This window comes from Burkholderia sp. GW821-FHT14F03 (assembly GCF_058803765.1).
On the sequence record NZ_JBXAPG010000010.1, the window covers coordinates 57,672 to 112,682 of the forward strand.

Consider the following 55,011-nt stretch of genomic DNA (forward strand, 5'->3'; position numbering starts at 1 on the left):
ACGACGCCCGTGCCGTGATCGATGAAGAAACCCGCGCCGATCCGCGCCCCCGGATGAATGTCGATCCCGGTTGCCGCATGCGCGTGCTCCGCCACGATCCGCGCGAGCAGCGGCAGTTCCAATCGATACAGTTCGTGTGCGAGCCGGTGATGGATCATCGCCAGCACGCCGGGATAACAGAGCAGCACCTCGTCGACGCTGCCGGCCGCCGGATCGCCGTGATAGGCAGCCAGCACGTCGCTGTCGAGCAGCGCGCGGATGCCGGGCAGGCGCGCCGCGAATACGCGCGCCGCATCGGCCGCGCGGGCGTCGAGCGCCGCCTCGTCGCCGCCGTCCGCCTGCTGGCGGTGCTTGTAGCGCAACTCGAGGCGCGCCTGCGCAAGCAGCGCGTGCAGCGCCTCGTCGAGCGCATGCCCCACATAAAGATTCTCGCTTTCCTGACGCAGATCGGGCGGCCCGAGGCGCATCGGGAACAACACGCCCTTCAGCGCGTCGACGATGCCGGCCAGCGCCTCGCGGGCCGGCAGATCCCGCCCGCCGGGCTCCAGCGAGCGCCGCTGTACTTCACGCCAGCGCTGGCGCACGGTTTGAAGCGATTGCACGATGTCATCGATGTCGAATACCGCCACGGCCACTGCCTCCCAGGTTCCAAATCGCGCGATCCGAATTTCAGTCTTGCCGCCACGGCAGCCCATGCCGCCGCCACCCGTTGATCGCGCCGCGGTGTCCGGCCTCGTCCAGTTCACCCTCGAAACCTTCGAGCACGTTGTAGACCTGCGTGAAGCCGGCTTTCGCGGCGGCCTCGGCGGCAAGCGCCGAGCGATTGCCGCTGCGGCACAACAGCAACACGACGGCTTCCCTGCCGGTCTTCGCCTCCAGCTCGCGCACGAAGCGCGGATTGCGCGTGAGGCTCGTGCCGGTCGCCCAGGCCACGTGCAGGCTGTCCGGCACCTGCCCGACGAAGGCCCGCTCCTCGGCGGTGCGCACGTCGACGAGCAGCGCCGCGCCCCGCGTGACCAGGCCCCACGCGTCGCTCGGCGCCACGCCGCCCGCGTACGAGAGGCCCGCCGCGGCGGCCACGTCGCGCGCCGCCTGCAGGATCGCGTCGAGCGGTCGTTCTTCGAGTGTGGTTGTCATCGTCATCTCCTTCGGGATTGCGCGCCGCGCGGGCGCGCCACATGGGATCGGGCCGGCGGCGTCCGCCGCCTATAGCCATCAGGCGCCCACTATGGAAGAGCCACGCCCCAAGCCGAACCAATTATTTTTCATTTCCTAAGAAGCCCGCCGCGCAGGCGATGGGTGGGGCCGGATCATGAACCTGCTTCGCCCAGCCAGGATCAATGCGGACAGCGCCCCGCGCGTCGCCCTTGCTGTGAATGTGTGACTTTTCTCTTCACGCGCAGCACGCTCATTGGAAATCCTCAAGCGAATTCACGACGCTTCGCACGGCGAATCTCAATATTATTCAACACTCGCGAGAGCAAGCCCATTCAATCGAAATCAAATACATTCCTGGCACAATGCATTTTATTTTTGTCACCTCAGAAGTAATCAAGCGGCTGCCCGGCCGATCAGGCACACCCTCAAATTTAAGCATTTGGATATAAGAATATGCCTAAAAACCAACCCTCCCCATCGACAAAAGCAGTTCCAGAACTGGGCAAAAAGCACAAAAATCACATTCAAAATCAAATCATTACATGCAATCCCAACCTTTTAAGCCGCACCACCCCCACCAACTCGATCCGATGGCAAAATCCACCACCAGAGCGCCATTCCGGCCGCCCTGAAAATGAAAAATCGGATTTACCCTATGGACACCGGACAGATTGATTACAGAATAACGAAACCGCAATATCACCCTCCAGCCAGCACACGCACACTTACCTGAAGCCGGTATATCGATTGCCACGCGCATGCCATCTGAATTCGTTCGCCTGACTGCCGCCTCGCCCCGCGCGGGCGCTGCCCGAATTTCCCCCGGACGGGATAAATCGACCTGGGCGTCGCCGGCGATGCAGGCCCTCCCGGGTTGGCCGCACGCGACCCCACCGCCGTTCCATCTACAACACAAGAGGCAGCCGATGATCTCGAACCGCAAGTCGATCACGCTCGCGATCCTGGACGACCATGCCGCCGTCCAGCACGGCATCGAGCACTACCTGGCCGACAAGACCGACATCGATGTCCGCGGGAATTTCTCGCGCTCGCGCGATCTGCTGCGCTGGCTCGAATCCCATCAGGTCGACGTCGTGCTGCTCGACTACGTGCTCGGTCCCGACGAGATCGACGGCCTCAACCTGATCCGCCTCGTGCACACCCGCTTCCAGCGCTGCGAGATCCTCATGACATCGAGCATCGAGGTGCCCGCGACCGTCAACCTGATGATGCGGGCCGGCGCGAAAGGTTTCATCGGCAAGAGCCAGGATCTGCGCGAGCTTGCGCACGCGGTCCACGTGGTCGCGCGCGGCAAGACCTACCTGAGCATGGAACTGGCGAGCATCGTGCCGCCCGCCCGGGACGGCCGGGCGGGCCGCGAGGCGCCGACCGTGACGCTGACGTCGGCCAGTTCGCCCGCCCAGCTCGCCGAGACGCAGCTGAGCCCGCGCGAGCACGAGGTGCTGCGCTGCTGCCTGAACGGGATGACGGTGTCGGAAATCGCGATCAAGTTCTCGCGCAGCCGCAAGACGATCAGCGCGCAGAAGCAGTCGGCGTTCCGCAAGCTCGGCGTGCGCAACGATCTCGAGCTGTTCGCGTCGCGCAAGCCGTCGTGACGCGGCAGGCAGACGCGGGCGGCCGGGCGCCGCCCGCGGGTGAGACCCTCAGGGCTTCATCGAGCCCGTGCGCACGTAGCGCTCGTGCCACGACAGCGCCTCGCCGAGCAGGTGCGGCGTCTGCTTGCCGAAGCTCTCGCGGCTCGCGCGCTCGAAGTAGTCCGCCAGCATCGGCCGGAAGTCCGGGTGGGCGCAGTTCGCGATGATCGCGCGCGCGCGCTGCTTCGGTGACAGCCCCCGCAGGTCCGCGAGCCCCTGTTCGGTCACCACCACCGCCACGTCATGCTCGGTATGGTCGACGTGGCTCGCCATCGGCACGATCCGCGAGATCGCGCCGCCCTTCGCCGTGCTCGCCGACATGAAGCACGACAGGTAGCCGTTGCGCGCGAAGTCGCCGGAACCGCCGATGCCGTTCTGGATCTTCGTGCCCATCACGTGGGTCGAGTTCACGTTGCCGTAGATGTCGGCCTCGATCATCCCGTTCATCGCGATGCAGCCCAGCCGGCGCACCAACTCTGGATGGTTGCTGATCTCCTGCGGACGCAGCACGATCTTGTCGCGGAAACGGTCGATCTCGTCCGCGAAACGCTTGACCGCGTCGGGGCTCAGCGACAGCGCGGTCGCCGACGCGAAGCTCAGCGTGCCGTTCTCGAGCAGGTCGAGCATGCCGTCCTGGATCACCTCGGTGAAAGCCGTCAGGCCCTTGAAGCCGCCCGCGCCCAGCTCGGCCAGCACCGCGTTGGTGATGTTGCCCACTCCCGACTGCAGCGGCAGCAGGTCGGCCGGCAGCCGGCCGCGCGCGATCTCGTGGCGCAGGAAGTCGAGCAGGTGCCCGGCGATCTGCTTCGAGGTCGCGTCGGGCGCCGAAAACGCATTGCTGCGGTCCGGCGCGTCGGTCTCGACGATCGCGATGATCTTCTCCGGCGCGCAGCGCAGATACGGCTCGCCGATCCGGTCGCCGCTCTTCACGAGCGGAATCGGCACCCGGTTCGGCGGCAGCGCCGTGCCGTAATAGATGTCGTGCATGCCGTCGAGCCCGAGCGGCTGGCGCGTGTTCACCTCGAGGATCACGCGCTGCGCCCGATCGAGCCAGGTCTTGTTGTTGCCGACCGACGCCGACGGAATCAGCAGGCCGTCCTCGCGGATCCCCGCCACCTCCACCACCGCCACGTCCAGCTCGCCGAACAGGCCGAACCACGCGTATTGCGCGACATGGCTCAGGTGGATGTCCTGGTAGTCGAGTTCGCCGGCATTGATCTTGTCCCGCAGGGTCGGATCAGATTGATACGGCAGCCGCATCGAGATACCGTCCGCCCGGGCCAGCGCGCCGTCGAGTTCCGGCGCCGTCGACGCCCCGGTCAGCACGTTGATCCGGAAAGCCTCGCCGCGCGCGTGGGCGGCGCCGATGCGGGCCGCCAGCGCGGCCGGCACCGCCTTCGGGTAACCGGAGCCGGTGAAGCCGCTCATCGCGACGGTCATGTCGGGGGCGATCAACGCCGCGGCTTCGTCCGCGGTGCGGACCAGGGAACGCAGATGGGGAGCGAGGATGCGAGAGGTTGGCATGGCTGGTTGTCGAACGGTTGTCTTGGTATCAATCACGACGAAGTTGCCGCAGCGGGGTGTCTCGGGCGCGGCGCACTGCCCTCGCGGCCGGTCCGGTTCGGGGCCGGCCGCGAGGCACGGCCGGAGTATCGCAGAGCAGCTGCCCGGCATAGGATTGCCCCGCTGCAAAACTCCCTTGCCGGATTTGCCGGGTATCGGCGGGCCCGTCCGTCGGACGCGACTCACCGATCCAACCCCGATTGTCGCGCATGGGATTGGAGAGGCGGAGCAGGCAAGCCGCCAATCTGCGTGAGAAGCCGGTAGAATCAAGGTTTTTGGTCATCAAAAAGCAATAAATTACAAATCCGTATATATTCCGCCGATGGACCAGAGAACCACCAACAAAATCACCACGGCAAGCCCGCCGCCCCGCACCTGGGATGCCCGGCTGGCCCGCTGGCTTGTCACGCCCCTGATCGACACGCCGGTCACGCCGAACCACCTCACCACGCTGCGCCTGCTGATCGGCCTCGCGGGCGCGTACTGCCTCGCGCAGGGCGGCTTCCGCTGGATCAACGCGGGCGCGTTCCTGATCGTGCTGTCGAACTTCGTCGACCATACCGACGGCGAACTCGCGCGGATCAGCGGCAAATCCAGCAAGATCGGCCACTTTTACGACCTCGCGAGCGACGCGCTGATCACGGTCGCGCTGTTCGTCAGCATGGGCGCCGGGATTGTCGCCACGGGCGGCCGCATGGCCGCCAATCCGGTCCTGCTCGGCACGCTCGCGGGCGCGGCCGTCGCGCTGATCTTCTTCCTGCGGATGCGGATCGAATCGTTCGCCGGCAAGGCCGGCACCAAGCAGGCGTTCGTCGGCGGCTTCGAGACCGAGGACGTGCTCTACCTGCTGCCCCTCGTCACGCTGTTCGACGGCGTGGAGCGCTTCCTGCTGGCCGCGTCGATCGGCGCGCCGCTCTTTGCCGCGTGGGTCGTGGCCGACTACTGGCGCATCGTGCGCCGCGGCCGCGCCGCGCCCAATCCAACCGAAATCCAAGTCACCAAATGACCCTCCATACAGGCGCAGAGACCGTGCCGACCTCGCCTTCCACGGCGCAGGGCACGGGGCTTCCCCCTGACCGCGCCGTCGCGTCCCGCGTCGGCGAACTCGACCTGCCCGGCCTGCGACAGCACTACACGCGCCAAGGCGCGTTCCTGTACCTCGACGACTTCCTGCCGAAGGACGCGGCCGGCAAGCTCGCCGACGCCGCGCGCGCGCTGCAGGCGGACATCAACCGCAACTACCTGCCCGGCCACAAGCAGGGTGGCAGCGTGAGCCGGCACACGATCGACGCGAAGGCGCCGTACATCGCCGAGCTGTACCGCTCGAAGGCGCTGATCGGCTTCCTCGAGAAGATCACGGGCGACACCCTGCTGCTGTCGCCGGAAGACGATCCGCACGCGTACGCGCTGTACTACTACACCCGCCCCGGCGATCACATCGGCTGGCACTACGACACCTCGTACTACGACGGCCGCCGCTACACGCTGCTGTTCGGCGTGATCGACGAATCGACGTCGCGGCTCGACTACGAGCTGCACACGCGCAACCCGGCGGTCGCCGACGAGCCGGGCTCGGTGCAGATCGCGCACGGCGGCATCGTGCTGTTCGACGGCGACAAGCTGCGCCACCGCGTCACGCCGCTCGGCGAGAACGAGCTGCGCGTGTCGCTGACCTTCGAATACGTGACCGATCCCGGCATGCGTCCCTGGAAGCGCTTCATCTCGAACATGAAGGATGCGATCGCGTACTTCGGCTTCCGCCAGGTGTTCCGTCAGCTGGCCGCGCGCCGCACCCAGGGCTCATGACGCGCGCCGGCATGATCCTGCTGTCGATCGGGACAGCGCTGTTCGTTGCATTGCTGGCCTGGCAAGGCTTCGGCGCCGTCGCGTCGACGCTGCTCACGGCCGGCTGGGGGCTCGCGCTCGTCGCGGCCTTCCATCTGGTGCCGCTCGTGATCGATGCGCGGGCGATCGCCGTGATGTTCCCGGCCGGCACGCGCGGCGCGTCGATGCGCGAGGCGCTGTATGCGCGCTGGGTGGGCGAATCGGTCAACAGCCTGCTGCCCGCCGGGCAGATCGGCGGCCCGGTGCTGATGGTGCGCTACCTCTCGCAGCAAGGCGTGCGGATGCAGGAAGCCGCCGCCGCGATCACCGTCAGCACCACGATGCAGGCGCTCGCGCAGCTGCTGTTCGCGCTCGTCGGCATCGCCGCGTTCAGCCTGTACGCGAGCCATGATTCGGTGTCGCACCTGCGCACGCCCGCGCTGATCGCGACCGCGCTGCTCGCGCTGTTCGCGCTCGCGTTCTATGTCGCGCAGCGGCGCGGCCTGTTCGGGCGCGGGCTGCGCCTCGTGTCGAAGCTGTTCGGTCCGCGCGACTGGTCGGGCCTCGCCACGCGCGCCGACGCAATCGACGCCGCGGTCGCCGACCTGTACCGCCGCCGCGACCGGGTCGCGTCGACCTTCTGGCTCAGCTTCGTCGGCTGGGTGGTCGGCACGGGCGAAGTGTGGCTCGCGCTGCACTTCCTCGGCCACCCGGTCAGCTGGCTCGATGCGCTGCTGCTGGAGAGCGTCGGCCAGGCGATCCGCGGCGCGGCGTTCGCGATCCCCGGCTCGCTCGGCGCGCAGGAAGGCGGCTATCTGCTGCTCGCGCCGCTCGTCGGGCTCCCGCCCGAGGCGGCGCTCGCGCTGTCGCTCGCGAAGCGCGCGCGCGAACTCGCGCTCGGCCTGCCCGGCATCCTGTACCTGCATTACCGTGAACGAAACTGGCAACGGCGCCGCGCGGCGCCGCAGCCGCTTGCCGACTGAGCCGCGACGCGGCCGGCCGGCATTACCCTGCGTGGAGAAACACATGCGAGCCATCATCCTTGCGGCGGGCCTCGGCCTGCGTCTGCAACAACCGCCCGAGGCGCAGTACCCGAAGTGCCTGCTGCGCTTCGACGACGTGTCGCTCCTCGAACGCCATTTCCGGCTGCTCGACGCGGTCGGCGTGACCGAGGTCGTGCTCGCGCTCGGCTTCCAGTCCGAGAAGGTCGAGGCCGAACTCGAACGCCTCGGCCGCCGCGCCGAGATCGTGCTGAACCCGCGCTACGACCTCGGCAGCGTGCTGACCCTGCACACCGCCGCCGGCCCGATGACGCGCGGCGGCGACGTGCTGATCATGGACGCCGACGTGCTGTACGACGACAGCATCCTGCATGCGCTCGTGGCCGACCCCGAGCGCCCCACCGACCGCCTGCTGATCGACCGCGGCTTCGAGGAAGGCGACGAGCCCGTCAAGCTGTGCGCGAAGAACGGCGTGCCGGTCGAGCTGCGCAAGCAGCTCGCGGTCGGCCTCGAGTACGACACGATCGGCGAATCGGTCGGCTTCTTCCGGTTCCGCGAGGACACCGCGCGCCGGCTGGCCGAGATCGTCGCCGGCTACGTCGACGGCGGCCGCGCCAACCTGCCGCATGAAGAAGCGGTACGCGACCTGCTGCTGGAAGGCGGTCGCGATTTCGAGATTGCCGATGTCACGGGCGCCCCGTGGATCGAAATCGATTTTCCCAATGACGTCTCGCGTGCGAGCCAGGAAGTGCTGCCGCAGATTCAACGCACCGTAGGAGTGGCACGATGAACGCCCGTGAACCGAATTTCTCCGAATCGCGCAGCGCGCGCCTGCGCCGCATGCTCGTCAGCCAGGACCTCGAATTCCTGATGGAAGCGCACAACGGCCTGTCCGCGCGGATCGTCCGCGAGGCCGGCTTCAAGGCGATCTGGGCCTCGGGCCTCGCGATCTCCGCGCAATACGGCGTGCGCGACAACAACGAAGCGAGCTGGACCCAAGTAGTCGACACGCTCGAATTCATGGCGGACGCGAGCGACCTGCCGATCCTGCTCGACGGCGACACCGGCTACGGCAACTTCAACAACGTGCGCCGGCTCGTGAGGAAGCTCGAACAGCGCGGCATCGCGGGCGTGTGTATCGAGGACAAGCAGTTCCCGAAGACCAACAGCTTCATCGACGGCGAACGCCAGCCGCTCGCCGAGATCGATGAGTTCTGCGGCAAGATCAAGGCCGGCAAGGACTCGCAGAGCGACCCGGATTTCTCGATCGTCGCGCGCGTCGAGGCGCTGATCGCCGGCTGGGGCATGGATGAGGCGCTGCGCCGCGCGAACGCATACGCGGAAGCCGGCGCGGATGCGATCCTGATCCACAGCAAGCTGTCGCGTCCCGACGAGATTCTCCAGTTCGCGCGCGAATGGAGCGGCAAGGCCCCGCTCGTGATCGTGCCGACCAAGTACTACAGCACGCCGACCGACGTGTTCCGCCAGGCCGGCATCAGCACCGTGATCTGGGCGAACCACCTGATCCGCGCATCCGCGTCCGCGATGCAGGCCGTCGCACGCGAGATCCACGAGAACCAGACGCTGATCAACGTCGAAGACCGCGTCGCGAGCGTCAACGAGATCTTCCGTCTGCAGGACGCCGACGAGTATTCGGCGGCCGAGCGCATCTACCTGTCCTCGTCGTCGCGCGCGTCGAACGCCGCGATCGTGCTCGCCGCGAGCCGCGGCAAGGGCCTCGAGGCCGTCACCGAGGACAAGCCCAAGGTGATGCTGCCCGTCGCCGGCAAGCCGCTGCTGCGCTGGCTCGTCGACGGCTTCAAGAAGCAGGGCGTGAACGACATCACCGTGGTCGGCGGTTATCGCGCGGACGCGATCGACACCTCCGGCGTGAAGCTCGTGGTCAACGAACGCCACGCCAGCACCGGCGAACTCGCCTCGCTCGCGTGCGCGGCCGAGCGCCTGACGGGCGACACCGTGATCTCCTACGGCGACCTGCTGTTCCGCAGCTACATCCTGCGCGACCTCGCGGAAAGCGATGCCGAATTCAGCGTGGTCGTCGATTCGTCGCTGACCCAGCCGACCAACCAGAGCGTGCGCGATTTCGCGTTCTGCTCCGCCGGCGACGATCGCGGCCTGTTCGGCCAGAAGGCGCATCTGCAACGCGTGTCGAGCGAAGGCGCGGGCGAACCGCATGGCCGCTGGATCGGCCTGCTGAACGTGCGCGGCGCGGGCGTGGCCCGCCTGAAGGCGCTGCTCGCCACGCTGCAGGCGCGTCCGGACTTCGACACGCTCGACGTCCCGGCGCTGCTGAACGCGCTGATCGAAGGCGGCGAGAAGATCGAAGTGCAGTACGTGCACGGCCATTGGCGCGGCGTGAACGACCTCGAGGATTTCCGTCGCGCGGGCGATTTCGCGCACGAGCAAACGCCGATCTCCGAACAGCGCGCGAACGACGGAGCCGCGCAATGATCGAAGCCGCGCAGTTTGTCGAGGCCGCGCGCGCGCGCGGTTTCGACTCGTATGCGGGCGTGCCCTGCTCTTACCTGACGCCGTTCATCAATTACGTGCTGCAGGATCCGCAGTTGCATTACGTGTCGGCTGCGAACGAAGGCGACGCCGTCGCGCTCGTCGCGGGCGCGACGCTCGGCGGGCGGCGCGGGATCGCGATGATGCAGAACTCCGGGCTCGGCAACGCGGTGAGCCCGCTGACCTCGCTGACCTGGACGTTCCGCCTGCCGCAGTTGCTGATCGTGACGTGGCGCGGTCAACCCGGCGTGGCCGATGAGCCGCAGCATGCGCTGATGGGGCCGGTCACGCCGGCGATGCTCGACACGATGGAGATTCCGTGGGAACTGTTCCCGACGGAAGCCGAGGCGATCGGCCCGGCGCTCGATCGCGCGATCGCGCACATGGACGAGACGGGCCGGCCGTATGCGCTGGTGATGCAGAAAGGCAGCGTTGCCGCGTATCCGCTGCAGGCGGGCGAGCGGCCCGTGCGCCCTGCGGCGGCCGCGGTGCGCACGCTGCGTTCGGATGTGGCGCCCGAAGCATGGCCGACGCGGCAGGATGCGCTCGCGCGCGTGATCGCCGGGACGCCGGTTGAATCGACCGTGGTGCTGGCTTCCACGGGGTTTTGCGGACGTGAGTTGTATGCGCTCGATGATCGGGCGAATCAGCTGTACATGGTGGGCTCGATGGGCTGCGTGACGACGCTCGCGCTCGGCCTCGCGCTCGCGCGGCCCGATCTGCATGTGGTTGCCGTTGACGGCGACGGCGCGGCGTTGATGCGCATGGGCGCGTTCGCGACGCTCGGCGCGTATGGGCCGGCGAATCTCACGCATGTGCTGCTCGACAACGGCGCGCATGAATCGACGGGGGGGCAGGCGACGGTGTCGCCGCATGTGTCGTTTGCCGGCGTGGCCGCCGCGTGCGGTTATGCGGCCGCGTTCGAAGGCGATACGGTCGATGTGATCGACGCGGCGCTCGACGCGCGCGATGCGAATGGCGTGCGTTTCGCGTGCCTGTCGATCCGCACCGGCGTGCCCGACGGGCTGCCCCGCCCGACCGTGACGCCCGTCGACGTCAAGACGCGCCTGATGCGCCATATCGGCGCGACGCAAGCCTGAAGGAGATTCACCATGCTGTTGCTTAATCCCGGCCCTGTGACGCTGTCGGAACGCGTGCGCCAGAGCTTGCTGCAAACCGATCTGTGCCATCGCGAAAGCGAGTTCTTCGATTTGCAGGACGAGGCGCGCGCGCGGCTCGTGGCTGCGTATGAGCTGGATCCGGCCGAATGGTCCGCGGTATTGATGACGGGGTCCGGCACGGCCGCTGTCGAGAGCATGATCGCGGCCCTCGTGCCCGAGGACGGCAAGCTGCTCGTGGTCGAGAACGGCGTGTATGGCGAGCGTATTGCGCAGATCGCGGCGCAGTATCGGATCGCGCACGAAGTGCTCAAGCATGAGTGGATGGACGCGCCGGACGTCGATCAGATCGCGGCGCGGCTCGATGCGGATCGCGGCATTACCCATGTCGCCGTGATTCATCATGAGACGACGACAGGTAGGTTGAACGACCTCGATGCGGTGGCTGCGGTGTGCCGGGCACGGGGGGTGCGGATGCTGGTGGATGGCGTCAGCAGCTTCGGCGCCGAGGCGATCGATTTTGCGGGCGGCGTGATCGACGCGGTTGCGGCGACGGCGAACAAGTGCCTGCATGGCGTGCCCGGGGCCGCGTTCGTGATCGTGCGGCAGGATGCGCTCGCGAAGGCCGCGCGCCGGACGTATTACCTCGATCTGGGAAGGCTCGCGGCGTTGCAGGCGAAGCGGAATACGCCGTTTACGCCGTCGGTTCATGCGTATTACGCGCTGGTCGAGGCGCTGCGCGAGTTCGACGAGGCCGGCGGATGGCGCGCCCGGTATGCGCGGTACAAGGCGTTGGCGGATCGGGCGCAGGCCGGGCTCGCCGCGCGGGGTATGCCGCTGGTGTTGCCCGAAGGGGCTTCGTCGGTGGTGCTGCGCGCGTATCGGCTGCCGCAGGTGGTCGGGTATGAAGCGCTGCACGACGGGTTGAAGGCGCGCGGGTTCGTGATCTATGCAGGGCAAGGCGGGCTGTCGAGCACGCTGTTCCGGATCTCGACGATGGGCGCGATCGAGCCGGCGGATGTGGATCGGTTGTTGGCGGAGTTCGATGCGTTGATGCGGTAACGGCGCGTTTGGCGCATGCGAGAAACGGAGCCCTTGGGCTCCGTTTTTTTGGTTATTTGCAGATCTTCATGGATGTCGATGCCCGATCCCGATGAGACTTTCGACACCATCCTCGAAAACTGAATGGCCATGACTTGCCCCTAACGCCCCGGTCGCAATCGACCTCAAAAAGCCTTTCTGCCGGCGGATACGATGCATTCGCCACGACAAGGCCGGCATCTTCGATTCGCGGTCTTATCTGGCCGCTCCTGCCTTCCTTGCTTGCCACGAGAAAATGAAAACATCCCTCATTGCATCACTAGGAATTTTATTATTCATTCAAACATCGCCATCCTTTGCGGATAGCGGCAATGGGAAAAAGATATTTTTAGCAAGATGTGCCATGTGTCATGGAACAGATGTCAAGGGAACAGGGCCATTGGCCAACAAGAGCAGCCCACCCACCCCCGACCTTACGACGTCCGCGTTCAAAAAGCGGCTAATCGCTTATCCGGGAGTCATTGTATCGTCAATAATACTTCGCCCAAATGGCGACCTGATTCCAAAGACGTTACGGGAAAATGGCGTAAAACTCCCTCCTTATCACTGGACCATCAACGATTTTCGCGATTTGAATCAATATCTGAGCAGCGTGATTTTGAAAAATCAGTAACTTTGAGATAAATGCCAATTCTGCCGGCTCACGCGCATTACCTGCGGGTCAAGCCGCCACGCAAGTTCGACGAGGCCGCCAGCCGGCGCGATCAAACAGGCTCACCCAGCTGCATCACTGCGGCATCCCCCGCCGACACACCGTCAACACCCGCTGCCGCAGCCACCGATGCGCCGGATCGACCTCCAGCCTCGGATGCCACAGCTGCGACACGGTGATTTTCCCGGTCGCCACCGGCAATTCGAAGGCGTGAATGGACGACGCCGGCGAAAGTCCCTGCGCACCCGACCGAACACCGAGAAACGACGCCGGCACGAGCGCGATCAGATCCGATGCCTGCGCCACCGCCAGCGCCGCCGGAAAACTCGGCACCACCGCGACGATCGTTCGTTCCAGCCCCAGCGCCGCGAGCGCCTCATCCACCGGCCCCTCGCCGCGCCCCCGGCGTGACGCGACCACATGACCGAACGAGACATACCGCTCCGCCGTCACCTTGCGCGCCTTTGCAAGCGGATGCCCCTTCCTGACCACCCCGACAAACCGATCCCGAAACAGCGCCTGCATGCGAATTTCAGGCCCCATCCCGCCCAGTACGCCGATCTCGAGATCCACCGCCCCCTCCCGCAGCTGCGTCGCGGTTTTCTCCGGCTTGGGCACGAAATACAGGCGCACGAACGGCGCGATCGACGCCACCTCAGCGATCAGCGCCGCGCCGAACACCTCGACGAAGCCGTCATTGGCGCGAATGATGAAGGTGCGCCGAAGCGTGTCGAACTCAGGCTCGGCCTCCGCCGGACACAGCACGGCGCGCGCCTCGTCCACCGCGCCCCGGGCGCGTTGTCGCAGCGCCTCGGCATGCGGCGTCAGCACCATGCGGCGCCCGGCGCGGACCAGCAGCGGGTCGCCCGTCACCTCGCGCAGCCGGGCCAGCGTCCGGCTCATGGCCGAGGCGCTCAGCCCCAGCCGACGCGCAGCGCCCACCACGCTGCCATCGGCCAGCAGCGCGTCGAGCGCAATGAGGAGGTTCAAGTCGGGATCGGACATAGCGGACCTTCAGGCCAAAGGAGCCATAAGACATGGCGTCCGGTGCATTATATAAGTGCAAGTGCTGCGTCTTCCGCCATGTCTGGTTCGCCGATAAAGTGCCTTCACTCACCCGCCGTACCGAGCGCATTGCGCCGGCACGGCGTCCGATCAGGCCCGACTCACTGGAAACGACTCATGCAACCCACCTCATCCCCCAAGACCCTCCTCCTGATCGGCGCATCGCGCGGGCTCGGCTTCGCGATGGCCGTGGAAGCCCTCAAGCGCGGCTGGCACGTGATCGCCACCGGGCGCGCGGGCTCGATGGACAAGCTGCGCCAGGTCGCAAGCGCATCGCATGGCGCGCTTGAAGTCGAAGCGGTCGACATCACGATTCCGGAACAAGTCGCGGCGTTGCGCGCTCGCCTCGACGGCCGGCGTATCGATGTGCTGTTCGTGAACGCCGGCGTCAAGAATGCCGATCACGAAACGATCGCCGACGTCTCGACCGATGAATTCATACGCGTGATGGTGACGAATGCGCTCAGCCCGATGCGGGTCATCGCGACGCTTCAGGACCTCGTGCAACCGGCCGGAACGATCGGCGTGATGTCATCGGGACAAGGCAGCCTCGCCAACAACACCAACGGCAACTACGAGGTCTATCGAGGCAGCAAGGCCGCGCTCAACATGTTCATGCGCAGCTACGCGGCACGCCACCAAAACGAAGCGAAAACCCTGCTGCTGATGGCCCCCGGCTGGGTGCGCACCGACATGGGCGGCCCCGGCGCGCGGCTCGGCATCGAGGAGAGCATCCCGAACCTGATCGGCACGATCGAAGCGTATGAAGGTCGCACCGGCCTGCATTACCTCGATTACCTCGGGCGAGCCGTTCCGTGGTGACGAGCGGCGCGGCGACGGACCGGTGACTCCGGGCCGCCGCGAGCCGCGCGGCGTCAAGCGGCCTGGGCAAGCTGCCGCCCGCGCCCATAAGCGCTCATCAACCCGAAGCTCACGACAAAGCTCACGCCCCCCACCATCAAAAGCCCCGCCTCGCCAAACACCGGCAGCGCATTGTTCAACGCCCCCGTCACCACCCACGCCACGGCCATCACCGATCCCGCGACCCCGAGCGCCCACCCCTGCCGCGCTTCCGGCACCGCGTCCGAAAATGCCGTATACATCATCGTGTACGCCACCATATCGAAGCAGCCGACGAACGCGCCCAGCACCCACTGCGGCCACGCACCCGGCACCAGCGACGCCGCGATCTGCGCCACGCCGGCCATCAGCAACCCGACCCGCGCGATGTCGATCACGCCCCACACCCGCAGCATCAACCTCACCACCACCATCAGCCCGATCACGAAACACGCGCCGATCATCCCGCTGAACAGCCCGAGTTCATGGCTCGCGTAGTGGAACCGCGATTGCAGCAGTTGCATGATCGTCTGCAGATACAAGCCATAACCCACCTGCATCAGGAAAAAGACCCCCGACAGACACGCGATCTCCCGATGCCGCGCGGCCTCCACGATGATCTTGATCGGCAGCAGCACATCGACCCGCGCGAAACCCGACGCGGCAACCGGTTCGCGATATGTTACCCACGTCCAGACCCCACACCCCAGCGCCAACACCCCCACGGCGATGAACGGCGTGCCGTACCCGAACCACGGCGCGATCGACGCATCCGACGCCACGCCGCCCAACACCGGCCCGACGATCACCCCGGCGCTGAACGCGATCGACATCACGCTCATGTTGCGCGCCTTGTCCTCAGGCCGGCTCACGTCGACGATCGCGGCCTGCGCGATGCCCTGACAGCCCGCCATCAAGCCGCTCAGTCCACGCCCCGCCAACAGCAGCCAAAGGCTGGGGAGCATCGCCCCCAACGCCATCATGAAATAACTCGCCGACAGCCCCGGCACGCACACCAGCAGGATCCTGCGCCGCCCGAACCCATCGGACAACGCGCCCATCAACGACGAGCCGAAGAACATGAAGAACGGATAGACGCCGTAGCCAAGCCCGAGGCAGAAGTTGCGCCAAGCCGGCGCGGCATCCGGCGATAGAAGGCTCGAATGCGGATCCCCGAACAGCGCGGACATCATCGGATACACGAGACCAAAACCCATCGCGTCGATCGCGATGGCCAACAAACACGGACCGAGCCGTCGTAAATCAAGCGTTGCCATCCAGGGCACCTGTCGTCATGAGTCGAGATGCGCACAGCCTAAGCACCGCGCCCCCCGCCCGGTAGGCATCCCACGCCGATTTGACTCATCGGCAAAACTGATACGATCGCGCGCATGGACCTCCTCTCAGCCATGCGCATCTTCGTGCGCGTCGTCGAGCGCGGCAGTATGTCGGCCGCGGCGCGCGACCTCGGCATCGGCCAGCCCGCCGTCAGCGAACGCATCGAAAAACTCGAACAGCATCTCGGCGCGCGCCTGCTCAGGCGCAGCACGCGCGCGGTGTCCTGCACCGACGCCGGCGCGCGTTTCTACGAACGCAGCAGGATCGTGCTGGCGGCCGCGCAGGATGCGCAGGACGCGGTCGCGCGCGACCAGCGCGCGGTGCGCGGCACGCTGCGGCTCGCCGCGCCGCAGGGCCTCGGGGAAGTCGTCCTGCCCGCGCTGCTGGCCCGCCTGCGCGAACGCCATCCGGCACTCGACGTCGATCTCGTGCTGAACGACCGCGTGGTCAATCCGGTCACGGAAGGCGTCGACCTGTCGCTGCGGCTCGGCGAGCCCGGTATCGGCAATGTCGTCGCGCGCCGTCTCGGCGAGGTGCGGCGCGTGCTCGTCGCCTCACCCGCCTATCTCGAACACCACGACGCGCCCACTACGCCGCAGGCGCTCATCGCGCATCCCTTCGCACGCGTGGCCGGCCTGTTCGGCGACCAGCACCTGCCGCTCGTCGACGCCAGCGGCAAGCTCGTCCAGGCGCGCCTGACCGTCGCGTGGAATGCGAGCCACTGGCGGCCCGTCCATGAATGGATCCTCGCGGGCGCGGCAATCGGCGTGTTGCAGGCGCCCGTTTGCGCGGCGGCGCTCGCTGCCGGCACGCTCGTGCCGCTGCTGCCCGGCTACACGGTGCCGGGCTTCGCGCTGCATGCGCTCTATCCGGCCGCTCGCCCGATCCCGGCCAAGACGCGCGCGGCGCTCGCGCTGCTGGAAAGCCATCTGCCCGCCATGCTCGGCTGAGCCGCGATGCGGGACGAAGCCAACACACGCGTCCACGCGCGCCACTGACGATCCTTGCACGTACAACCATCCGGCCGCGAGCCGTCGCGACAGCGGCCGCGCGTCATGGCGCGCGATTCGTGCGCGCCGTCCACGCCCCGCGCGAATCGCGCCGCACGCGCTCGCCGCATCTCGACGCGGCACCACCTTGTCGAGCGGCGGCCGCCGTTGCCGGCGCACGATTGAGACGCCTGGAAGGATGAGGGCGCCCCGCACATTCCTCGCTCGCGCGTTTGCCCCTGTCATAAAGAACCCCGCCGCACCGCCGATAACAGGAGTGCGCGCCCACGCGCCATGCGCCGGCACTCGAACGCGCCGCGCGCTGCCATCCCCCTCCCTTGCCTGCCTCCTCCCCCGGACGACGCACCGCCCCCGCTTTATCCAAAATTTCAGAACACCTGAATTCCGATCTGTAAATCAGACTGGGCCTATATATCGGCCCATCGAAAGCCACTAGATTTCATCTGGTCCTGCCCGCTCGACCCGACACGCATGCGCGGCTCCGCATCGCGATGCACGCGCGGGCATCGCGCGCCGGTTGCAGCGTCGCACCACGTCGGATCGTGCGCGTCGTTCATCTTCATTCGACTCGAAAAGGCTTCCCATGAACCAGTTGAAAATTGCCACCCGGCTCACCTTGTTGATCACCTTGCTGTCCGTGTTGCTGCTGCTGATCGGCAGCTTCGGCCTGTGGGGCGTGCACAAGACCGAGGCGGCACTGGAAAGCGTCTACAGCGACCGGCTGGAGCCCACCCGGCAGCTTGCGGAAATCAGCGACCGCCTGATGCGCGACCGGCTCGCGCTCGCTTCCGCGGCGCTGACGCCGGATCCGGCCGCGGTCGCGGCCAGCATTGCGATCGTCGAGGAGAACGCCGTCGCGTCGAACCGGCTGTGGCTCGCCTACCAGGCCACCCATCTCACGCCGCAGGAGCAGCAGCTCGCGCGGCAGTTCGCGGCCGCGCGCCAGCAGTTCATCGAGCGCGGCCTGCAGCCGGTCGTCGCCGCGCTGCGCGCGAACCAGAGCGACGAGGCGCGCCGCATCGTGGTCGAGCAGTTGCGCCCGCTGTTCCAGCCGGTGCGCGCGAGCAACGAGGCGCTGCAGAAGCTGCAGGAAAGCGAGGCGCGGCTCGAATTCGGCGCGGCGCGCGCACGCTACGAGACGATGCGCCTCGTGTTCCTGTTCGTGATCCTCTCCGGCGTGGCGATCGCCGCCGCGCTCGGCCTGTGGATCACGCGCTCGATCGGCCGCGAACTCGGCGCGGAACCCGGCGAGGCAGCGGCGCTCGCGCGCCGGGTCGCGGCCGGCGATCTCAGCGTGCATATCACGCTGAAGCGCGGCGACCGCGACAGCCTGATGGCGCAGCTCGAAACGATGCAGACGAGCCTGGCCGGCATCGTCGGACGGATGCGGCTGAACGCGCAGAACGTCGCGACCGCGAGCGCGCAGATCGCGCAGGGCAACCTCGACCTGAGCCAGCGCACCGAGGAACAGGCGAGCGCGCTCGAACAAACCTCGGCGACGATGGAACAGCTGAGTTCCACGGTGCGGCAGAACGCGGACAACGCGAAGCAGGCGAACCAGCTCGCGATCAGCGCGTGCACGATCTCGACCGAAGGCGGCGCGGTGGTCGAGCAGGTGGTCGGCACGATGAAGCAGATCAACGGCAGCTCCGCGCGGATCGCCGACATCGTCGGCATCATCGAGGGCATCGCATTCCAGACCAACATCCTTGCGCTGAACGCCGCCGTCGAGGCCGCGCGCGCCGGCGAAGAAGGCCGCGGCTTCGCGGTCGTGGCGGGCGAGGTCCGCAATCTCGCCCAGCGCAGCGCCGACGCCGCCAAGGAGGTCAAGCAGTTGATCGGCGCGAGCATCGAGCGCGTCGTGCACGGCGGCGCGCTGGTCGATCAGGCGGGTTCGACGATGCGCGACATCGTCGGCTCGATCGCGCGCGTCACCGACCTGATGGGCGAGATCAGCGCGGCGAGCACCGAGCAGAGCGTCGGCGTCGCGCAGATCGGGCAGGCCGTGACCCAGATGGACCAGGCGACCCAGCAGAACGCGGCGCTCGTGGAGCAATGCGCGGCCGCGGCCGAGAACCTCAAGGAGCAGGCGCGCGACATGCTCGCGGCCGTCGAGATCTTCAAGCTCGCGAACCCGCCCGATGGGTTCGCGCCCGGCGCGCCGACGCCCCGGCATCCGGCGCGGGCGATGTTGATGCCGGCGTGAGTGCTGGTGGGGCTATCATCCAGCCATTCCGCCCACTCACGACGCCTGCCCCTCCATGCCTTCAACGCACGCCTCACGACGTATCGAATTGGTCCCGATGGACGACGCCGCGTTCGCGGCCTACCGCGCCGACACGCTGAACCACTACGCCGCCGACACGCTGCGCGCTGACGGCGGCACCGCGGAGGAAGCCGCCGCGCGCGAAGAGGAGTCCTTGCTCAAGCTGCTGCCCGATGGCGTCCGGACGCCGTCGCAACACCTGTTCGTGCTGGTCGATCCGGATGCGGACGAGCCGGTCGGGTATCTATGGCTGGGACGAACCCAGACCCTGCGCGGCGAGTCCGGATTCATCTACGATCTGTTCGTGCAGCCGAACCATCGCGGCAACGGTTACGGCACGCAGGCACTGCACGCTGCCGAGGCGTGGGCGCGCGACGCCGGCCTGCGGCAGCTCGGCCTCCATGTGTTCGGCCATAACGAAGGTGCGTTGCGCCTGTACGGCCGGCTCGGCTATCAGGCCACGCACGTGGAGATGTCCAAGCCGCTCGGCGATTGAGCCGCGCATACGCGCACCACCGTGACGGACTGCCCGCAGCCGACCACTCAGGCGTGCCATCATCGCCTGCGCGGACGGCGCGCACCGCGCGTCAATCATCCGCCGCCGGCCGCCCTTCCATGACACCCGCCAATTCCATGCCATACCGCACCTGGACGAGGTGCGCGCCGCCGATCGCAACCGGCGCCGATGCGCCGTCGGGCGCGAAACCCAATCGGCGATAGAACGCGATCGCCTGCGCGTTGCCCTCCAGCACCCACAGCGACACACGCGTGTAGCCGGCGTCGCGCAGCGCCGCGCACGCCCGTGCCGCGAGACGTGCGCCGACGCCTTGCCGCCACGCGTCCGGCCGCACGTACAGCGCCTCGATTTCGCCCCAGGCTGCGTCCAGGTCCTCGTCGCGGTTCGCGCCGAACGACACCCAGCCCGCGAGCGCGCCATCCTGCGCCCGCGCGAGCACGACGCGCGTACGGCCGTCGCGCAGCAGCGCGCGCCATCCCTGCGCGCGCCGCTCGATCGACAACGCGGCCAGGAACGCGGCCGGCAACAGTTCCCGGTAGGCCGCCTGCCACGACGCGACATGCACCGCGGCGATCTCCTCCGCCGCTTCGAGGGTAGCGTCGCAGAGAATCATGGCCGCCCTCCACCCGCGCCGCCCCTGAACGCGCGCCCACCCCGCGCGCGCCGCGCAAGGCGCGCCCCAGGCCCGCGAAAATCGTCCATAACATCCATCCCGAACCTCTCTCTTCTCTTCAACAGGAGCGAAGCCCGACCGCACCCGCCAACAAAAAAGCCCCGGCGGTTTCCGTCGGGGCCTTGCAGGCAATGAAGCCTTCTCGTGCGTCTAGCGCACGCCCATCCCCGGCAATGGCTGAATCGAAATCATCGCTAGCGGCACGGCGGGCACGAGGATAAAAACGGCTGGGCGCATGGATCCGAATGTGCATCCAGTCCGCCACGGGTGTCAATGGTCGTCCGTCGACACCCGAATCGACAACCCTTCCCGATTCGCCGACAATCGCCTCGTCATCGTTCTGCCCGCTCCCTGCCGATGCACATCCGAACCGAGGATCCGGCGCAACCCGAGATCGCCGCGCTGCTCGAACGCGGCGAAGCGGAATCCGCGCGCCTGTATCCGGCGGAAAGCAACCACCACCTCCCGCTCGACGCGCTGCGCGCCGCCCACGTCCGCTTCCACGTCGCGCGCGACGCCCACGGCCACGCGATCGGCACCGGCGCGCTCGTGCTGCATGGCGCATGGGCCGAGGTCAAACGGATCTGGGTGGAGCCGCATACGCGCGGCCGGAGCCTGTCGAAGGCGATCCTGCATGCGCTGGAGGCCGATGCCCGCCGGCACGGCGTGCGCGTGCTGCGGCTCGAAACCGGCATCCACAGCCATGCCGCGCTGCGGCTCTATCGCACGGCGGGCTTCGTCGAACGCCCGCCGTTCGCCGACTACCGGCCCGACCGGCTCAGCGTCTTCATGGAAAAACACCTGTAGCGGCAGGCTGCCGGCCTGCCGCCTCGCGCTTCATTCCCGCCCGGCATGGCACACGGCTTCCACCCGGTTGCCGGCGGGATCGAACAGGAACGCCGCGTAATAGCTGTCGTGATAGTGCGCGCGCGGGCCCGGTTCGCCGTCCGAGCGCCCGCCCGTGGCGAGGCCCGCCGCGAAGAACGCATCGACCTGCGCGCGGGTCGCCGCCTTGAAGCACCAATGCCGCCGGCTCGCGCCGACGATGGCCGGATCCAGATAAACGGCAAGACAGGTCGATGCGGTGTCGCGCGCATTGCAACGCGCGCCGTAGCCCAAGGCGTCGGCGCGATCGTAGACCTTGTCCGCCCCGAGCGCGGCCATGATCGCGTCGTAGAACGGCCGGGCCGCATCGAGATCGGGGACGCCGATCGACACATGATCGAGAAGCTGCATCGCGGTCTGCTCCCGTGGAGGACATGAGGCATCGCGCGAGATCGAGCGCTCGCGGACGATGCGCGCCGATTCTACAAGCCAACGACGCCGGCCGCTTCCCGGCATTTCCTACGCATCATCGGCGCGCGACCTGTCGCCGCGCCCCCTGGACAAACATCCCGCAACAACAAAAAAACGCCGGATAACCGGCGTTTCAGCAAGCTCGGACGCCGGCCGCGCATGCAAACCGCACGACGCGCCCCGGCTTCCCGCGTCGCAAACGGCGCCTCACGCCGCCCGCGACACCTTCCGTCCTCAATAATCGCGACGATGGTGATGGCGGTGCTTGCCCTTGTAATGGCCGCGCCCGCGATCTTCCTCATAGGAATTCGACCGCGACACGTTGCCGCCGAGCGCCGCACCCGCGCCGCCGCCCACCGCCGCGCCGACGAGGCCGCCCGTGCGCCCGCCCATCGCGTTGCCCGCGGCCGTGCCCGCGCCGCCGCCCAGCGCGCCGCCGATGATCGCGCCCGTGCGCTCGCGACGGTTCGCCGTCACCGCGCCGCCCGCGCCGCCGCCCACCGCGCCGCCGATCACGGCGCCCGTGCTGCCGCCCACCGCGCCGCCGAGCGCCGCGCCGGCGACGCCGCCCAGCGCGCCGCCAAGCGCATTGTTCATATCGCCGCCGGCCAGCGCCGGCACCGACGCGGCTACGGTCAGCGCCGCGACCGCAAGGATCTGGATGAATTTCTTCGACATCGAACGGCCTTTATTCAGGGGATGAAAACGACCGCGAGTATAGCGAAGCGCCGCAGGTTATTTGTCATTTCCCGGATCGGACCTTGTAAGACATGTAACAGTATCGATACAGCCCCCCGACGATCCCCTTGCAGGACCGCTGCGCGCCCGCTGGCGCCACCCGCCGCTACCCGGCGGGCACCGGCTCGACCGTCACGCCGACCGTCAGCACCTGGCCCGCCCCACCGCCGCGGATCACGCCCCGCAGCGGCGTCACGTCCGCATAATCGCGGCCGACCGACAGCATCACGTAGTCGTCGCCGGGCGCGCGATCGTTGGTCGGATCGAGCTGCAGCCAGCCGTGGTCCTCGGGCCACGCCGGGTCGTACACCTCGACCCACGCATGCGATGCGTCCGCGCCGATCAGGCGCGGCTGCCCGGGCGGCGGCTCGGTCAGCAGGTAGCCGCTCACGTAGCGCGCGGGCAGCCCGAGCGAGCGCAGCGCGCCGATCATCACGTGCGCGAAGTCCTGGCACACGCCACGCCCGAGCCGCAGCGCGTCGAGCGCGGTGGTCGACACGTCGGTGCTGTCCGGCGCGTACGCGAACTCCGCATGGATGCGCTGCATCAGTTCCCACGCGCCCTGCACGAACGGCCGGCCCGGCGTGAAGCTCACCGCGCCATAGGCGGCCAGCGCCGGATCGCACGCCACCTGCGGCGACGCGAACACGAATTCGCTCGCCGGGTCGAATGCGCGCCCCGCCCGATAGCTGAGCCGCTCGCGCACCGCCTCCCACGTACTCGCCTGCCCCGCCGTCGGCTGCGCGATCGCGGGCGGCGGTTCGCCGCGCCGTCCCGCCGACAGCGCGGGCGCGCGGGTCCGCACCAGGCTGCGGCTGCGCACCGTCAGCTCGTCGTGCGGCTGATCGAGCGCGAACGAGGTGCGCTGGTTGCCGAACGAATCGGTCTCGCGGCTCATGCCGTGCGGCGTCGGCGCGATTTCCAGCGCGAAGTCCAGCACCCGCTGCCGCGCGGTGTCGAGCGGCCTCAGGCGCGCCTGGTGCTGCGCCGACTCCACCCGCGCCGCATAGCGGTAGCGCGTGTCGTGCGTGACGCGCAGCAGGCGGGACGGCGCGTCGTCCTCCGTCGCGCCGGGCGCGCGGTCGTCGGTTCCGCTCATCCCCATAGCGCCCTGCCCGCGTCCCGCGCATGACTGAAATAGCGTTCGCCGATCCGGTCCGACAGAACCCGCACCGCCTTCACGCTCGCCTCCAACCGCGCCATCAGGTGCGGATGATTCCCCGCGTCGTCCACCTCGCACAGCGCGGCCAGCGACCAGCCCTTGATCTCCGGAATGCCTTCCGCCAGTTCCGACAGCGCGTAGCCCTCGCCGCGCTCGACTTTTTCGAGGCGGCCGCGCAGCGACTGCGCGACCCAGGCCAGCGCGCGCGGATTGTCCGTGTCGAGCACCAGCAGCGCGAGCAGCGGCGCGACGTCGAAGCAGCGCTGGAACCGCGATCGGAATGTGATCGAACTGTCGAACAGCTCCAGCACGAGTTCGAAGCCGTCCTGCTTGAGCACCGCGCGATCCTCGAACGCGCGGCGCAGCACGCCGGCCAGGAAATCGAGCCGGTCGATCTGCCGGCCGATCGTCAGGAGCCGCCAGCCGTCGTCGCGCGTCATGTTGTCGGTCTGCGCACCGGTGATCGCGGACAGCAGCAGGTTCAGGCGTTCGAGCAACTGCAGCGCGCCGCTGCCGAGCTGATCCTCGGGCTCGGGGTCGTCCGCGTCGCCGACCTCGAACAGTTGCGCCGCATCGTCGATCAGGCGCCATTGCTCGCGCGACAGCCGCTCGCGGATCGCCGCGGCCGCGCCGCGCATCCCGAACAGGCACGATGCGATGCCCGCATCGCGCCCGGCGCGCGTCGTGAGCGCGCGCACCAGCGCCTGCTGGAACGCCTGCGGCGCCTCGGCCGCCGCCGGCGTATCGAACGGCAGCAAGCCGTGCACGCGGCACAGCGCGTCGAGCAGGTGCAGGTGCGCGAGACTTTCCACGTCGTCCTCGCCGCGCAGGCGTTCGAGCGCCGCGCGCGCGAGCCGCGCAAGATTGATCGCGCGCTCCGTGTAGCGGCCCAGCCAGAACAGATTCTCCGCCGCGCGGCTCGCAATCGCGCGCGGCCGGCCGACCAGATCGTCGGGGCCGAGATGGGTCTGCAGCAAGGTGGTCGCGTCGACCGGCCCGTCGGTCATCACCCACGCGTCGACGCTGCTGCCACCGTGCGGCATCGGCGCATCGAACAGCGCCTCGCGCGCGCCCACCCGCGCGAGGCCGCCCGGCAGGACGCGCCAGGTGCGCGCGCCGTCGACCAGCGCGAACACGCGCAGCAGCAGCGGGCGCGGCACGATGCGCGCGCCGCCGTCGCCGGCCTGCGCGCGGCCGGGCCAGGTGGGCGCCTGCGACAGCGGCAGGTCGGCCTGCACCGTGTAATGCGCGGGTTGTTCGGCGATCCGCGCGCGCCACGCGGCAAGCTCGTCCGGCGCGAGCCGCGCGCCGAACACCGGCTCGAAGCTGCCGCCCGCCTGCACGCCGGCCGGAAAGGTCGGCCGGATCACCGCGCGCGCGAGCTGCGACAGCGCTTCCGCGCACGCGGCCGGCTCGCCGCACCACCACGAGGCGACCGCCGGCAGGCTCAGCGTCTCGCCCAGCAGGCTCTCGGCCAGGCGCGGCAGGAATCCCAGCACGCCCGGCGATTCCAGGAAGCCGGAGCCCGGCAGGTTCGCGACCAGCACGTTGCGCGCGCGCACGGCCTGCAGCAGGCCCGGCACGCCCAGCAGCGAATCGGCGCGCAGTTCGAGCGGATCGAGCCAATCGTCGTCGACGCGCCGCAGAATCCCGTGCACCGGCTCCAGCCCGCTCAGCGTCTTCAGGTATACGTGGTTGTCGCGTGCGGTCAGGTCGCCGCCCTCGACCAGCGTGAGCCCCAGGTAGCGCGCGAGATACGCGTGCTCGAAATAGGTGGCCGCGTGCGGGCCGGGCGTCAGCAATACGATCCGCGCGTTCTTGCCGGCCGGGCTCAGCTCCTGCAGGCTGCGCAGCAGCGCGCGATAGCTCGCCGCGAGCCGTTGCACGCGCAGGCCGCGAAACGCGCGCGGAAACAACCGCGACACGATCACGCGATTCTCGAGCAGGTAGCCGAGCCCCGTCGGCCCCTGGGTGTGCTGCGCCATCAGGCGCCACTCGCCGTCCGGCCCGCGCGCGAGATCGAACGCGGCGACGTGCAGCCAGGTATCGCCCGGCGCGCGCGCGCCGCGCATCGGCCGCAGGTAGCCCGGATGGCCCGTCACCAGCGACGGCGGCAGCAGGCCGCGCCGCAGCACCGTCTGCTCGCCGTAGATGTCGCTCAGGATCGCGTTCAGCAGGCGCACGCGCTGCAGCACGCCGCGCTCGATCGCCTGCCACTCGCGCGGCGTCAGGATCTGCGGCAGCAGGTCGAGCGACCACGGGCGCGGCGCGGCATCGTCGAGGCCGTGCGGCTGATAGGCCAAGCCGTTCTCGCGCATGCGGCGCGCGAGCGCGTCGGCGCGACGGTCGAGGTCGGCGAAGCCGACGCTGCCCAGCTGGGTGAAGAAGGCGCGCCACGCAGGCGCGAGCGCATCGCCGGACCCGGCCGCGCTGCCGCGCAGCTCGTCGTAGCTGCCGGCGCTCGCGCGCGCCGCAAGCGCCGCGCCCAGCGCGGCGGCGTCCGCGCCGCTGTCGAACAGCGTATGCATCGCGTCGGCGGCGCTCGGATCGTCGGAGGAAAGAGGAGGCACGATGTCGACTCGTCAGGCACGGGCAGCCCGGCGCGCCCGCCCATCGGCCGGCGCGGCGTGCCCGTTCAGCGCGCATCGTATCATCCCGTCGCCCTCCCGCTTCCCGCCCGCCTCCCGCGCGGCCCACCGCGCGGCGCCCTGCCCCGGCGCGCCGCTCAGACCAGCTCCGGCGCCTGCGCGACGTTGATCTCGACGCTCACGAGCCGCGCGCCGATCCCGTGGACCGGCCGCGCATCGCGCTGGTCGAGGCCCGTCGCGATGCGGACGTAGCGTTCGTCCGGGCAGCGATTCATGAACGGATCGAAACCGACCCAGCCGAGCCCGTCGACATAGGCCTCCGCCCACGCATGGCCCGACGGCGGCGAGCCGACTGCCCCGTCGCGCGGCGCGCCCGCCTGCCGCTCCGCGTCGCCCGCGCGCGCGGCGGCGGGCGACGCCTCATACGCCATCTGCTGCACCTGCTGCGCCACGCCGACCGCCTGCAAGGCCTCGGCGATGCGCTGCAGCGGCGCGTCGGTCAGCAGATAGCCCGACACGTAGCGCGCCGGGATGCCCAGCGCGCGCGCCGCCGCGATGAACGCATGCGCGTGGTCGCGGCTCGTGCCCGCGCCGGTGCGCAGCACGGTCTCCGCATCGTCCGCGGCCTCGCCCTCGCCCGGCGCATAGGCCACCCGGCCGTGCACCTCGGTCATCAGCCAGTGCAGCGCGTCGAGGCTGCGCGGTTCGATCGGCAATTCGGCCGCGAGCGCGCGCACCGCATCGCCCGCCTGGGTCAGCTCGGTCTCGCGCTCGAACACCCACGGCGGCGCATAGCCGTCGACCGGCCCGACGATGCCCGCGCGGTCCCGGGTCTCGACCACGCCGGCCGCGGTCACCACGATTCCCGCGCGGTCGCGCTCGCGGCGCACCAGGTCGACGCGGTTGCCGAGGCCGTCCGCGTACGACAGCGTCGGCTCGACGCCGTCGACCGTCACCTGCCACGCGCGCACGGTCTGCCCGGGGCCGCTCTGCGGTCGCAGCCGCAGGCGCTGCAGCGCGTAGGCGGCGGATTCGTCGAAGCTGAAGCGCGAGATATGTCGGATCGCAAGTCGCATGATGGCTCTCAGTCGAAGTTGTAGGCGTCGGCGATTTCAAGGCCGAGGCTGTTGTTCCGGGCGATGAAATCGGTCAGGAATTCGTGCAGGCCGTGCTTGAAGATCCGCTCGACCGTGTTGTCGTCGAGCGTCTGCCGGATCTGCGCCGCCGTCTCGTGGCAGCCGTGCGTGACGCCGTAGTCCTTCGCGAGATGGCCGAGGCTCGTCACGATGCGGCCGGACGAGAAACGCAGCGAGCGCGGCATCCGGTCGTTCAGGATCAGGTAGTCCGCGATGTTGAGCGGCCGGTACTGCACGTCGTAGACCCAGCGATACGAGCGGTGCGCGGCGACCGAGCGCAGGATCGACTCCCACTGGTAGTTGTCGAGGATCGTGCCGACATGCGACACCGAGGGCAGCAGCAGGTGGTACTTCACGTCAAGGATCCGCGCGGTGTTGTCGGCGCGCTCGATGAACGCGCCGAGCTGCGCGAAATCGAAGATCTCGTTGCGCAGCATCGTGCTGTAGAAGCTGCCGATGATCAGCGCGGTCTCGCGCTTGATCTCGTCGAGCAGCGCCGGCAGGCCGCTCGGCGCGATCGGCGGCGCCAGCGCGCGCGTCAGGCCGAGCCACGCGCTGTTGACGCTCTCCCACGCCTCGCGCGTCAACGCCGTGCGCACCATGCGCGCATTCGAGCGCGCGTACTCGACGCACGACAGTACGCTCGACGGGTTGTCGCGATCGCGCAGCAGGTAGTCGGCGACGCTGTCCGCCGCGTAGACCTCGTGTTTTTGCCGGTAGCCGTGATCCGCGCCGGAGCTGACCAGCACCGACGACCATTCCGCCGGCGCGTCCGCGCTGCGGGTGAGCGCCATCCGCAATCCCGCATCGACGATCCGCGCGGTGTTCTCCGCGCGCTCGATATAGCGGAACATCCAGTACAAGCCGCTTGCCGTCCGTCCGAGAAGCATGGGGGTCCACTCCGATCGTTGTGCCGCGCGCGCCGTCAGTCGGCGAGCACCCAGGTGTCCTTGGTTCCGCCGCCCTGGCTCGAATTGACGACGAGCGAGCCCTCCTTCAGCGCGACCCGCGTGAGCCCGCCCGGCGTGATGCGGATCTGGTCCGACACCAGCACGAACGGCCGCAGGTCGACGTGGCGCGGCGCGAGCCCCTTCTCCGTCAGGATCGGCGTGGTCGACAGCGCGAGCGTGGGCTGCGCGATGTAGTTCGCGGGCCGCGCGCGCAGCTTCGCCGCGAACGCCTCGCACTCGGCGCGCGAGGCGGCCGGGCCGACCAGCATGCCGTAGCCGCCCGAGCCGTGCACCTCCTTGACCACCAGCTCGTGAAGATGCGCGAGCACGTAGCTCAGGCTGTCGGGCTCCGCGCAGCGCCAGGTCGGCACGTTTTCGAGCAGCGCCTTGCGCCCCGTGTAGAACTCGACGATCTCCGGCATGTACGAGTAGATCGCCTTGTCGTCGGCGATGCCCGTGCCGGGCGCATTCGCGATCGTCACCCCGCCCGCGCGATAGACGTCCATGATCCCCGCCACGCCGAGCACCGAGTCGGGCCGGAACGTGAGCGGGTCGAGAAACGCGTCGTCGAGCCGGCGATACAGCACGTCGATGGGCCGGAAGCCCTCGGTGGTGCGCATCGCGACCCGGTCGCCGACCACCTGCAGGTCGCTGCCCTCGACCAGGTGCACGCCCATCTGGTCGGCGAGGAAAGCGTGCTCGTAGTACGCGGAGTTGTGGATGCCCGGCGTCAGCACCGCGATGGTCGGGTTCGCGGCGTTGCCGCCCGGCGGGCAGACGGCGGCGAGCGACTGGCGCAGCAGCTGCGGATAGGTCTCGACGGGCCGCACCTTGACCTGCTGGAACAGCTCGGGAAACAGCTGCATCATCGTCTCGCGGTTCTCCAGCATGTACGACACGCCCGACGGCGTGCGCGCGTTGTCCTCCAGCACGTAGAACTGGTTTTCCGCGGTGCGGACGATGTCGACGCCGATGATGTGGGTGTAGACGTTGCCGGGCGGCCGGAAGTCGATCATCTCCGGCAGGAACGCGCTGTTGCGCGCGATCAGGTGGCGCGGCACGATGCCCGCGCGCACGATCTCCTGGCGATGGTAGATGTCGTCGAGGAAGGCGTTGAGCGCCATCACGCGCTGCTCGATGCCGAGCGACAACCGGCTCCACTCCTGGCCGGAAATCACGCGCGGCACGATGTCGAACGGGATCAGCCGCTCGGCGGCCTCGGCGTCGCCGTACACGGCGAACGTGATGCCGGTGCGGCGGAACACGCTCTCCGCGTCGCGCGCCTTCTGCGCGAGGCTCGCCGGATCCTGCGCGTCGAGCCATTGCTTGAGGCGCGCGTAAGGTGCCCTCACGATATCGCCGGGTTGCAGCATTTCATCGAACGGTTTCATCGGACTACTCCCACGTTCTTGTCTGGCATCACGGATGCCGGGCCGGCGCGCATTTCATCCAGCAAGGAGCGTGCCTTGCGCGCGCAGGACCGGTTCCGGCACGCCCGCGCACCATCGCGCACCAGGGCGGTGCGTCGCACGGGCCGACCGGCGCGGGCATGCGCCGCGCCGGCGCAGCGCGCCGCCCCGGCTTGGCGCACGCGCGTGTCATCGGGCTGCCATCGAGCCCCCGTACCGTTGCACGCTACGCCTAAACGACAGAACCCCACGCCATGCAGCGCTTGTCGCGCGCCACGCCCTCCGTCCACGCGGCCACGACCCGCGTCCTTGCCCTGAGCCTCGCGGCCAATCTGCTGCTGCTCGCGATCGAAGCGATCGCGGCGGCCCATGCGCATTCGTCCGGCCTGCTCGCCGATGTCCTGCACGCCGCGATCGATCTCGCCGCCGACGGTCTCATTCTGCTCGCTTGCCGCCTCGACGCGGCACTGCCGCCGGAACGCCGCCCCACCTACGAGCCGATCGCGCTCGCCGGGCTCGGCGCGCTGCTCGTCGCGACCGGCGCGCAGATGATCTGGCAGGCGACCCGCCATTTCGGCGCGCCGCCCGCCGTGCAGCCGGGCGCCCTGCCGCTCGCGCTGCTCGCCGTCACGCTCGCCGGCAAGGCCGCGCTGTCGCGCTGGATGCTGCGCCGCGCGCGCGAGACCGGCTCGGCGCTGCTGGCGGCCAGCGGCTGGCATGTCCGCGCCGACGCGCTGTCGGCGCTGCTCGCCACCGGCGCGGCCAGCGCGGCGCTGGCCGGCCTCGGCCGTCTCGACGACCTCGCCGCGCTCGCGATCGGCGCGATCGTGATCAAGACCGGCAGCGGCTTCGTCCGGCGCGGCTGCGCCTGCTGGCCGGGCTTCGCCGGCCGCCCGGCGCAGGGTTCCTGATCTGGCACATATTTCGTGCTTATTTCGCAAATGAGAATCATTTGCAATTGAGTCGGATTTGTACGATGATGGCGACATCCATCGCATTGACTCCGACTCATGAACGCCGCCCTTCCCGTCACCGCCGCCGACCCGCTCCAGGCGCTGCTGTCGCGCCGCTCGCACTGGCCGCTGACCGAGCCCGCGCCCGACGGCGACGCGCTCGACACGATCCTCGACGCCGCGCTGCGCGCGCCCGACCACGGCGCGCTGCGGCCCTGGCGTTTCGTGCTGATCCGCGGCGCGGCGCGCGAGTCGCTGGGCGACCTGTTCGTCGCCTGCGCGGCCGCGCGCACGCCCGACGCGCCGGCCGGCGCGCATGAACACCGCCGCCAGAAAGCGCTCGCCGCGCCGCTGATCATCGCGCTCGGCGCGGCGCTCAGCGCGCATCCGAAGGTGCCGGAGAGCGAGCAGCTGCTCGCGGTCGGCGCCGCCGCGATGAACCTGCTCAACGCGGTCCACCTGCTCGGCTACGGCGGCTTCTGGGCCAGCGGCCCGGATTCGCGCGCGAGCGCGCTGCACGACGCGCTCGGCTTCGCGCCGAACGAACAGGTGCTCGGTTTTCTTTACGTCGGCACGCCCGTCGCGCCCGCGAGCGCGGTCGCCCGCCCGGCCCGCGACGCCTATGTCCGCGAATGGCGCGGTCCGGCGCGCTGACGCTCCTCTTTCCACGCGCCGGCCATCGGCCGGCCCGACCTCATCAGGAGGCTCCATGAATTTCCATCGCTCGGCCGCCCGCAACCATTCGCTGCTCGACGAAACGCCCGCCGGGGAAGCCGATCTTGCCGAACGCATCATCCTGACCGCCGTGCGCACCTGGCTCCATCCGGACTGCGGCGCGGCGCGCGAGCAGCGTTCGTGGCGCGACGTGCTGCTCGACGCGGGCTTGCGCGTCGACGGTCTCGACCAGTTCGACATGATGATGACGACGCTCACGGGCGCATCGCCGCGCCCGCTCGACACGCGCTGCCGTTGCGCGAACGACCTCGCGAACGACGAGGCGTCGCTGCTGCAGGCGATCGCGCACCTGCAGTCGACCCGCAGCGAAGCTGCGCTGCGCATCCTTGCCGGATGGCTGCCGCCCATCACCGTGAGCGGCGTGCTGAAGATCACCCGCTGGTTTTCCATTTCGCTGCTCGACGCGGGTCTCGAGATTCGCGACCGCGCGCGCCTGGTCACGTACATGCATTGAGGCGGCGTTCGCCGTCCGGCAAAAAAACCGCCACGCCCGCCCGGCGGACGTGGCGGCCAAAGATCCTGGTGTCCGGGGGGAACCTAGGATCAACGCTACCAAGCTGCCCGACGGGATACGAGGACCCACCCGCCGAGCGACTTCATTTTCTGTCAGATACAAGGCCGGACAATACAAGCATTGTCAGAAGCGACCTACAAAGACATTTCGGCATTCGCTGACGATTCGCTATCCCGATCAAACGTTCCGGATTCCCGCCGGTCATGCGGGAATCCGGCCGTCGCCGCGCCGATGCGATACCACGCAAGACCGACCCGCGCGCCCTCCTCACACGAATGAATCGCGACCGCCGCCTCTCGCGCGGCATGCCGTCTAATATCACGCATTCCTTATCAACTGGCAGGTAATCGCGCACTTTCCGAAGACTTTCCCGTGCGCCATATACCATCATTTCCCGAATGGCGCGCGTATTGGTCACGGGATTTTTCCCGGCTTTTTCCTCTCGCTTCTCCACGGCCCTGTTCACATTTCACGCGGACCTATGTCCATTCAGGACTACGACCTTTGACTCACGTGCGCGACCTTCGGCCAATTTACACGGCATGACGGGTCCGCGATATTCACGTTCATCCCGCGCATCGCATCACGCGCACGGGACACGGCGGCGCAGCACGCCGCCCCGCCCGACGCAGAGCGGCGCGGAACCAGAACGCAACGCAACCCAACCCGGCGGGGCCGCCTCATGTCCCGACCCATGCGAGGATATCTGCGGTCTCGCCTCACCTGGACCGGCCGGCCGCCGCGCATCGCGCAGCAGCGGGCGGGTCCGGAAGGAGCGAGCATGCACGGCCAACATCCGATCCCCGAGCGCGCACCACACCTCCCGATCCATCCGGGTTCCGGCCTCGCGGCCCTCGCCGCGATGCTGCTCGTTGCCGCATGCGGCGGCGGTGGAGGCGGCGGCGACACGCCCGCCGCCCCACCGCCCGCCGCTGCCGCCTCCCCAGCCGCGCCCCCTGCGGCGGCGCCCGCGCAAACGCCCACAGCTTCGTGCCCGACGCCCACGCTCGCCGCCGTGCGCGCCATCGAGCCGGCGGCCGTGAACACCGCCCCCGTCGAGCGCATGATCGTCAAGCTGCGCGCCGAGACACAGGACGCCGCCTCAACAGTTTCAACGGCCACAGCCGCCCTGCGCCGCGCCGCCGCGCCCGACCCCGGCACCCGCATGGCGGCCGTGATCGCGCGCATCGCGCACGATGCGCCGGCCGCCGGCGCGGCGGCATCCGCGCCGGCGCGGCCGGCCCGCGCGCTGTCGGACGGCGCCACCCTGCTGTCGCTCACGCCCGCGCTCGACGCCGCGAGCGCCGCCGCGCTCGCGCGCCGCTTCGCGGCCGACCCCGAGGTCGCCTACGCGGAGCCCGACCTGCGCGTCGCGCCGCGCGCGCTGCCGACCGATCCCGAGTATCCGCGCCAGTGGAACCTGTTTGATCCGGTCGGCGGCATCGACCTGCCCGATGCGTGGCGCATCACGACGGGCGCGCCCACGGCCGTGGTCGCCGTGCTCGACACCGGCTACCTGCCGCATCCGGATCTGGCGGCCAACCTGCTGCCCGGCTACGACTTCATCACGAGCCTCGCCACCGCGAACAACGGCCACAGCCGCGGCGCCGACGCGACCGATCCCGGCGACTGGGTCACCTCCGACGAATTCAACACGCCCGGCACGCCGTTCTACAACTGCATCGCCGGCATACACAACAGCACCTGGCACGGCACGCAGATGGCGGGCATCATCGGCGCGGCCGCCAACAACGGCATCGGCATCGCCGGCATCAGCAGCGCCGGCCGGATCCTGCCCGTGCGCGTGCTCGGCAAATGCGGCGGCGCGGCCAGCGACGTGGTCGACGCGATGCGCTGGGCGGCCGGACTGCCGGTCGCGGGCGTTGCCGCCAATCCGTACCCGGCCCGCGTCCTCAACCTGAGCTTCGGCGGCGAAGGCCCGTGCGGCACCACGTTCCAGCAAGCGATCGACGACGTGACGGCGCAGGGCGTGAGCGTGGTGGTGGCGGTCGGCAACAGCGGCAGCGCGACCGCGCTCGACACGCCCGCGAACTGCCGCGGCGTGATCGCCGTCGGCGCGACCGACGCGCTCGCGCGCCGCGCGTCCTACAGCAATTTCAGCGACGAGGTGACGCTCAGCGCGCCGGGCTCGCAGATCCTGAGCACCAGCAGCGCCGGCCTCACGACCCCCGGCCCCGCGATCTACGACAGCCAGAGCGGCACGAGCTACGCGGCCGCGCAGGTGGCCGGCGTGGTCGGGCTGATGGTCGCGGCGAACCCGACGCTCACGCCCGCGCGCATCGCCGCGATCCTGGTCGCCACCGCGCGCCCCGGCGCGGCGACGCGCGCGGCCTGCCCGAGCGTCGCGCCGCCCGGCGCGGGCGTGCTCGACGCGGCTGCCGCGCTGAGGATGGCCGTCGGCTGACGGCCGCGCGGCGGCTAGATCAGGCCGGCCTCGCGCGCGGCGATCGCCGCCTGGGTGCGGTTCACGACGTTCAGCGCGCGGAAGATCGCGGTGATATGCGCCTTCACGGTTTTCTCCGAGAGGCCGAGATGCGCCGCGATCGTCTTGTTCGCGAGCCCCTCGCACACGCAGCGCAGCACCTCGATCTGGCGCACCGTCAGCGCGTTCTTGCGCAGCCCGGACGAACGGATCGACGACACCGACTCGATGATGAGGGGCGGCACGTACAGATCGCCGCTCAGCACGAGCCGGATCGCGGCCGCGAGCGTGCCGCGGCTCGACGACTTCGGCACGTAGCCCGACGCGCCGTGCGCGAATGCGTTGCGCACGTCGTGCGGGTCCTCCGACGATGACAGGATGATCACCGGCAGATCGGGGCGCGCGTCGATCAGCTCGCCGATCGCGGCGAAGCCGTCGGTGCCGGGCAGCATCAGGTCGAGCACCACCGCGTCGAGGTCGTCGCGCTCGGCGACGATCCGCAGGGCGTCGGCGAGCGTGCCCGCCTGCGCGACCTCGGTATCGGCGGCGTCCTGGTGCAGCAGCGCCGCCACGCCCGCGCGCAGGACCGGGTGGTCGTCGATGATCAGGATTTTCATGGGGTGGGGCCGTGCGGCAGGCAGGGAGAGGCCGGCTCAGCGGTAAAGATATTAAGTGGGACTCAGATCTTAAGAGGGCCTAATACTAAAGTCCAATTCGGCGAATTGAATTCACGCATTTCCATCCATCAGGAAATAATGACCGGGCATTTACTATCAGCAATTGATTTAATCGAATGAAAACGCCCGCGGCGACGGTTTTCGCGCGGCGGCGGCGCGCACGGGTGCGAAGCGCCTTATGATCGCCCCATGTTCCTCCCGCGAGCCCCCGCCCCATGAGCCCGACCCCGCCGCCCGTCCATCCCGCCGCCGCCGCCGGCTTCGAGGCGGCCGCCGACGCCTACGTGCGCGGCCGCCCCGACTACCCGCCCGCCGTCGACGGCTGGCTGCGCGACACGCTCGGCCTCGGCCCCGGCGCCCGCGTCGTCGACCTCGGCGCGGGCACCGGCAAGTTCACGCCGCGCCTCGTCGCGACGGGCGCGGCCGTGATCGCCGTGGAGCCCGTCGACGCGATGCGCGCGAAGCTCGCCGCGCTGCCCGGCGTGACCGCGCTCGCCGGCGCGGCCGAGGCGCTGCCGCTGCCCGACGCCTCGGTCGACGTGGTGGTCTGCGCGCAGGCGTTCCACTGGTTCGCGAGCCGCGACGCGCTCGCCGACATTCACCGCGTGCTGAAGCCGGGCGGCCGGCTCGGGCTGATCTGGAACACCCGCGACGCCCGCGTCGACTGGGTGGCGCGCATCGACGCGCTCGTCAACCAGCATGAGGGCGGCGTGCCGCGCCACCACACGGGCGCGTGGCGCGCGGCCTTTCCGTTTCCGGGCTTCGGCCCGCTGCGCGTCGAACATTTCGCGCACGGCCATACGGGCGCGCCCGAGGACGTGATCCTGAACCGGGTGCGCTCGATGAGCTTCATCGCCGCGCTGCCCGAGGCCGCGCGCGCCGAACTCGACGCCCGGCTGCGCGCGCTGATCGATGCGGAGCCCGCGCTGCGCGGCCGCGACGTCGTCACGGTGCCCTACGCGACGGCGGCCTACGTCACCGTCAAGGACGCCGCGTAACGCCGCGCGCGGCGCTCAGCGCAGGTTCGTCTGCGCGAGTTCGAGCACCTCGTCGCCGCGCCCGTTCAACACCGCGCGCAGCATGTACAGGCTGAAACCCTTGGCCTGCGCCCACTGGAGCTTCGGCGGCATCGCCAGTTCGTGCTTCGCGGTCACCACGTCGACCAGCACCGGCCCGGGCCGCGCGAACGCGTCGCGCAGCCCGTCCTCGAGCGCTTCCGCCTGCTCGATGCGGATCCCGTCGATGCCCGCGCCGCGCGCGATCGCCGCGAAATCGGTCGGGCTCAGGTCGGTGCCGGTGTCGAGATAGCCGCCCGCCTTCATCTCCATCGCCACGAAACCGAGCGAGCTGTTGTTGTAGACGACGATCTTCACGGGCAGGTCGAGCTGGCGCGCGCTCAGCAGGTCGCCGAGCAGCATCGACAGGCCACCGTCGCCCGACAGCGCGATCACCTGCCGGCCCGGCGCCGCGGCTTGCGCGCCCAGCGCCTGCGGCAGCGCGTTCGCCATCGAGCCATGGTTGAACGAGCCGTGCAGCGCGCGCCGCCCGTTCATCGTCAGGTAGCGCGCGGCCCACAGCGTGGGCGTGCCGACATCGACCGCGAACGCCGCGTCGTCGGCCGCGAGACGATCGACCATGCGGGTCAGGTATTGCGGGTGAATCGGCCGCCCGGGCGCAGACGGGCGCGCCAGTTCGTCGAGGCCCTGGCGCGCTTCCTGGTAGTGGCGGCGCGCGTTGTCGATGAAGCGCCGGTCGCTCTTGCGCGCGAGCTTCGGCAACAGCGCCCGCACGCTCGCGCGCACGTCGCCCACCAGGCCGAGCTTGAGCGGCGCGCGCCGGCCCAGCGCGGACGGGCGGCGATCGATCTGCACGATGTTGCCGTGCGGCGGGTAGAAATTGCGGTATGGGAAATCGGTGCCGAGCATGACCAGCGCGTCGCACGACATCATCGCGTGATAGCCGGAGCTGAAGCCGATCAGGCCCGTCATCCCGACATCGCAGGGGTTGTCCCATTCGACGTACTGCTTGCCGCGCAACGCGTGCACGACGGGCGCGCCCAGCGCATCGGCCAGCGCGACCACCTCGTCGTGCGCGCCCGCGCAGCCGCTGCCGCACAGCAGCGTCACCGCGCCCGCCGCGTCGAGCAGCGCGGCGAGCCGGTCGAGGTCCGCGTCGGCGGGCGCGAGCGTCGCGGGCGCGCTGCTCGACGCCCAGCCCGCCGCCTCCTCGGGCGCCTCGCTCAGCGCGACATCGCCCGGCACCACGAGCACCGCGACGCCGCGCGCCTCGATCGCGGTGCGCATCGCGGTCGCGAGCACGCGTGGAAACTGCGCGGGATTCGAGACCAGCTCGACATAGTGGCTGCACTCGCGGAACAACGACTGCGGATGGGTTTCCTGGAAGTAGCCGAGGCCGATCTCGGACGACGGGATGTGCGCGGCGATCGCGAGCACCGGCTGGTGGTTGCGATGGCAGTCGTAGAGACCGTTGATCAGGTGCAGGTTGCCCGGCCCGCAACTGCCCGCGCAGACCGCGAGGCGGCCCGTCGCGGCGGCGTCGGCGCCGGCCGCGAACGCCGCCACCTCCTCGTGGCGGGTATGCATCCAGCGGATCGATCCCAGCCGTCGCAAGCTGTCCGACAGGCCGTTGAGGCTGTCGCCCGTCACGCCCCAGATCCGCTCGACGCCGGCGGCGGCGAGCGTGGCGGCGAGGTAGTCGGCTATCGTGGCTTTGGCCATGCTGTGCTCCCTATCGTTGACGACACGCAATGAGAGGCGGCCCGCGCGCGGGCCCGACGGCCGGCCGCGCGCGGACCCGTGACACCCTACTCCTTTCCGTCGTCCCGCGTGCGCACGCGGCCTCAGTAGTTCGCCTCGGCCTCCGGCCCGTGGCCGCGCTTGTGGATCAGCATGGTGCGCTCGAAACGCATCACCAGTGCGCCGTCCTGGTTCAGGCCGCGCGTCTCCACCGTCACGATGCCCTGTGTCGGCCGGCTCGCCGATTCGCGCTTGCCCAGCACGGTCGATTCCGCATACAGCGTGTCGCCCGCGAACACCGGCCGGGTCGCGCGCACCTTGTCCCAGCCGAGATTCGCGACCACCTTCGCGCTGACCGTGCGCACGCTCATCCCGGTGAGCAGCGCGAGCGTGAACGTGCTGTCGACGAGCAGCTTGCGCCACTCGGTATGCGCCGCGTAGGCCGCGTCGAAATGCACGGGCTGGCTGTTCATCGTCAGCAGCGTGGTCCAGATGTTGTCGACGTCGGTGATGGTGCGGCCGGGCCGGTGCTCGTAGATCGCGCCGGGTTCGAAATCCTCGTAATACAGGCCGGCGATCTCGCGATAGCGATGCTCCCCGATCTGGCGGTAGGCGGACAGGACTGTGCTCATGCTGGCTCCCGAAGCAGGCGGATGGATGGAGCGGCGCGCCGACACGCCGCGCCGCGCGCCATTCTCCCCATGCGCCCGCGCGCCGGACAACCCGGAATTGCCGAGGCCGGCCTTCGGAAAAACAGAAGGCCGGGCGCGGCTCAGCGCGCGCCCGGCGCGAAATAGCTGCCCGGAGACGCGCCGAGCGCGCGGCGGAACATGGCGATGAAGTTGCTCGGCGTCGCATAGCCGAGCGCATCGGCGATCGCGCCCACCGCATCGCCGTGGGCGAGCCGTTCGAGCGCATAGGCGAGCTGCGCCTGCTGCCGCCAGTGCACGAAGTTCATGCCGGTCTGCGCGACGAACAAACGCCGCGCGCTGCGCGCCGACAGCCCCACCTCGCCCGCCAGCGCGTCGAGCGTGAGCGCGCGGCCCGGCTCGCGCACGATCCGCCGCGCCAGCCGGGCGAGGCGCGGATCGTCCGGCATCGGCAGATGCAAGGCCTCGCGCGGAGCGGCGGCGATCTCGTCCAGCAGCACCGCGACGAGACGCTCGTCGGCCGGAGCGAGCGCCGCCCTGTTCGACCAGCGCGCGGCGCGCCGCACCAGCGCGAGCAGCAGCTCGTTGAGGCCGACCACGCACGGCGCGTCGGGCAGGGCCGCGCAGCTCGACGGCGCGATCATCACGCCCCAGCCGCGCATCACGCCGCTCACGCCGATCCGATGCTCGGTGCCGGGCGGCAGCCAGCCGGCGCGGTGCGGCGGCAGCAGCCACGCGCCGCGCGCCGTGTGCACGTGCAGCAGCCCGCTCTCGATGCAGAAGAACTGGCCGCGCCGGTGGCTGTGCCAGTCGTACTCGCGCGTGCCGAGCCGGAACTCGGACTCCGGCGCGTCCGAGCCTTCGAGCACCCACAGCGCCGGCCCGTCCAGGGCATCCGCGTAATCCAGGTTCGCCATCGTCGTGTTCTCCGCGCGCATTGGCCGTTTTTCATTATTTCTGGTCTCAATGCGGTTATCTTAACCAACCCGTTCGGGCGCATCCTGAATCCCTGTCGTTTTCTCGTGGGATCACACGCATGGACCAAATCGAGCCGTTACACGTCACCATCATCGGCGCGGGCCTGGGCGGGCTGTGCCTGGCCCAGGGGCTGCGGCGCGCGGGCATTCCGTTCGACGTCTACGAACGCGACGCCGCGCCGCACAGCCGCACCCAGGGCTACCGGATCCGCATCGACGCCATGGGCCGGCAGGCGCTCGCCGAGTGCCTGCCCGAGGCGCGCTACGACCTGTTCCGCGCCACCTGCGCGGCCAGCGCCTCGGCGGGCCGCTGCGTCGACCCTCAGCTCGCGGCGCTCGACGGCCGCGCGGCCGACAACTGGGCCCCGTCCGCCACCGAGGAAGGCCCCGGCGACCTGAGCGCGCACCGGCTCACGCTGCGCGAGATCCTGATGCAGGATCTCGGCCCGCATCTGCACTTCGGCCAGGCGTGCGTCGACTACGCGCCGGCCGAGGACGGCGCGGTGACCGCGCAATTCGCCGACGGCAGCGCGCGGCGCACGCGCGTGCTGGTCGCCGCCGACGGCGTGCACTCGATGCTGCGCAGGCGCGCGTTGCCCGAGGCCGAACCGCGTGCGACGGGCACTGTCTGCCTGTATGGCCGCACCCCGCTCACGCCCGCGCTGCGCGCGCTGGCCGGCGACGATCTCGGCACCGGCACGACCGTGATCGGCGCGGACGGCTTCGCCGCCGTGCTCGACGCGATGCGCTTCGGCGCGCCGTTCGCGGCATCCTGCCCGGATGCGCTGCGCCCGGCCGGGTTGAGCCGGGTCGAGGATTACCTGTATTGGGCGTTCATCGGCCCCGAGACGCGGCTCGCGCGCGTCGAACCGATCGGCCGGCGGGCCGACGCCGATGTCTGGCTGCACAGCGTCGACCACTGGACCCGCGACTGGCATCCGCGCGTGCGCCGGCTGCTGCGCCACGCGGAGCCGGAGTCGCTCGCGCTCCAGCCGGTGCGCCGCGCGCCTGCGCTGGGCGCGACGCCGCCGCCCGCGCCGCTGGCGTTCCTCGGCGACGCGATCCATGTGATGAGCCCGGCGGGCGGCGTCGGCGCGAATACCGCGCTCGCCGACGCCGCCGATCTCGTCGCGCGCCTCGCGGCGGCGCGGGCCGGATATGGCGCGGGCTGGCCTGTCGCGCTGCGCGACTATCACGCGGCGTTGCGTACGCGCGCCAATGCGGCGCTCGGGATGGCCGATCGGGCCGCAATGAAGTTGTTCGGATCGGCGCTTGCGGCGGAGTGAGGTGGTTGGTGGTTGGCAGTGGGCAATCAACTGTCCACGGTCCGCTGTCGGACGAAATCAATAGTCGCCCCGGATCTCGCATGCCGGGATGATGCGGAACATGCTTGCGCCCGCAATCAACGCGGGTAACATGGACGCCCGGTTCGAGGCGCGATGTCGAGGCGCGATGCGCGGATAGAACAGGAAGAACCATGATTCGTTTCTGCATGCTCGTCGCGGCCTGGTGCATCGGAACCTCACTGGCGCAAGCCGCCGGCTTTCAGTTCATCGAGATTCCCGGCAACGGGCCGCTTCACGCGCTCAAGGGCGCGGTCTGGTATCCGTGCAAGCAGGCGCCCCGCGACGAAGCCCTCGGCCCGATCGTCCTCTCCGTCGCCAGGGATTGCCCGGTCACGGGCGAGCGGCATCCGCTCGTCGTCATCTCGCATGGCCGGGGCGGCGCGTTCCTCGATCACGCCGACACGGCGCAGGCCTTGGCCGATGCGGGCTTCGTGGTCGCCGCGATCAACCACCCCGGCGACAATGCAACGGATGCGACCCGCATCAACGATTTCCCGGTGCTCGTCGAGCGGCCAGCGGACATCAAGCGGTTGATCGATTTCATGCTGGGCTCGTGGCGGGCCTCGGACCGCATCGACGCAAACCGCATCGGCATCTTCGGCTTCTCGCGCGGCGGATACTCCGCGCTCGTCGCGATCGGCGCCGAGCCCTCGTTTGGAACGCATCTGCGCTTGTGCGACGGCGTGGATACGCCGCTCTGCGATCAGGTGCGCAAGGGAGAACCGCCTGCGCTCGCGCATGATCCGCGCATCAAGGCGGCGGTGATCGCCGATCCGGTCGCCCTCTTCTTCTCGGCGGAAAGCTTCTCGAACGTCAAGATTCCCGTCCAACTCTGGCGATCCGAGTTGGGCGGAGGCGGCGTGACGCCCGAGAGCGTCGCGAACCTCGTCGGCGAGCTGCCGGCGAAACCGGCGGTGCATGTCGTGCCGCACGCCCGGCACTTTTCCTTCATGGCGCCCTGCTCGGCTGCCTTCGCGCAGGTTGCGCGCGAGATCTGCGCCGACGAGCCGGATTTCGATCGCGGCGCGTTTCATCGGGCGTTCAATGGCGAGGTGCTTGCGTTCTTCCGTCAACAACTGACGCGGCAAGGGCCGTCGTAACGGACAAGGTTCGACGTCGCCGACATCGACATCGACATCGACATCGACATCGACGGTAATCGAGCGCCCGCGCGGCCCACGCCGACCCGCACGCACTCAGCGCAGCTGCGCCTCGATCGGCTTCGTCAACGGCGAGACCACCTCGCCCGTATGCCGGGTCTGCACGGGCTCGACCAGCACGACCCAGCATTCGTCGTCGGCGACCGGATTGTGCAGCGTGCCGCGCGGCACCACGTGCATCGAGCCCGCCGGCAGATCGACAAAGCGCCCGCCCTCGTATTCGATCCTCAGGTGTCCGCGCACGACGAAGAACAGTTCGTCCTCGTGCGCATGGTCGTGCCACACGAGCTGGCCGCGCACCTTGGCGATCTTCACGTACTGATCGTTGACCTGCGCCACGACTTTCGGCGACCAATACTCGGATACGTCGGCGAACGCCGCTTCGAGGTCGAACGATTCGGCAAACGGATGGGATGACATGTCTATCTCCAGGTCGGAATGACGGACGCGGCGAGCAGCACGCCCATGACGACGTTGAGCATGCGCCAGTGACGCGGCGTACGCAGGCGCCGCGCGAGCAGCACGCCGAGCGCGGACCACAGCGCGAGCGACGCGCACGCGGCCACGCCGAACGCCGCGCCGAGCAGCATCGCGAGCCGGTTCGGGGTGCTCGCGAGCAACGCGAACGACGCCGCCGCGCCGACCGTCATCGCCCAGCTCTTCGGGTTGAGCCACAGCAGCACGAAACCGTTGGCGAGCGTGATGGGGCGCGCGGGACCGTCGCCGGCGTTCGGCGGCCCGCTGCGCGCGATCCGCCACGCGAGCCACAGCAGATAGGCGGAGCCGAGCGCCTTCACGCCCGTTTGCAGCGACGGCAGCGCGAGCAGCAGACCGCCGAGCCCGAGCGCCGCGACGGCGGCGAGCAACGCGAGGCCCAAGGCAATGCCGAGCATCAGTGGAATCGAGCGCATGAAGCCGAAGCGCGCGCCCGAGGCGGTGGCGAGCATGGTCGCGCCGCCCGGCGTCACGGTCGCGACGGCGACGAACAGGAGCAGCGGCAGGATCGAGGTCATCGGGGCCAATCCGGGGAACGATACTCGTACTGTACAAGGCGTCGATACATCAGCAAATGGAATAATTTTGATGCGATCCATTACGCCGCATAATGCGTCGATGACCCGCAACCTCGACCTCGATCTGATCCGCACCTTCGTCGCCGTCGCCGACAGCGGCAGCATGACGGTCGCGGCGAATCGGCTGCACATGACGCAAGGCGCGGTGAGCCAGCAGGTGAAACGGCTCGAAGCCGCGCTGGACTGCGTGCTGTTCGTGCGCAAGACGCGCAAGCTGGAACTGTCGCGGCACGGCGAGCAGTTTCTCGTCAAGGCGCGCCAGATGCTGCGGCTGAACGACGAGATCTGGACCGACATGACCGCCCAGCCGCTACGCGGCAGCCTGCGCGTGGGCGTGCCTTACGATCTCGTGACGCCGCTCGTGCCCGCGATGAAGGCGTTCGCCGACGCGCATCCCCACGTGGAGATCTCGCTGGTGTGCGCGGCGTCGCCGGAGCTGGACGAGGCGTTGAACAGCGGCCGCGTGGATGTGACCTTGATCGAATACGTCGCGAGCGAAGCCGAGGGCGACGTGATCCGCATCGAACCCTTGGCGTGGGTCACGGGGCGCGGCAGCGAGGCGTGGCAGAAACGGCCGCTGCCGCTGTCGATGGTGGACGCGCGCTGCGCGTTCCGTCCGGTGGTGCTCGGCGCGCTGGCGAACGCGGGCATTGCGTGGCGGACGGTGTTCGAGAGCGGCAATATTGAGGCGACGGCGGCGACGGTGCGCGCGGGTCTTGCGATCACGGCGTGGCTCGTTTCCACGGTGCCGGGCGACCTGGACATCCTGACGCCTCGCGAGGCCGGCCTGCCCGCGCTGCCGCCGTTCGCGATCTGCCTGCGCCTGCCGGGCGCGGCGCAGCCGGCGGCGCGGGAGTTTGCGCGCTATGTGCGGGAATCGATGGCAGGTGATGCAGGGACGCGAGGGGGGAGTGCGAAGATCGCGTGACAGGCCCCGCGACGTGCGTCGGCTCCTGCCCGCCCCGCCTCGACGGATACCCACGGCGCGAGGCACGACCCGCACGCTCGACCACGCATGCAACGCCGCCCCTTCACTCCGCCAGCGCCTCCGCCCCGCGATCGGCCGCCGCCTTCCCGCGCCCCAGCGAGATCTCGACCAGTTGCTCCGCCGGCTGCGGCCGCGCGAACAAGAACCCCTGCACCTGGTGACACCCGATCTCCTGCAGGAACGCCAGCTGCCGTTCCGTCTCGACGCCTTCCATGACCACGTCGAGCCCCAACGCCCGCCCCATCGCCACGATCGCGCGCACGATCGCGTCGTCCGGGCTGCCCGAGCCGCAGTCCGTGAGAAACGACCGGTCGATCTTCAGCGTATCGACCGGCAGATCCTGCAGGTACACGAACGACGAATACCCCGTGCCGAAATCGTCGATCGCGAGACTGATCCCGCGCGTGGCCAATTCCCGCAACAGAATCCCGATCTCCTCGCGCGTGTTCATCGCCATGCTTTCGAGCAATTCGAGTTGCAGGCACTCGGCCGGCAACGCGGTCTCGCTGAGAATGGTCATCAGGTCGCTGAGGGACGGCGCGATGCCGCGCGCGGCAGTCGGCGATGCGTGCCGGCGTCATGGAATCGACGTCGACAAGATCGATTTCGCGAACGCGCAGGCGTATGCCGATACGATCCGGCGCAGCGACCGCATGAACCCGCCCCGGTCGCGTGACCGTCCGGCGCGGCGCGCGAACCGTCCTGCGTCCGCGCGCCGCGCGGCCCTCAAGCGACCCGTCGCCCCGCGCGATAGGTCTCGCGCGGCACCGGCAGATCGCCATGCAGGGCGACCCGCACGAGATCCGCGCGCAGGCCCGGCGCGATCGCGCCGCGATCCACGAGCCCCGCCTGCATGGCCGGCTCGGCCGACACCGTCGCGATCGCGCGCGGCAGCGTCCAGCCGGCGAGCCGCACCAGTTCGAACGCCGCGCTCAACAGGCTCGACGGCACGTAGTCGGACGACAGGATGTCGAGCAGGCCGTCGCGCGCCAGTTCGAGCGCCGACACGTTGCCCGAGTGCGAACCGCCGCGCATCACGTTCGGCGCGCCCATGATCGTGGCGAGACCATGCGCGCGCGCGGCCTGCGCGGCAACCCGCGTGGTCGGGAATTCCGCCAGCGTGATGCCCTCGGCCGCCGCCTGCTCGACATGCTCGACCACCGTGTCGTCGTGGCTCGCGACCGGCACGCCGAGCGCCGCGCAGCGCGCGATGATCTCGCGCCGGTGCCGGTCCGCGAAGCGCTGCTGCTCGTCGGCCATCTCGGTGAGCAGCGTCGCCGCCTGCTCGTCGCTCCAGCGGCCATGCCGCTCCTGGTAGCGCCGCCACTGCGCGGGATCGTGCCATTGGCGCTGGCCCGGCGTATGGTCCATCACCGACGCGAGCCGCAGCAGCGGATGCCGCTCCAGAGCGCCGAACACCTCGACCACGTCCTCGGTCGCGACCTCGCAGCGCAGATGCAGGAAATGCTCGGCGCGCAGCAGGCCGTCGCGCTCGAAGCGCGCGAGCGCCTCCGCGCAACGCGTCTGCATGTCGCGGCCGCGTACGCCGACGCTCAGGCGCGTGCCGATCGCGAGCGAATCGAACACCGTCGTGATGCCGGCCGCCGCGATCTGCGCGTCGTGGATCACGAACGCCGCATCGACGTCCCACACCACCCCCGGGCGCGGCGCGAGATGCTTCTCCAGGTTGTCGGTATGCAGTTCGACGAGCCCGGGCAGCAGGTAGTCGCCGCCCCAGTCCTGCGCCTCGCGCGCGGCGGTCGCCCCGCGCGCCACATCGCGGATCACGCCGTCCTCGACCTGCACCGCGCCCACGAACACTTCGTCGCGCGTGACAACGCGCGCATTGCTGATCAACATCGCTTTCTCCAGCTTTCGCCCAGCTTGCTTCATTGGATGGCGCGCGCCTGCCGCGACGGCGCACGCAGTTCGACGCAACGGGTCGCGACCTGGTCGCGCGTCCCCTCGTCATGGAAGATACCGACGATCGCCGTTCCCTGCCGGCGCATTTCGACGATCAGCGCCGCGACCGCGTCGCGGTTCTCCGCGTCGAGCGACGCGGTGGGCTCGTCGAGCAGCAGCACCGGATGCCCGGCGATCAGCCCGCGCGCGATGTTCACGCGCTGCTGCTCGCCGCCCGAGAACGTCGCGGGCGCGAGCGGCCACAGTCGGCGCGGCACGTTCAGGCGTTCGAGCAGGCGCGCGGCGCGCGCGTTCGCCTCTTCCTCGTCCACCCCGCGCGCGATCAGCGGCGCGGCCACCAGCGCCTGCGCGCCGACCCGCGGAATCGCGCGCAGGAACTGGCTGACATAGCCCACCACGTCGCGCCGCAACCGCAGCACCTCGTGCGGCTCGGCCTCGGTCACCACCACGTGAGCGCGCGCCGGCTCGCGGATCGCGATGCCGCCCGCGCTCGCCAGATAGTTGCCGTACAGGCAGCGCAGCAGCGTGCTCTTGCCCGCGCCCGAGGGCCCGGTCAGCACCACGCACTCGCCCGCGTCGACGTCGAGCGACACGTCGCCGAGCGCCTCGATGCGGATCCCGCCCTGCCCGTGCAGCACGAAGGTCTTGCCGACGCCCGCCGCGTGCACCATCCGCGCCGGATGTCCGGCGAACACCTGCGCGGGCCGAAATGATTGGTTCGCTTCCATGCTGGTCCTCATACTGGCAAAACCGACGACACGAGCATCTGCGTGTACGGATGCTGCGGATCGTCGAGCACCTGGTCCGTCAGGCCCGCCTCGACGATCTCGCCGCGCTGCATCACCATCAGCCGGTGCGCGAGCAGGCGCGCGACGCCGATGTCGTGCGTGACGATCAGCATCGACAGGTGCAGCGTCGCGGTCAGCGTGCGCAGCAGGTCGAGCAGGCGCGCCTGCACCGAGACGTCGAGGCCGGCGGTCGGCTCGTCCATGAACACGAGGCGCGGGCCGATCACGAGGTTGCGCGCGATCTGGAGCCGCTGCTGCATGCCGCCCGAGAACGTCGACGGCAGATCGTCGATGCGGCCCGTGTCGAGTTCGACGCGCGCCATCCAGTCGGCCGCCGTCTCGCGCAGCCGGCCGTAGTGGCGCGCGCCGACCGCCATCAGCGGCTCGCCGATGTTCGCGCCCGCCGAGACGCCGGATCGCAGCCCGTCGCGCGGATTCTGCTGGACGAAGCCCCACTCCGTGCGGATCAGCTGCCGACGCTGCGGCTCGGGCAGCGCGAACAGATCGACGCGCGCGCCGTCGCGCCGCGTGTAGTGCAGCGCGCCGGCGTCGGCCCCGGTGCGCAGCGCGAGCAGGTTCAGCAAGGTGGTCTTGCCCGAACCGGACTCGCCGACGATGCACAGCACCTCGCCCGGATACAGGTCGAAGCTCGCGTTCGCGCAGCCGTTGCGGCCGCCGAAGCGCTTGGTCAGATTGCGTGCGCTCAAGAGCGGCGTCATGCCGGTTCCCCCTCGGTGTGCGGCGCGCGCGGCGGCGCGGCCGGCGTGGATACGTCCGGCGCGTCGCCGCGCCGTTCGCCGCAGTAGTCGCTGTCCGAGCACACGAACATCCGCGTGCCGCGATCGTCGACGATCATCTCGTCGAGAAAACTCTCGTGCGAACCGCACAGCGCGCACGCGCTGTCCCAGCGCTGCACCTCGAACGGATGGTCGTCGAAATCCAGGCTGCGCACCGGCGTATAAGGCGGAATCGCATAGATGCGCCGCTCGCGCCCCGCGCCGAACAGCTGCAGCGCGGGACTCATGTGCAGCTTCGGATTGTCGAACTTCGGAATCGGCGACGGCGAGGCCAGGTAGCGGCCGTTGACCATCACCGGATAGTCGTAGGTCGTCGCGATGCCGCCGTGGCGCACGATGTCCTCGTAGAGCTTGACGCTGATGAGCCCGTAGTCGGCCAGCGCATGCAGCTTGCGGCACTCGCTCGCGCGCGGCTCCAGCTTGAACAGCGGCTCGGGCATCGGCACCTGGTAGACCAGGATCTGACGCTCGGTCAGCGGCGTCTCGGGGATCCGGTGGCGGGTCTGGATCAACGTCGCGTCGACGGTGCGGGTGGTCGTCGCGACCCCGGCCGTGCGCGCGAAGAAGCGCCGGATGTTGACCGCGTTGGTGGTCTCGTCCGAGCCCTGGTCGATCACCTTCAGCACGTCGGCGCGGCCGATCAACGCCGCCGTGACCTGGATCCCGCCCGTGCCCCAGCCGTACGGCAGCGGCATCTCGCGCGACGCGAACGGCACCTGGTAGCCCGGCACCGCCACCGCCTTCAGCAGCGCGCGACGGATCATCCGCTTGGTCTGCTCGTCCAGGTACGCGAAGTTGTAGTCGCCCGCGCCGTCGGGCGGGCTCTCGTCGATCGGCTTCATCGTCCTGCCTCCTCTTGGGCGGGGTGGTCCGCCGGCGCGGCCGCATCCGGCGCGCGGGCCGCGCGCAAGCGCCGCACCAGCTCCAGCTCGGCCTGGAAATCCACGTAATGCGGCAGCTTCAGGTGCTGCACGAAGCCGGACGCCTCGACGTTGTCGCTATGCAGCAGCACGAACTCCGGATCCTGCGGCGGCGCGTCGGCCGTCTCGCCCAGCTCGTGCGCGCGCAGCGCGCGGTCGACGAGCGCCATCGCCATCGCCTTGCGCTCCGAATGCCCGAACGCGAGCCCGTAGCCTTGCGTAAACGACGGCGGCACGCCGTTGCCGCCCGCGAACTGGTTGATCATCTGGCATTCGGTCACGTCGAGATCGCCGATCTCGACCGTCTCGCCGTCGAGTTCATCGAGCGCCAGCTCGACGCTGACCGCGCCGAAGCGCAGCTCGCCCGCGAACGGATGCGAATGGCCGTAGCCGCGCTGCGTCGCGTAGCCCATCGCGAGCAGGAAACCCTCGTCGCCGCGCGCGAGGTTCTGCAGGCGCAGCGCGCGGTCCGCCGGAAAACGCAGGGGCTCGCGCGACAGGTCGCCCGGTTCGGGCGCATCCGCCGTCGGGATCTCCTGTTCGATCAGCCCTTCGCGATCGAGCAGCGACACGACGCGCGGCATCGATTCAGGTTCAGGTTCAGGATCAGGCACGCGCGCCGCGCCGGCCGGCGCGGCGGCGGGCGCGGCCGAGGGCGCGTCGCCCTGCTCCGCGAGCAACGCGAAATCGAGCAGGCGCTGCGTGTAGTCGTAGGTCGGCCCGAGGAACTGGCCGCCCGGAATATCCTTGAAGGTCGCGGAGATGCGCCGCGCGATCCGCATCGCATCCGTATCGAGCGGCGCGGTGCAGCCGAAACGCGGCAGCGTGGTGCGATAGGCGCGCAGCAGGAAGATCGCCTCGACCAGATCGCCCGCCGCCTGCTTGATCGCCAGCGCGGCCAGCTCCTCGTCGTACAGCGAGCCTTCCGTCATCACGCGCGCCACCGCGAGCCGCTGCTGCTCGCGGATCTGCGCGACGCTGATCTCGGGCAGCGCGGTTGCACCGCGCCGCGCCGCATCGAGCAAGCGCCACGACGCTTCGATCGCGCGCTCGCCTCCCTTGACGGCGACGTACATCAGGCCACCTCCGCTGTCGTGGTGCGCGGCAGGCCGAGCAGCTCGCGGCCGCACACGAGATAGGCGTCGATCCCGCACGGAAACAGCGGCGCGAAGGCCGCCCGGGCCGCCCAGAACGCCGCCGGCAGCCCCACCGGCGCGAGCGTGCGCGCGCCGTCGATGCCGGGCCCCTGCACGCGCACCGGCGCGCCGCCCGTCAAGGCGTCGACGCGCACGAACAGCGTCGCGGATTGTTCGGGCGCATCGGGCGCGCCGAGCGCGAAGCGTTCGAGCGCGGCCGCCGAGGCCGGTTCGTGCAGGTAGGCGAAACATGCGCCCGCCGGCGCGTCGACCAGCGGCGCGCCGGTATGAAAGCGCAGCGCCGATGCGAAGACCGGATCGGGCGTGTCGAGATAGATCGGCGTGCTGTCGTCGCCGAGCGCGAGCAGCGCCGCGAACGCGGCCGGCGCGGCGGCGGAGCCGCGCGCGAGATCCGCCTCGCCCGCCGCCGGCGCGAGCCGGACGATCGTGCCCGGACGCGCGAGCGCGTCGAGCAGCGCGCGGAACGCCTGCTGCGTGTCATGCACCGGATCGCCGAAGCCGGCCGGAATATCCGCGATCGCGATGCGCGCGCGCGTCATGCTGTCTGTCATCAATCGCCTCGTACCATCGTGAAGAATTCGACCCGCGTCGTCGCGGTCTCGCGTGCGCGCGCCGCGCGCTCGGCGGCCTGTTGCGCGCGGAACGGCTCGATCAGCTCGGCGTGCGCCCGCGCATGCCGCTCGGGCAGCTGCAGCAGCGCATCGGCCAGCGCGGCCAGCTCGGCGCGGCGCTTGTCGCGCCCCAGGTGGCAGGCGACGCCCACGGTCGCCGGCGGCCCGCCTTCGGCCGCGCGCAGGCGCAAGGTCGCGCGCGTGACGGTGGCCTCGCCCAGGTTGAACGCATCGCCCGTGCCGCCGATCCGCCCGCGCACCATCGCAAGGCCGATCTCGGGCGGCCGCAGCCAGTCATAGGCCGGCGGCGCGCCGCCGGCCAGCACGCGCTCGAGCGCGCTCGCCAGTGCATCGCGCGGCGCGCGCGCCAGCACGGCGAGCCAGGCGCGCCGCGCGGCCGGGGAAAAACAGGCATCGGAACTAGAACAGGGGTTCATCGGCACTCCACGAAGTCCAGGCAGCGAAATTTAACCACCATCCCATCTAAACGTCTAGACGTTTAGACGTTTAGATGTAAAATGCGATCTGTCCCGCCGGCGGCGGTGCACTACAATGCGCCGCGCGCTCATTGCATCGCAAGGAATTGACACCACCATGACATCGAACGAAATGCCCGATACGCCCCATCCGCTCGAACGCGGCGGCGGCGTGGCCGTCTGGCGGCAGATCGAGCAGATCCTCGCCGCGGAGATCGCCGCGGACGGCTTCGGCGAGGACGGCCGGCTGCCGAGCGAGGGCGAGCTGGCCAAGCGCTTCGACGTGAACCGCCACACGGTGCGGCGCGCCGTGCTGGGGCTCGCCGCCTCGGGGCTCGTGAGCATCGAACAGGGGCGCGGCACCTTCGTGCAGTCGGGCGCGATCGACTACACGATCGGCCGGCGCACCCGCTTCACCGAGAACCTGACCCGCCATCAGCACACGGCCGGCGGCCGGATGCTGTCAGCCGCGCGCGTGAAGGCCGACCCGGTCGTCGCGAAAGCGCTCGGGCTGCGTGCGGGCGCCTATGTGTACCGCATCGAATCGATCCACGAAGCCGACGGCGTGCCGCTCACCTACGCGCACAGCAGCTATCCGGCCGCGCGCTTCGCGGATCTGCCCGATGCGCTCGATCGTCATGACCGCGTCACCGACGCGCTCGCCGAATACGGCGTGACCGACTACCTGCGCAAGTGGAGCCGGATCGGCAGCGTGCTGCCCGAGGCGAACGTCGCGCGACGCCTGAATCTCAACCGGCAGCAGCCGGTGCTGTGGGTCGAGAACGTCGACGTCGACCTGGAAGGCCGGCCGATCAAGTACGGGGTCACGCATTTCGCGGCGGACCGCGTGCAGTTGGTGATCGACAACGACGACGTGCCCGGCGATGCGCGCTGACGACGGCCTCGCCCGCTGGCCCGCGCAGGCGCGCTTCGCGATCTACTACGCGCCGCCGCGCGACAGCGCGTGGTGGCGCGCGGGCTGCGCGTGGCTCGGCCGTGATCCGGAAAGCGGGGCGGCGGGTTCAGGCCCGGCCGCCTCGGGCCCGGCAGACTCAAGCTCGGCTGAACCATGTTCGCCCGGCTCAAGCGCAACCGACACGGGCGCGGCCGATCCCCGCCCCCAACCGCCCGCGCTCACGCGTCCGCTGGCCGACCTCACCGTCGCGCCTGCGCGCTACGGCTGGCACGGCACGCTGATGCCGCCGTTCCGGCTCGCCGCCGGCGTGACGCCCGCCGATCTGCTCGCGCAGGCGCAGCAGTGGGCGGGACGCCAGCGCGGTTTCGCGCTCGCGGTCACGGCCGCCGCGCTCGGCCGCTTCGTCGCACTGCGCCCCGCCACCGACGCGGACGAGGCCGCGATGCGCGCGCTCGCCGAGGATGCCTTGCGCACCTTCACGCCGCTGCGCGCGACGCCCTCGGCGCGCGAACGCGATGCGCGACGCGCGCAGCCGCTCACGCCGCGCCAGCAGACGCTGCTCGACGCCTGGGGCTATCCGTACGTGCTCGACGAGTTCCGCTTCCACATGACCCTCTCCGATTCGCTCGACGATCCCGCCGAGCGCGGCATCCTGCTCGACTGGTGGCGCGCGGCGGCGCCCGGCCTCGGCCCGCTGCCCGCGACCGGCGCGGCGCTGTTCGTCGAACCCGCGCCGGGCGCGCCGTTCGTGCTGTGGCGGCGACTGCCGTTCGACACGTTGCGCACGCAACCATGAGCGACGCGCGACTCGTCTACGTGATGGGCCCGTCCGGCGCGGGCAAGGACACCCTGCTCGCCTATGCGCGCGAACGCCTGCAGCGCGAGCCGGTGCTGTTCGCGCATCGCTACATCACCCGCGCCGACAGCGGCCCCGAGAACCACGTCGCGCTCAGCGACGAAGCGTTCGCGCTGCGGTCCGCGCGCGGCCTGTTTGCGCTCGAATGGTCGAGCCATGCGCTGCGCTACGGCATCGGCATCGAGATCGACCAATGGCTCGCGGCCAGCTGCACGGTGGTCGTCAACGGCTCGCGCGCGCATCTGGCCACGGCGCTCGCACGCTATCCGCGCCTGCGCGTCGTGCACGTGAACGCCGCGCCGCACGTGCTGGCCGCGCGGCTCGCCGCGCGCGGCCGCGAGAGCGCCGAGCAGATCGGCGCACGCCTTGCGCGCCAGGTCGAATGGCGCGCGCCCGGCGGCACCCGCATCGCCACGCTCGACAACTCCGGCACGCTCGACGATGCGGGGCGCGCACTCATCGCCCTGCTACGCGAGCACCCCTGAGCGCCACTCCTATTTCTAGTAGCTCCCCGCAAGATCGTCGGTCATCTACCATTTAATTAATCGTTTCCGACGAGATTGTCCCGAGCCGCCGCGCGGCAGGACCCAAAACGACACGACCGCCGCCGGGCGGCATGCATCTCTGGGAGAGGGCGTTTGAGCTACATTCCGATCGATTCGACCGATGCACGCTACAACACGCTCAAAAAAGGCTTCAACCTGCGCTGGCCCGCCCCCGAACAAGCCGCGCAACGGATCCTGGTCTGCAACGACGCCGCCGAAGCCCAGCAGGCGCTCGACCATGCCCTCACGCACCAGCTGCGCCCCACGCTGCGCAGCGGCGGGCACTGCTACGAAGGCTTCGTTTCCAACAACCCAGGCGGCATCATCATCGATATCGGCAACCTGACCGGCATCGACACCGACGTGAGCGCGGGCGGCCGCCGCTACGGCTTCCGTCTCGCGGCCGGCAACCAGAACTGGGACAGCTACCTGGGCCTGTACCGCAACACCGGCAAGACGCTTCCGGGCGGCTCGTGCTATTCCGTCGGGCTCGGCGGACACATCAGCGGCGGCGGCTACGGATTGCTGTCGCGCCTGAACGGCTTGACCGTCGACTGGCTCTCGGGCGTCGACATCCTCGTCGCGGACAACGGCAAGGCGCGACTGCTGCATGCGAACGCCAGCCAGCATGCGGACCTGTTCCGGCTGTGCCGCGGCGCGGGCGGCAACAACGCGGGGCTCATCACCCACTACTACTTCGACGACCTGCCGGTCGCGCCGGGCGAGGTCGTGGTGGTGCAGCTGCAGTTTCCCTGGGACCAGTTCATCGACGCGGGCCGCCCGCAATTCGATGCGTTCGTCAACGCCTATGCGGACTTCCTTCATGCGGCCGACACCGAAACCGACACCTACGGACTGTTCACGCTGCTGAAGCTCACTCACGTGAGCGCGGGCAATATCGGCCTCACGGTGCAGTACACGGATCGCGACGGCGGCGTCGCCGACCTCGGCCCGCTGCTCGCGTTCCTGAAGGCCCTCGCGCCATTCAAGCAAGCGTTGCAAAGCGCGTACCTGCCGGGCGCGGGCCACCCGTTCATCGGCAGCCATCCGAAGACGCTGAGCGCGCAGGGGCTGCCCACGAACACCCGCGTGATGGATTGGCTCTACGCGACGCAGACGTTCAACGGCTCCGGCGCCAATCAGCGCGGCAAGTACAAGTCCGCGTACATGAAGCAGCGCTTCACAGAGCACGAGCTGGATGCGCTTCATCGCTATCTGAGCAAGACGCACGCCAAGGATGATGACTTCGCGCAGTCGCTCGTGCAGGTCGACTCTTACGGCGGCGCGGTCAATCACGCGTTCTCCGGCAATCCGCACTTCGACCCGGCGCATAACGAAACCGCCGTGCCGCAGCGCAGTTCGATCCTCAAGCTCCAATACCAGACCTACTGGACCGACCCGCTCAACGACGCCAAGCACGTCGACTGGCTGCGCGAGTTCTATTGGGCCGTGTACCGGCACGACGGTTTCAACGGCACGCCGTATCCGGCGTCGCAAGCCCTGCGCGGCTCGCGCTACGAAGGGTGCTACATCAACTACCCGGACGTCGACATGCTGACGGGCGAGCAGCCCGGCACGGCCGGCTACCACTGGGGCGAGCTGTACTACGGCGGGCTCTACGACTCGCTCGTCGCGGCCAAGCGCGCCTACGACCCGCACAACGTGTTCCATCACGCGATGTCGCTCGGCGCGACGCCCTGAGACAACCCGCACGCTACCTTCGCCCTCCAGGAGATAGGCCCGATGAAATCGTCCATGCGCTCCGCGACCCGCGCGCGCCCCACGCTGCATCGATACATGGCGCTGTCGCTGCTCGCCGCAGTCGGCGCGACGCTCGCGCCCGTGCGGCCGGCGGCCGCGCACGGCGCGGTCGGCTATCCGATCGCGCGGCAATACCAGTGCCGCATCGAAGAAGGCTACTGGTATCCGGAGAACGGTTCCGCGATTCCGCACGACGACTGCCGCGCCGCGTTCCGCGCGGGCAACCAGTCCGCCTATCCGTTCACGCAGTGGAACGAGGTGTCGGCCAATCCGGTCGGCCAGGGCAACGATCTGGCGAAACTCAAGGAAGCCGTGCCCGACGGCCAGCTGTGCGCGGGCGGCGACCGCAGCAAGGCCGGCCTCGATGTACCCGCCGCGCAGTGGCGCAAGACGCGGCTCG

At 69.6% G+C, this 55,011-nt stretch carries 54 protein-coding genes and 1 pseudogene (2 of these 55 running past the window's edge); 28 read left to right on the forward strand and 27 right to left on the reverse strand.

Features of this window, described 5'->3' with window-relative positions; all coding sequences use genetic code 11:
- Together epsC and AC1RQF_RS08935 are read right to left on the reverse strand one after the other, a co-directional pair.
- Positions 1-629, reverse strand: the 5' portion of a protein-coding gene (gene epsC / locus AC1RQF_RS08930; RefSeq protein ID WP_492871824.1) for a serine O-acetyltransferase EpsC. Its footprint begins 328 nt before the window's first position; the window shows 629 of its 957 coding nt (coding positions 1-629); its start codon is at positions 627-629; its stop codon lies off the left edge, out of view.
- A gap of 40 nt (positions 630-669) precedes the next feature.
- A complete protein-coding gene (locus AC1RQF_RS08935) occupies positions 670-1,137 on the reverse strand; it encodes a rhodanese-like domain-containing protein (protein ID WP_273996247.1) in 468 nt (155 codons plus the stop codon).
- A gap of 474 nt (positions 1,138-1,611) precedes the next feature.
- Between AC1RQF_RS08935 and AC1RQF_RS08940 the strand changes: the two genes are divergently transcribed.
- Both AC1RQF_RS08940 and AC1RQF_RS08945 read left to right on the forward strand, forming a co-directional pair.
- Positions 1,612-1,833, forward strand: coding sequence for a hypothetical protein (locus tag AC1RQF_RS08940; RefSeq protein WP_492871825.1), 222 nt, complete (start codon positions 1,612-1,614; stop codon positions 1,831-1,833).
- A gap of 251 nt (positions 1,834-2,084) precedes the next feature.
- Positions 2,085-2,774 carry a response regulator gene (locus AC1RQF_RS08945; protein WP_273996249.1) on the forward strand — a complete coding sequence of 230 codons (690 nt, stop codon included), beginning with the start codon at positions 2,085-2,087 and terminating at the stop codon, positions 2,772-2,774.
- 48 nt (positions 2,775-2,822) lie between these two features.
- Here AC1RQF_RS08945 and scpC read toward each other — a convergent pair whose 3' ends face one another.
- Positions 2,823-4,337, reverse strand: coding sequence for a succinyl-CoA:acetate CoA-transferase ScpC (gene scpC / locus AC1RQF_RS08950; RefSeq protein ID WP_492871826.1), 1,515 nt, complete (start codon positions 4,335-4,337; stop codon positions 2,823-2,825).
- A gap of 361 nt (positions 4,338-4,698) precedes the next feature.
- Between scpC and AC1RQF_RS08955 the strand changes: the two genes are divergently transcribed.
- The 8 genes from AC1RQF_RS08955 to AC1RQF_RS08990 all read left to right on the forward strand — a co-directional run bounded on the left by AC1RQF_RS08955 (position 4,699) and on the right by AC1RQF_RS08990 (position 12,562).
- Positions 4,699-5,382: a CDP-alcohol phosphatidyltransferase family protein gene (locus AC1RQF_RS08955; protein ID WP_273996251.1), complete on the forward strand. Its 684-nt coding sequence runs from the start codon at positions 4,699-4,701 to the stop codon at positions 5,380-5,382.
- The gene (locus AC1RQF_RS08960) at positions 5,379-6,182 is read left to right on the forward strand and encodes a HalD/BesD family halogenase (protein WP_273996253.1); all 804 of its coding nucleotides are present in this window, start codon (positions 5,379-5,381) and stop codon (positions 6,180-6,182) included. The genes AC1RQF_RS08955 and AC1RQF_RS08960 overlap by 4 nt, the downstream gene beginning before the upstream one ends.
- On the forward strand, positions 6,179-7,183 hold the full coding sequence (locus tag AC1RQF_RS08965) for an HpnL family protein (RefSeq protein ID WP_273996254.1): 1,005 nt from the start codon (positions 6,179-6,181) through the stop codon (positions 7,181-7,183). Before AC1RQF_RS08960 ends, AC1RQF_RS08965 begins: the two co-directional genes overlap by 4 nt.
- Before the next feature lie 43 nt (positions 7,184-7,226).
- Positions 7,227-7,991 (forward strand): phosphocholine cytidylyltransferase family protein, encoded by a 765-nt coding sequence (locus AC1RQF_RS08970; protein ID WP_273996255.1) that lies wholly within the window; start codon positions 7,227-7,229, stop codon positions 7,989-7,991.
- Entirely contained in the window at positions 7,988-9,673 is a 1,686-nt protein-coding gene (gene aepX, locus AC1RQF_RS08975) for a phosphoenolpyruvate mutase (protein ID WP_273996256.1), read from the forward strand. The genes AC1RQF_RS08970 and aepX overlap by 4 nt, the downstream gene beginning before the upstream one ends.
- Positions 9,670-10,830, forward strand: a complete 1,161-nt coding sequence (gene aepY / locus AC1RQF_RS08980; protein ID WP_273996257.1) for a phosphonopyruvate decarboxylase — start codon at positions 9,670-9,672, stop codon at positions 10,828-10,830. Before aepX ends, aepY begins: the two co-directional genes overlap by 4 nt.
- A gap of 12 nt (positions 10,831-10,842) precedes the next feature.
- Complete coding sequence (locus AC1RQF_RS08985; RefSeq protein ID WP_492871827.1) at positions 10,843-11,910, forward strand: 2-aminoethylphosphonate aminotransferase; 1,068 nt, start codon at positions 10,843-10,845, stop codon at positions 11,908-11,910.
- 274 nt (positions 11,911-12,184) lie between these two features.
- Entirely contained in the window at positions 12,185-12,562 is a 378-nt protein-coding gene (locus AC1RQF_RS08990) for a cytochrome c (protein WP_273996259.1), read from the forward strand.
- A 114-nt stretch (positions 12,563-12,676) separates the two neighbouring features.
- On the opposite strand, the gene AC1RQF_RS08995 is transcribed toward AC1RQF_RS08990, so the two are convergent.
- Positions 12,677-13,606 (reverse strand): LysR family transcriptional regulator, encoded by a 930-nt coding sequence (locus AC1RQF_RS08995; RefSeq protein ID WP_273996260.1) that lies wholly within the window; start codon positions 13,604-13,606, stop codon positions 12,677-12,679.
- Positions 13,607-13,783: 177 nt separating this feature from the next.
- On the opposite strand from AC1RQF_RS08995, the gene AC1RQF_RS09000 reads away from it, so the two are divergent.
- Positions 13,784-14,488, forward strand: coding sequence for an SDR family NAD(P)-dependent oxidoreductase (locus tag AC1RQF_RS09000; protein ID WP_273998370.1), 705 nt, complete (start codon positions 13,784-13,786; stop codon positions 14,486-14,488).
- A gap of 53 nt (positions 14,489-14,541) precedes the next feature.
- Here AC1RQF_RS09000 and AC1RQF_RS09005 read toward each other — a convergent pair whose 3' ends face one another.
- On the reverse strand, positions 14,542-15,783 hold the full coding sequence (locus tag AC1RQF_RS09005) for an MFS transporter (protein ID WP_443111438.1): 1,242 nt from the start codon (positions 15,781-15,783) through the stop codon (positions 14,542-14,544).
- A gap of 114 nt (positions 15,784-15,897) precedes the next feature.
- Between AC1RQF_RS09005 and AC1RQF_RS09010 the strand changes: the two genes are divergently transcribed.
- The 3 genes from AC1RQF_RS09010 to AC1RQF_RS09020 all read left to right on the forward strand — a co-directional run bounded on the left by AC1RQF_RS09010 (position 15,898) and on the right by AC1RQF_RS09020 (position 19,616).
- Positions 15,898-16,794: a LysR family transcriptional regulator gene (locus AC1RQF_RS09010; protein ID WP_492871828.1), complete on the forward strand. Its 897-nt coding sequence runs from the start codon at positions 15,898-15,900 to the stop codon at positions 16,792-16,794.
- 643 nt (positions 16,795-17,437) lie between these two features.
- Positions 17,438-19,060, forward strand: a complete 1,623-nt coding sequence (locus AC1RQF_RS09015; protein WP_492871829.1) for a methyl-accepting chemotaxis protein — start codon at positions 17,438-17,440, stop codon at positions 19,058-19,060.
- A gap of 97 nt (positions 19,061-19,157) precedes the next feature.
- A complete protein-coding gene (locus AC1RQF_RS09020) occupies positions 19,158-19,616 on the forward strand; it encodes a GNAT family N-acetyltransferase (RefSeq protein WP_273996264.1) in 459 nt (152 codons plus the stop codon).
- Positions 19,617-19,707: 91 nt separating this feature from the next.
- On the opposite strand, the gene AC1RQF_RS09025 is transcribed toward AC1RQF_RS09020, so the two are convergent.
- Entirely contained in the window at positions 19,708-20,250 is a 543-nt protein-coding gene (locus tag AC1RQF_RS09025) for a GNAT family N-acetyltransferase (protein ID WP_273996265.1), read from the reverse strand.
- Between the two features lie 417 nt (positions 20,251-20,667).
- Here AC1RQF_RS09025 and AC1RQF_RS09030 point away from each other — a divergent pair, with 417 nt between their 5' ends.
- Entirely contained in the window at positions 20,668-21,117 is a 450-nt protein-coding gene (locus AC1RQF_RS09030) for a GNAT family N-acetyltransferase (protein ID WP_273996266.1), read from the forward strand.
- Positions 21,118-21,147: 30 nt separating this feature from the next.
- On the opposite strand, the gene AC1RQF_RS09035 is transcribed toward AC1RQF_RS09030, so the two are convergent.
- The 7 genes from AC1RQF_RS09035 to AC1RQF_RS09065 all read right to left on the reverse strand — a co-directional run bounded on the left by AC1RQF_RS09035 (position 21,148) and on the right by AC1RQF_RS09065 (position 29,571).
- A complete protein-coding gene (locus tag AC1RQF_RS09035; protein ID WP_273996267.1) occupies positions 21,148-21,546 on the reverse strand; it encodes a VOC family protein in 399 nt (132 codons plus the stop codon).
- Between the two features lie 294 nt (positions 21,547-21,840).
- Positions 21,841-22,284: a hypothetical protein gene (locus AC1RQF_RS09040; protein ID WP_273996268.1), complete on the reverse strand. Its 444-nt coding sequence runs from the start codon at positions 22,282-22,284 to the stop codon at positions 21,841-21,843.
- 166 nt (positions 22,285-22,450) lie between these two features.
- Complete coding sequence (locus AC1RQF_RS09045) at positions 22,451-23,449, reverse strand: transglutaminase family protein (RefSeq protein WP_443111439.1); 999 nt, start codon at positions 23,447-23,449, stop codon at positions 22,451-22,453.
- A complete protein-coding gene (locus tag AC1RQF_RS09050; RefSeq protein WP_492871873.1) occupies positions 23,440-26,034 on the reverse strand; it encodes a circularly permuted type 2 ATP-grasp protein in 2,595 nt (864 codons plus the stop codon). The genes AC1RQF_RS09045 and AC1RQF_RS09050 overlap by 10 nt, the downstream gene beginning before the upstream one ends.
- Positions 26,035-26,231: 197 nt before the next feature.
- Positions 26,232-27,170 (reverse strand): transglutaminase family protein, encoded by a 939-nt coding sequence (locus AC1RQF_RS09055; protein WP_273996270.1) that lies wholly within the window; start codon positions 27,168-27,170, stop codon positions 26,232-26,234.
- A gap of 8 nt (positions 27,171-27,178) precedes the next feature.
- Positions 27,179-28,120: an alpha-E domain-containing protein gene (locus tag AC1RQF_RS09060; RefSeq protein WP_273996271.1), complete on the reverse strand. Its 942-nt coding sequence runs from the start codon at positions 28,118-28,120 to the stop codon at positions 27,179-27,181.
- A gap of 35 nt (positions 28,121-28,155) precedes the next feature.
- Positions 28,156-29,571 (reverse strand): circularly permuted type 2 ATP-grasp protein, encoded by a 1,416-nt coding sequence (locus tag AC1RQF_RS09065; protein ID WP_492871830.1) that lies wholly within the window; start codon positions 29,569-29,571, stop codon positions 28,156-28,158.
- A gap of 272 nt (positions 29,572-29,843) precedes the next feature.
- Between AC1RQF_RS09065 and AC1RQF_RS09070 the strand changes: the two genes are divergently transcribed.
- The 4 genes from AC1RQF_RS09070 (at position 29,844) to AC1RQF_RS09085 (ending at position 34,216) form a co-directional block, all read left to right on the forward strand.
- Complete coding sequence (locus tag AC1RQF_RS09070; RefSeq protein WP_273996273.1) at positions 29,844-30,500, forward strand: cation diffusion facilitator family transporter; 657 nt, start codon at positions 29,844-29,846, stop codon at positions 30,498-30,500.
- A gap of 99 nt (positions 30,501-30,599) precedes the next feature.
- Positions 30,600-31,196 (forward strand): nitroreductase family protein, encoded by a 597-nt coding sequence (locus AC1RQF_RS09075; RefSeq protein ID WP_273996274.1) that lies wholly within the window; start codon positions 30,600-30,602, stop codon positions 31,194-31,196.
- Positions 31,197-31,251: 55 nt separating this feature from the next.
- Positions 31,252-31,731 carry a hypothetical protein gene (locus AC1RQF_RS09080; RefSeq protein ID WP_273996275.1) on the forward strand — a complete coding sequence of 160 codons (480 nt, stop codon included), beginning with the start codon at positions 31,252-31,254 and terminating at the stop codon, positions 31,729-31,731.
- Between the two features lie 841 nt (positions 31,732-32,572).
- The gene (locus tag AC1RQF_RS09085) at positions 32,573-34,216 is read left to right on the forward strand and encodes a S8 family peptidase (RefSeq protein WP_492871831.1); all 1,644 of its coding nucleotides are present in this window, start codon (positions 32,573-32,575) and stop codon (positions 34,214-34,216) included.
- A 14-nt stretch (positions 34,217-34,230) separates the two neighbouring features.
- Here the strand turns inward: AC1RQF_RS09085 and AC1RQF_RS09090 are convergent, their stop codons facing one another.
- Entirely contained in the window at positions 34,231-34,851 is a 621-nt protein-coding gene (locus tag AC1RQF_RS09090) for a response regulator transcription factor (RefSeq protein WP_273996276.1), read from the reverse strand.
- A 275-nt stretch (positions 34,852-35,126) separates the two neighbouring features.
- Here AC1RQF_RS09090 and AC1RQF_RS09095 point away from each other — a divergent pair, with 275 nt between their 5' ends.
- Positions 35,127-35,909 carry a class I SAM-dependent methyltransferase gene (locus tag AC1RQF_RS09095; RefSeq protein ID WP_492871832.1) on the forward strand — a complete coding sequence of 261 codons (783 nt, stop codon included), beginning with the start codon at positions 35,127-35,129 and terminating at the stop codon, positions 35,907-35,909.
- A gap of 15 nt (positions 35,910-35,924) precedes the next feature.
- Here AC1RQF_RS09095 and poxB read toward each other — a convergent pair whose 3' ends face one another.
- The 3 genes from poxB to AC1RQF_RS09110 all read right to left on the reverse strand — a co-directional run bounded on the left by poxB (position 35,925) and on the right by AC1RQF_RS09110 (position 39,234).
- Positions 35,925-37,649, reverse strand: coding sequence for a ubiquinone-dependent pyruvate dehydrogenase (gene poxB / locus AC1RQF_RS09100; RefSeq protein WP_492871833.1), 1,725 nt, complete (start codon positions 37,647-37,649; stop codon positions 35,925-35,927).
- Between the two features lie 122 nt (positions 37,650-37,771).
- On the reverse strand, positions 37,772-38,299 hold the full coding sequence (gene ripB, locus AC1RQF_RS09105) for a (R)-specific enoyl-CoA hydratase RipB/Ich (RefSeq protein WP_273996279.1): 528 nt from the start codon (positions 38,297-38,299) through the stop codon (positions 37,772-37,774).
- Positions 38,300-38,439: 140 nt separating this feature from the next.
- Positions 38,440-39,234, reverse strand: coding sequence for an AraC family transcriptional regulator (locus AC1RQF_RS09110; protein WP_492871834.1), 795 nt, complete (start codon positions 39,232-39,234; stop codon positions 38,440-38,442).
- 119 nt (positions 39,235-39,353) lie between these two features.
- On the opposite strand from AC1RQF_RS09110, the gene AC1RQF_RS09115 reads away from it, so the two are divergent.
- On the forward strand, positions 39,354-40,580 hold the full coding sequence (locus tag AC1RQF_RS09115) for an FAD-dependent oxidoreductase (protein WP_492871835.1): 1,227 nt from the start codon (positions 39,354-39,356) through the stop codon (positions 40,578-40,580).
- Between the two features lie 191 nt (positions 40,581-40,771).
- The gene (locus AC1RQF_RS09120; RefSeq protein ID WP_492871836.1) at positions 40,772-41,740 is read left to right on the forward strand and encodes an alpha/beta hydrolase family protein; all 969 of its coding nucleotides are present in this window, start codon (positions 40,772-40,774) and stop codon (positions 41,738-41,740) included.
- Positions 41,741-41,836: 96 nt separating this feature from the next.
- Here the strand turns inward: AC1RQF_RS09120 and AC1RQF_RS09125 are convergent, their stop codons facing one another.
- Both AC1RQF_RS09125 and AC1RQF_RS09130 read right to left on the reverse strand, forming a co-directional pair.
- Positions 41,837-42,220, reverse strand: a complete 384-nt coding sequence (locus AC1RQF_RS09125; protein ID WP_273996283.1) for a cupin domain-containing protein — start codon at positions 42,218-42,220, stop codon at positions 41,837-41,839.
- A gap of 2 nt (positions 42,221-42,222) precedes the next feature.
- A complete protein-coding gene (locus AC1RQF_RS09130; protein ID WP_273996284.1) occupies positions 42,223-42,813 on the reverse strand; it encodes a LysE family translocator in 591 nt (196 codons plus the stop codon).
- A gap of 100 nt (positions 42,814-42,913) precedes the next feature.
- Between AC1RQF_RS09130 and AC1RQF_RS09135 the strand changes: the two genes are divergently transcribed.
- Positions 42,914-43,801, forward strand: coding sequence for a LysR family transcriptional regulator (locus AC1RQF_RS09135; RefSeq protein ID WP_273996285.1), 888 nt, complete (start codon positions 42,914-42,916; stop codon positions 43,799-43,801).
- 103 nt (positions 43,802-43,904) lie between these two features.
- Here the strand turns inward: AC1RQF_RS09135 and AC1RQF_RS09140 are convergent.
- The 8 genes and pseudogenes from AC1RQF_RS09140 to phnG all read right to left on the reverse strand — a co-directional run.
- Positions 43,905-44,393: pseudogene (locus AC1RQF_RS09140) on the reverse strand (EAL domain-containing protein); the annotation flags it as partial.
- 194 nt (positions 44,394-44,587) lie between these two features.
- The gene (locus tag AC1RQF_RS09145; RefSeq protein ID WP_492871837.1) at positions 44,588-45,721 is read right to left on the reverse strand and encodes an alpha-D-ribose 1-methylphosphonate 5-triphosphate diphosphatase; all 1,134 of its coding nucleotides are present in this window, start codon (positions 45,719-45,721) and stop codon (positions 44,588-44,590) included.
- Positions 45,722-45,750: 29 nt separating this feature from the next.
- Complete coding sequence (gene phnL, locus AC1RQF_RS09150; protein WP_443111441.1) at positions 45,751-46,512, reverse strand: phosphonate C-P lyase system protein PhnL; 762 nt, start codon at positions 46,510-46,512, stop codon at positions 45,751-45,753.
- A gap of 8 nt (positions 46,513-46,520) precedes the next feature.
- On the reverse strand, positions 46,521-47,291 hold the full coding sequence (phnK, locus tag AC1RQF_RS09155; RefSeq protein ID WP_252984902.1) for a phosphonate C-P lyase system protein PhnK: 771 nt from the start codon (positions 47,289-47,291) through the stop codon (positions 46,521-46,523).
- Entirely contained in the window at positions 47,288-48,211 is a 924-nt protein-coding gene (locus tag AC1RQF_RS09160; protein ID WP_492871838.1) for an alpha-D-ribose 1-methylphosphonate 5-phosphate C-P-lyase PhnJ, read from the reverse strand. Before AC1RQF_RS09160 ends, phnK begins: the two co-directional genes overlap by 4 nt.
- Positions 48,208-49,365 (reverse strand): carbon-phosphorus lyase complex subunit, encoded by a 1,158-nt coding sequence (locus AC1RQF_RS09165; protein WP_492871839.1) that lies wholly within the window; start codon positions 49,363-49,365, stop codon positions 48,208-48,210. Before AC1RQF_RS09165 ends, AC1RQF_RS09160 begins: the two co-directional genes overlap by 4 nt.
- Complete coding sequence (phnH, locus tag AC1RQF_RS09170; protein ID WP_443111442.1) at positions 49,365-49,997, reverse strand: phosphonate C-P lyase system protein PhnH; 633 nt, start codon at positions 49,995-49,997, stop codon at positions 49,365-49,367. Before phnH ends, AC1RQF_RS09165 begins: the two co-directional genes overlap by 1 nt.
- Positions 49,997-50,494, reverse strand: a complete 498-nt coding sequence (gene phnG / locus AC1RQF_RS09175) for a phosphonate C-P lyase system protein PhnG (protein ID WP_492871840.1) — start codon at positions 50,492-50,494, stop codon at positions 49,997-49,999. The genes phnH and phnG overlap by 1 nt, the downstream gene beginning before the upstream one ends.
- A 157-nt stretch (positions 50,495-50,651) precedes the next feature.
- On the opposite strand from phnG, the gene phnF reads away from it, so the two are divergent.
- From phnF to AC1RQF_RS09200, 5 genes are all read left to right on the forward strand, one after another.
- A complete protein-coding gene (gene phnF / locus AC1RQF_RS09180; RefSeq protein WP_273996291.1) occupies positions 50,652-51,428 on the forward strand; it encodes a phosphonate metabolism transcriptional regulator PhnF in 777 nt (258 codons plus the stop codon).
- Positions 51,418-52,245 (forward strand): DUF1045 domain-containing protein, encoded by an 828-nt coding sequence (locus AC1RQF_RS09185; protein WP_492871841.1) that lies wholly within the window; start codon positions 51,418-51,420, stop codon positions 52,243-52,245. Before phnF ends, AC1RQF_RS09185 begins: the two co-directional genes overlap by 11 nt.
- A complete protein-coding gene (phnN, locus tag AC1RQF_RS09190) occupies positions 52,242-52,790 on the forward strand; it encodes a phosphonate metabolism protein/1,5-bisphosphokinase (PRPP-forming) PhnN (RefSeq protein ID WP_273996293.1) in 549 nt (182 codons plus the stop codon). The genes AC1RQF_RS09185 and phnN overlap by 4 nt, the downstream gene beginning before the upstream one ends.
- Positions 52,791-52,943: 153 nt before the next feature.
- Positions 52,944-54,551: an FAD-binding oxidoreductase gene (locus tag AC1RQF_RS09195; protein WP_492871842.1), complete on the forward strand. Its 1,608-nt coding sequence runs from the start codon at positions 52,944-52,946 to the stop codon at positions 54,549-54,551.
- A gap of 42 nt (positions 54,552-54,593) precedes the next feature.
- Positions 54,594-55,011, forward strand: the beginning of a protein-coding gene (locus AC1RQF_RS09200; RefSeq protein ID WP_337995261.1) for a lytic polysaccharide monooxygenase. It continues 662 nt past the right edge of the window; 418 of the gene's 1,080 nt are visible here — the first part of the coding sequence; it begins with the start codon at positions 54,594-54,596; its stop codon lies off the right edge, out of view.

Excerpts from the sequence above, each read along its gene's own strand:
- AC1RQF_RS08990 (WP_273996259.1), top strand. The coding sequence starts at position 12,185 with ATGAAAACATCCCTCATTGCATCACTAGGAATTTTATTATTCATTCAA.
- AC1RQF_RS09185 (WP_492871841.1), top strand. The coding sequence starts at position 51,418 with ATGCGCGCTGACGACGGCCTCGCCCGCTGGCCCGCGCAGGCGCGCTTC.
- AC1RQF_RS08960 (WP_273996253.1), top strand. The coding sequence starts at position 5,379 with ATGACCCTCCATACAGGCGCAGAGACCGTGCCGACCTCGCCTTCCACG.
- phnL (WP_443111441.1), bottom strand. The coding sequence starts at position 46,512 with ATGGAAGCGAACCAATCATTTCGGCCCGCGCAGGTGTTCGCCGGACAT.
- AC1RQF_RS09135 (WP_273996285.1), top strand. The coding sequence starts at position 42,914 with ATGACCCGCAACCTCGACCTCGATCTGATCCGCACCTTCGTCGCCGTC.
- AC1RQF_RS09080 (WP_273996275.1), top strand. The coding sequence starts at position 31,252 with ATGAATTTCCATCGCTCGGCCGCCCGCAACCATTCGCTGCTCGACGAA.
- ripB (WP_273996279.1), bottom strand. The coding sequence starts at position 38,299 with ATGAGCACAGTCCTGTCCGCCTACCGCCAGATCGGGGAGCATCGCTAT.
- AC1RQF_RS08965 (WP_273996254.1), top strand. The coding sequence starts at position 6,179 with ATGACGCGCGCCGGCATGATCCTGCTGTCGATCGGGACAGCGCTGTTC.
- AC1RQF_RS09145 (WP_492871837.1), bottom strand. The coding sequence starts at position 45,721 with ATGTTGATCAGCAATGCGCGCGTTGTCACGCGCGACGAAGTGTTCGTG.
- AC1RQF_RS09045 (WP_443111439.1), bottom strand. The coding sequence starts at position 23,449 with ATGGGGATGAGCGGAACCGACGACCGCGCGCCCGGCGCGACGGAGGAC.
- AC1RQF_RS09120 (WP_492871836.1), top strand. The coding sequence starts at position 40,772 with ATGATTCGTTTCTGCATGCTCGTCGCGGCCTGGTGCATCGGAACCTCA.
- AC1RQF_RS08970 (WP_273996255.1), top strand. The coding sequence starts at position 7,227 with ATGCGAGCCATCATCCTTGCGGCGGGCCTCGGCCTGCGTCTGCAACAA.
- AC1RQF_RS08955 (WP_273996251.1), top strand. The coding sequence starts at position 4,699 with ATGGACCAGAGAACCACCAACAAAATCACCACGGCAAGCCCGCCGCCC.
- phnK (WP_252984902.1), bottom strand. The coding sequence starts at position 47,291 with ATGACGCCGCTCTTGAGCGCACGCAATCTGACCAAGCGCTTCGGCGGC.
- AC1RQF_RS09000 (WP_273998370.1), top strand. The coding sequence starts at position 13,784 with ATGCAACCCACCTCATCCCCCAAGACCCTCCTCCTGATCGGCGCATCG.
- AC1RQF_RS09130 (WP_273996284.1), bottom strand. The coding sequence starts at position 42,813 with ATGACCTCGATCCTGCCGCTGCTCCTGTTCGTCGCCGTCGCGACCGTG.
- AC1RQF_RS09090 (WP_273996276.1), bottom strand. The coding sequence starts at position 34,851 with ATGAAAATCCTGATCATCGACGACCACCCGGTCCTGCGCGCGGGCGTG.
- AC1RQF_RS09015 (WP_492871829.1), top strand. The coding sequence starts at position 17,438 with ATGAACCAGTTGAAAATTGCCACCCGGCTCACCTTGTTGATCACCTTG.
- phnF (WP_273996291.1), top strand. The coding sequence starts at position 50,652 with ATGACATCGAACGAAATGCCCGATACGCCCCATCCGCTCGAACGCGGC.
- AC1RQF_RS09065 (WP_492871830.1), bottom strand. The coding sequence starts at position 29,571 with ATGAAACCGTTCGATGAAATGCTGCAACCCGGCGATATCGTGAGGGCA.
- AC1RQF_RS09160 (WP_492871838.1), bottom strand. The coding sequence starts at position 48,211 with ATGAAGCCGATCGACGAGAGCCCGCCCGACGGCGCGGGCGACTACAAC.
- AC1RQF_RS09110 (WP_492871834.1), bottom strand. The coding sequence starts at position 39,234 with ATGGCGAACCTGGATTACGCGGATGCCCTGGACGGGCCGGCGCTGTGG.
- phnN (WP_273996293.1), top strand. The coding sequence starts at position 52,242 with ATGAGCGACGCGCGACTCGTCTACGTGATGGGCCCGTCCGGCGCGGGC.
- AC1RQF_RS09060 (WP_273996271.1), bottom strand. The coding sequence starts at position 28,120 with ATGCTTCTCGGACGGACGGCAAGCGGCTTGTACTGGATGTTCCGCTAT.
- AC1RQF_RS09030 (WP_273996266.1), top strand. The coding sequence starts at position 20,668 with ATGCACATCCGAACCGAGGATCCGGCGCAACCCGAGATCGCCGCGCTG.
- AC1RQF_RS09115 (WP_492871835.1), top strand. The coding sequence starts at position 39,354 with ATGGACCAAATCGAGCCGTTACACGTCACCATCATCGGCGCGGGCCTG.
- AC1RQF_RS08995 (WP_273996260.1), bottom strand. The coding sequence starts at position 13,606 with ATGTCCGATCCCGACTTGAACCTCCTCATTGCGCTCGACGCGCTGCTG.
- AC1RQF_RS09035 (WP_273996267.1), bottom strand. The coding sequence starts at position 21,546 with ATGCAGCTTCTCGATCATGTGTCGATCGGCGTCCCCGATCTCGATGCG.
- AC1RQF_RS09050 (WP_492871873.1), bottom strand. The coding sequence starts at position 26,034 with ATGCATACGCTGTTCGACAGCGGCGCGGACGCCGCCGCGCTGGGCGCG.
- AC1RQF_RS09165 (WP_492871839.1), bottom strand. The coding sequence starts at position 49,365 with ATGTACGTCGCCGTCAAGGGAGGCGAGCGCGCGATCGAAGCGTCGTGG.
- scpC (WP_492871826.1), bottom strand. The coding sequence starts at position 4,337 with ATGCCAACCTCTCGCATCCTCGCTCCCCATCTGCGTTCCCTGGTCCGC.
- aepY (WP_273996257.1), top strand. The coding sequence starts at position 9,670 with ATGATCGAAGCCGCGCAGTTTGTCGAGGCCGCGCGCGCGCGCGGTTTC.
- AC1RQF_RS08985 (WP_492871827.1), top strand. The coding sequence starts at position 10,843 with ATGCTGTTGCTTAATCCCGGCCCTGTGACGCTGTCGGAACGCGTGCGC.
- poxB (WP_492871833.1), bottom strand. The coding sequence starts at position 37,649 with ATGGCCAAAGCCACGATAGCCGACTACCTCGCCGCCACGCTCGCCGCC.
- AC1RQF_RS08945 (WP_273996249.1), top strand. The coding sequence starts at position 2,085 with ATGATCTCGAACCGCAAGTCGATCACGCTCGCGATCCTGGACGACCAT.
- AC1RQF_RS09070 (WP_273996273.1), top strand. The coding sequence starts at position 29,844 with ATGCAGCGCTTGTCGCGCGCCACGCCCTCCGTCCACGCGGCCACGACC.
- AC1RQF_RS09005 (WP_443111438.1), bottom strand. The coding sequence starts at position 15,783 with ATGGCAACGCTTGATTTACGACGGCTCGGTCCGTGTTTGTTGGCCATC.
- phnH (WP_443111442.1), bottom strand. The coding sequence starts at position 49,997 with ATGACAGACAGCATGACGCGCGCGCGCATCGCGATCGCGGATATTCCG.
- phnG (WP_492871840.1), bottom strand. The coding sequence starts at position 50,494 with ATGAACCCCTGTTCTAGTTCCGATGCCTGTTTTTCCCCGGCCGCGCGG.
- AC1RQF_RS09095 (WP_492871832.1), top strand. The coding sequence starts at position 35,127 with ATGAGCCCGACCCCGCCGCCCGTCCATCCCGCCGCCGCCGCCGGCTTC.
- aepX (WP_273996256.1), top strand. The coding sequence starts at position 7,988 with ATGAACGCCCGTGAACCGAATTTCTCCGAATCGCGCAGCGCGCGCCTG.
- AC1RQF_RS09010 (WP_492871828.1), top strand. The coding sequence starts at position 15,898 with ATGGACCTCCTCTCAGCCATGCGCATCTTCGTGCGCGTCGTCGAGCGC.
- AC1RQF_RS09085 (WP_492871831.1), top strand. The coding sequence starts at position 32,573 with ATGCACGGCCAACATCCGATCCCCGAGCGCGCACCACACCTCCCGATC.
- AC1RQF_RS09020 (WP_273996264.1), top strand. The coding sequence starts at position 19,158 with ATGGACGACGCCGCGTTCGCGGCCTACCGCGCCGACACGCTGAACCAC.
- AC1RQF_RS09025 (WP_273996265.1), bottom strand. The coding sequence starts at position 20,250 with ATGATTCTCTGCGACGCTACCCTCGAAGCGGCGGAGGAGATCGCCGCG.
- AC1RQF_RS09055 (WP_273996270.1), bottom strand. The coding sequence starts at position 27,170 with ATGCGACTTGCGATCCGACATATCTCGCGCTTCAGCTTCGACGAATCC.
- AC1RQF_RS08935 (WP_273996247.1), bottom strand. The coding sequence starts at position 1,137 with ATGACAACCACACTCGAAGAACGACCGCTCGACGCGATCCTGCAGGCG.
- AC1RQF_RS09040 (WP_273996268.1), bottom strand. The coding sequence starts at position 22,284 with ATGTCGAAGAAATTCATCCAGATCCTTGCGGTCGCGGCGCTGACCGTA.
- AC1RQF_RS08940 (WP_492871825.1), top strand. The coding sequence starts at position 1,612 with ATGCCTAAAAACCAACCCTCCCCATCGACAAAAGCAGTTCCAGAACTG.
- AC1RQF_RS09075 (WP_273996274.1), top strand. The coding sequence starts at position 30,600 with ATGAACGCCGCCCTTCCCGTCACCGCCGCCGACCCGCTCCAGGCGCTG.
- AC1RQF_RS09125 (WP_273996283.1), bottom strand. The coding sequence starts at position 42,220 with ATGTCATCCCATCCGTTTGCCGAATCGTTCGACCTCGAAGCGGCGTTC.